This is a genomic window from Faecalicoccus sp. LCP19S3_E2 (assembly GCF_052121255.1).
GTDB lineage: Bacteria > Bacillota_I > Bacilli_A > Erysipelotrichales > Erysipelotrichaceae > Faecalicoccus.
The window spans coordinates 1-57,671 of record NZ_JBQKEP010000007.1; the positions used below are offsets into that span (position 1 = coordinate 1).

The 57,671-nt window shown below is 35.5% G+C and carries 53 protein-coding genes, 1 other RNA gene and 1 other annotated feature; of the genes, 27 read left to right on the forward strand and 27 right to left on the reverse strand.

The window, feature by feature from the left end:
* Nucleotides 1–187: 187 nt before the first annotated feature.
* The 21 genes from ACTQX6_RS07615 to ACTQX6_RS07715 form a co-directional block, all read right to left on the reverse strand.
* Entirely contained in the window at nucleotides 188–1,282 is a 1,095-nt protein-coding gene (locus ACTQX6_RS07615; RefSeq protein ID WP_441657407.1) for a CDP-glycerol glycerophosphotransferase family protein, read from the reverse strand.
* Entirely contained in the window at nucleotides 1,279–2,478 is a 1,200-nt protein-coding gene (locus ACTQX6_RS07620; protein WP_294688632.1) for a CDP-glycerol glycerophosphotransferase family protein, read from the reverse strand. The genes ACTQX6_RS07615 and ACTQX6_RS07620 overlap by 4 nt, the downstream gene beginning before the upstream one ends.
* Nucleotides 2,479–2,493: 15 nt before the next feature.
* Nucleotides 2,494–4,725 carry a bifunctional glycosyltransferase/CDP-glycerol:glycerophosphate glycerophosphotransferase gene (locus ACTQX6_RS07625; protein ID WP_294688631.1) on the reverse strand — a complete coding sequence of 744 codons (2,232 nt, stop codon included), beginning with the start codon at nucleotides 4,723–4,725 and terminating at the stop codon, nucleotides 2,494–2,496.
* Nucleotides 4,718–5,110 carry a glycerol-3-phosphate cytidylyltransferase gene (tagD, locus tag ACTQX6_RS07630; protein ID WP_117446691.1) on the reverse strand — a complete coding sequence of 131 codons (393 nt, stop codon included), beginning with the start codon at nucleotides 5,108–5,110 and terminating at the stop codon, nucleotides 4,718–4,720. Before tagD ends, ACTQX6_RS07625 begins: the two co-directional genes overlap by 8 nt.
* Before the next feature lies 1 nt (nucleotide 5,111).
* Entirely contained in the window at nucleotides 5,112–5,927 is an 816-nt protein-coding gene (locus tag ACTQX6_RS07635) for an ABC transporter ATP-binding protein (protein WP_117446690.1), read from the reverse strand.
* An 8-nt stretch (nucleotides 5,928–5,935) separates the two neighbouring features.
* Nucleotides 5,936–6,766 (reverse strand): ABC transporter permease, encoded by an 831-nt coding sequence (locus tag ACTQX6_RS07640; RefSeq protein ID WP_117446689.1) that lies wholly within the window; start codon nucleotides 6,764–6,766, stop codon nucleotides 5,936–5,938.
* 131 nt (nucleotides 6,767–6,897) lie between these two features.
* A complete protein-coding gene (gene rpoE, locus ACTQX6_RS07645) occupies nucleotides 6,898–7,236 on the reverse strand; it encodes a DNA-directed RNA polymerase subunit delta (RefSeq protein WP_117446688.1) in 339 nt (112 codons plus the stop codon).
* 25 nt (nucleotides 7,237–7,261) lie between these two features.
* A complete protein-coding gene (argS, locus tag ACTQX6_RS07650) occupies nucleotides 7,262–8,902 on the reverse strand; it encodes an arginine--tRNA ligase (RefSeq protein WP_117446687.1) in 1,641 nt (546 codons plus the stop codon).
* The gene (locus ACTQX6_RS07655; RefSeq protein ID WP_117446686.1) at nucleotides 8,889–9,266 is read right to left on the reverse strand and encodes a DUF1934 family protein; all 378 of its coding nucleotides are present in this window, start codon (nucleotides 9,264–9,266) and stop codon (nucleotides 8,889–8,891) included. Before ACTQX6_RS07655 ends, argS begins: the two co-directional genes overlap by 14 nt.
* A 126-nt stretch (nucleotides 9,267–9,392) precedes the next feature.
* Nucleotides 9,393–10,274, reverse strand: coding sequence for a YitT family protein (locus ACTQX6_RS07660; RefSeq protein WP_117446685.1), 882 nt, complete (start codon nucleotides 10,272–10,274; stop codon nucleotides 9,393–9,395).
* Between the two features lie 101 nt (nucleotides 10,275–10,375).
* Nucleotides 10,376–11,182, reverse strand: a complete 807-nt coding sequence (locus ACTQX6_RS07665) for an HAD family hydrolase (RefSeq protein WP_294688627.1) — start codon at nucleotides 11,180–11,182, stop codon at nucleotides 10,376–10,378.
* A complete protein-coding gene (locus ACTQX6_RS07670) occupies nucleotides 11,179–12,393 on the reverse strand; it encodes an HD domain-containing protein (protein WP_441657408.1) in 1,215 nt (404 codons plus the stop codon). Before ACTQX6_RS07670 ends, ACTQX6_RS07665 begins: the two co-directional genes overlap by 4 nt.
* A complete protein-coding gene (locus tag ACTQX6_RS07675; protein WP_294688625.1) occupies nucleotides 12,360–12,779 on the reverse strand; it encodes a (deoxy)nucleoside triphosphate pyrophosphohydrolase in 420 nt (139 codons plus the stop codon). Before ACTQX6_RS07675 ends, ACTQX6_RS07670 begins: the two co-directional genes overlap by 34 nt.
* A complete protein-coding gene (locus ACTQX6_RS07680) occupies nucleotides 12,766–13,032 on the reverse strand; it encodes an RNA-binding S4 domain-containing protein (protein ID WP_294688623.1) in 267 nt (88 codons plus the stop codon). Before ACTQX6_RS07680 ends, ACTQX6_RS07675 begins: the two co-directional genes overlap by 14 nt.
* Nucleotides 13,029–16,412: a transcription-repair coupling factor gene (gene mfd / locus ACTQX6_RS07685; RefSeq protein WP_320863373.1), complete on the reverse strand. Its 3,384-nt coding sequence runs from the start codon at nucleotides 16,410–16,412 to the stop codon at nucleotides 13,029–13,031. The genes ACTQX6_RS07680 and mfd overlap by 4 nt, the downstream gene beginning before the upstream one ends.
* A gap of 15 nt (nucleotides 16,413–16,427) precedes the next feature.
* Nucleotides 16,428–16,988: an aminoacyl-tRNA hydrolase gene (gene pth / locus ACTQX6_RS07690; RefSeq protein WP_117446679.1), complete on the reverse strand. Its 561-nt coding sequence runs from the start codon at nucleotides 16,986–16,988 to the stop codon at nucleotides 16,428–16,430.
* Nucleotides 16,989–17,026: 38 nt separating this feature from the next.
* Nucleotides 17,027–17,653 carry a Jag family protein gene (locus ACTQX6_RS07695; RefSeq protein WP_117446678.1) on the reverse strand — a complete coding sequence of 209 codons (627 nt, stop codon included), beginning with the start codon at nucleotides 17,651–17,653 and terminating at the stop codon, nucleotides 17,027–17,029.
* 12 nt (nucleotides 17,654–17,665) lie between these two features.
* Complete coding sequence (locus ACTQX6_RS07700; RefSeq protein ID WP_117446677.1) at nucleotides 17,666–18,688, reverse strand: YidC/Oxa1 family membrane protein insertase; 1,023 nt, start codon at nucleotides 18,686–18,688, stop codon at nucleotides 17,666–17,668.
* Between the two features lie 3 nt (nucleotides 18,689–18,691).
* A complete protein-coding gene (rnpA, locus tag ACTQX6_RS07705) occupies nucleotides 18,692–19,030 on the reverse strand; it encodes a ribonuclease P protein component (protein WP_117446676.1) in 339 nt (112 codons plus the stop codon).
* Nucleotides 19,031–19,074: 44 nt separating this feature from the next.
* Nucleotides 19,075–19,209 (reverse strand): 50S ribosomal protein L34, encoded by a 135-nt coding sequence (gene rpmH / locus ACTQX6_RS07710; RefSeq protein WP_022790182.1) that lies wholly within the window; start codon nucleotides 19,207–19,209, stop codon nucleotides 19,075–19,077.
* 92 nt (nucleotides 19,210–19,301) lie between these two features.
* Nucleotides 19,302–20,525, reverse strand: coding sequence for a peptidoglycan bridge formation glycyltransferase FemA/FemB family protein (locus ACTQX6_RS07715; RefSeq protein WP_117446675.1), 1,224 nt, complete (start codon nucleotides 20,523–20,525; stop codon nucleotides 19,302–19,304).
* A 475-nt stretch (nucleotides 20,526–21,000) separates the two neighbouring features.
* On the opposite strand from ACTQX6_RS07715, the gene dnaA reads away from it, so the two are divergent.
* From dnaA to ACTQX6_RS07790, 15 genes are all read left to right on the forward strand, one after another.
* Nucleotides 21,001–22,362, forward strand: a complete 1,362-nt coding sequence (dnaA, locus tag ACTQX6_RS07720; protein WP_117446674.1) for a chromosomal replication initiator protein DnaA — start codon at nucleotides 21,001–21,003, stop codon at nucleotides 22,360–22,362.
* 144 nt (nucleotides 22,363–22,506) lie between these two features.
* Complete coding sequence (gene dnaN / locus ACTQX6_RS07725) at nucleotides 22,507–23,628, forward strand: DNA polymerase III subunit beta (protein WP_117446673.1); 1,122 nt, start codon at nucleotides 22,507–22,509, stop codon at nucleotides 23,626–23,628.
* 55 nt (nucleotides 23,629–23,683) lie between these two features.
* Entirely contained in the window at nucleotides 23,684–24,736 is a 1,053-nt protein-coding gene (locus ACTQX6_RS07730; protein ID WP_117446672.1) for an acyltransferase, read from the forward strand.
* Nucleotides 24,737–24,921: 185 nt separating this feature from the next.
* The gene (gene yaaA, locus ACTQX6_RS07735; RefSeq protein WP_022790551.1) at nucleotides 24,922–25,125 is read left to right on the forward strand and encodes a S4 domain-containing protein YaaA; all 204 of its coding nucleotides are present in this window, start codon (nucleotides 24,922–24,924) and stop codon (nucleotides 25,123–25,125) included.
* Nucleotides 25,122–26,216: a DNA replication/repair protein RecF gene (gene recF, locus ACTQX6_RS07740; protein WP_117446671.1), complete on the forward strand. Its 1,095-nt coding sequence runs from the start codon at nucleotides 25,122–25,124 to the stop codon at nucleotides 26,214–26,216. The genes yaaA and recF overlap by 4 nt, the downstream gene beginning before the upstream one ends.
* On the forward strand, nucleotides 26,213–28,177 hold the full coding sequence (gyrB, locus tag ACTQX6_RS07745; protein WP_117446670.1) for a DNA topoisomerase (ATP-hydrolyzing) subunit B: 1,965 nt from the start codon (nucleotides 26,213–26,215) through the stop codon (nucleotides 28,175–28,177). The genes recF and gyrB overlap by 4 nt, the downstream gene beginning before the upstream one ends.
* Nucleotides 28,178–28,186: 9 nt before the next feature.
* The gene (gene gyrA / locus ACTQX6_RS07750) at nucleotides 28,187–30,643 is read left to right on the forward strand and encodes a DNA gyrase subunit A (RefSeq protein ID WP_294687403.1); all 2,457 of its coding nucleotides are present in this window, start codon (nucleotides 28,187–28,189) and stop codon (nucleotides 30,641–30,643) included.
* 53 nt (nucleotides 30,644–30,696) lie between these two features.
* Nucleotides 30,697–31,806, forward strand: coding sequence for a branched-chain amino acid transport system II carrier protein (gene brnQ, locus ACTQX6_RS07755; protein ID WP_294687404.1), 1,110 nt, complete (start codon nucleotides 30,697–30,699; stop codon nucleotides 31,804–31,806).
* An 83-nt stretch (nucleotides 31,807–31,889) separates the two neighbouring features.
* Nucleotides 31,890–32,093, forward strand: a binding site (T-box leader).
* 43 nt (nucleotides 32,094–32,136) lie between these two features.
* Nucleotides 32,137–33,417 (forward strand): serine--tRNA ligase, encoded by a 1,281-nt coding sequence (gene serS, locus ACTQX6_RS07760; protein WP_022790546.1) that lies wholly within the window; start codon nucleotides 32,137–32,139, stop codon nucleotides 33,415–33,417.
* An 85-nt stretch (nucleotides 33,418–33,502) separates the two neighbouring features.
* Nucleotides 33,503–33,754, forward strand: coding sequence for a kinase to dihydroxyacetone kinase (locus tag ACTQX6_RS07765; RefSeq protein ID WP_205141539.1), 252 nt, complete (start codon nucleotides 33,503–33,505; stop codon nucleotides 33,752–33,754).
* Between the two features lie 32 nt (nucleotides 33,755–33,786).
* Nucleotides 33,787–33,884: signal recognition particle sRNA small type (ffs, locus tag ACTQX6_RS07770), an RNA gene on the forward strand.
* A gap of 10 nt (nucleotides 33,885–33,894) precedes the next feature.
* Nucleotides 33,895–34,353 carry a tRNA adenosine(34) deaminase TadA gene (gene tadA, locus ACTQX6_RS07775; RefSeq protein ID WP_117446666.1) on the forward strand — a complete coding sequence of 153 codons (459 nt, stop codon included), beginning with the start codon at nucleotides 33,895–33,897 and terminating at the stop codon, nucleotides 34,351–34,353.
* 45 nt (nucleotides 34,354–34,398) lie between these two features.
* Entirely contained in the window at nucleotides 34,399–36,171 is a 1,773-nt protein-coding gene (gene dnaX, locus ACTQX6_RS07780; protein WP_294687411.1) for a DNA polymerase III subunit gamma/tau, read from the forward strand.
* Between the two features lie 42 nt (nucleotides 36,172–36,213).
* On the forward strand, nucleotides 36,214–36,798 hold the full coding sequence (gene recR, locus ACTQX6_RS07785; protein WP_294687414.1) for a recombination mediator RecR: 585 nt from the start codon (nucleotides 36,214–36,216) through the stop codon (nucleotides 36,796–36,798).
* Nucleotides 36,799–37,356: 558 nt separating this feature from the next.
* The gene (locus ACTQX6_RS07790) at nucleotides 37,357–37,902 is read left to right on the forward strand and encodes a hypothetical protein (RefSeq protein WP_022790542.1); all 546 of its coding nucleotides are present in this window, start codon (nucleotides 37,357–37,359) and stop codon (nucleotides 37,900–37,902) included.
* Here the strand turns inward: ACTQX6_RS07790 and ACTQX6_RS07795 are convergent.
* Nucleotides 37,899–38,450: a CYTH domain-containing protein gene (locus tag ACTQX6_RS07795; RefSeq protein ID WP_117446663.1), complete on the reverse strand. Its 552-nt coding sequence runs from the start codon at nucleotides 38,448–38,450 to the stop codon at nucleotides 37,899–37,901. The genes ACTQX6_RS07790 and ACTQX6_RS07795 overlap by 4 nt on opposite strands.
* A gap of 39 nt (nucleotides 38,451–38,489) precedes the next feature.
* Here ACTQX6_RS07795 and ACTQX6_RS07800 point away from each other — a divergent pair, with 39 nt between their 5' ends.
* A complete protein-coding gene (locus tag ACTQX6_RS07800; RefSeq protein WP_259295346.1) occupies nucleotides 38,490–39,281 on the forward strand; it encodes an NAD(+)/NADH kinase in 792 nt (263 codons plus the stop codon).
* Nucleotides 39,282–39,283: 2 nt separating this feature from the next.
* Here ACTQX6_RS07800 and ACTQX6_RS07805 read toward each other — a convergent pair whose 3' ends face one another.
* Nucleotides 39,284–40,558, reverse strand: coding sequence for an FtsW/RodA/SpoVE family cell cycle protein (locus tag ACTQX6_RS07805; protein ID WP_117446661.1), 1,275 nt, complete (start codon nucleotides 40,556–40,558; stop codon nucleotides 39,284–39,286).
* A 233-nt stretch (nucleotides 40,559–40,791) separates the two neighbouring features.
* On the opposite strand from ACTQX6_RS07805, the gene ACTQX6_RS07810 reads away from it, so the two are divergent.
* The 8 genes from ACTQX6_RS07810 (at nucleotide 40,792) to mgtE (ending at nucleotide 51,074) form a co-directional block, all read left to right on the forward strand.
* Nucleotides 40,792–41,169, forward strand: coding sequence for a helix-turn-helix domain-containing protein (locus ACTQX6_RS07810; protein ID WP_117446660.1), 378 nt, complete (start codon nucleotides 40,792–40,794; stop codon nucleotides 41,167–41,169).
* A gap of 567 nt (nucleotides 41,170–41,736) precedes the next feature.
* Nucleotides 41,737–44,277, forward strand: a complete 2,541-nt coding sequence (mutS, locus tag ACTQX6_RS07815) for a DNA mismatch repair protein MutS (RefSeq protein WP_294688709.1) — start codon at nucleotides 41,737–41,739, stop codon at nucleotides 44,275–44,277.
* An 11-nt stretch (nucleotides 44,278–44,288) separates the two neighbouring features.
* Nucleotides 44,289–46,103, forward strand: a complete 1,815-nt coding sequence (gene mutL / locus ACTQX6_RS07820) for a DNA mismatch repair endonuclease MutL (protein WP_294688711.1) — start codon at nucleotides 44,289–44,291, stop codon at nucleotides 46,101–46,103.
* Nucleotides 46,096–46,995: a tRNA (adenosine(37)-N6)-dimethylallyltransferase MiaA gene (gene miaA, locus ACTQX6_RS07825; RefSeq protein ID WP_195222189.1), complete on the forward strand. Its 900-nt coding sequence runs from the start codon at nucleotides 46,096–46,098 to the stop codon at nucleotides 46,993–46,995. The genes mutL and miaA overlap by 8 nt, the downstream gene beginning before the upstream one ends.
* Entirely contained in the window at nucleotides 46,985–47,674 is a 690-nt protein-coding gene (locus ACTQX6_RS07830; protein WP_229035582.1) for a tRNA threonylcarbamoyladenosine dehydratase, read from the forward strand. The genes miaA and ACTQX6_RS07830 overlap by 11 nt, the downstream gene beginning before the upstream one ends.
* A gap of 4 nt (nucleotides 47,675–47,678) precedes the next feature.
* Complete coding sequence (locus tag ACTQX6_RS07835) at nucleotides 47,679–48,581, forward strand: diacylglycerol/lipid kinase family protein (protein ID WP_294688714.1); 903 nt, start codon at nucleotides 47,679–47,681, stop codon at nucleotides 48,579–48,581.
* Between the two features lie 86 nt (nucleotides 48,582–48,667).
* Nucleotides 48,668–49,591: a calcium/sodium antiporter gene (locus ACTQX6_RS07840; RefSeq protein WP_117446653.1), complete on the forward strand. Its 924-nt coding sequence runs from the start codon at nucleotides 48,668–48,670 to the stop codon at nucleotides 49,589–49,591.
* A 166-nt stretch (nucleotides 49,592–49,757) separates the two neighbouring features.
* The gene (gene mgtE, locus ACTQX6_RS07845) at nucleotides 49,758–51,074 is read left to right on the forward strand and encodes a magnesium transporter (RefSeq protein ID WP_117446652.1); all 1,317 of its coding nucleotides are present in this window, start codon (nucleotides 49,758–49,760) and stop codon (nucleotides 51,072–51,074) included.
* A gap of 316 nt (nucleotides 51,075–51,390) precedes the next feature.
* On the opposite strand, the gene ACTQX6_RS07850 is transcribed toward mgtE, so the two are convergent.
* A complete protein-coding gene (locus tag ACTQX6_RS07850; protein WP_168964884.1) occupies nucleotides 51,391–52,314 on the reverse strand; it encodes a LysR family transcriptional regulator in 924 nt (307 codons plus the stop codon).
* Nucleotides 52,315–52,524: 210 nt separating this feature from the next.
* Between ACTQX6_RS07850 and ACTQX6_RS07855 the strand changes: the two genes are divergently transcribed.
* From ACTQX6_RS07855 to ACTQX6_RS07865, 3 genes are read left to right on the forward strand one after another with little or no spacing between them, the layout of a single operon-like run.
* Complete coding sequence (locus tag ACTQX6_RS07855) at nucleotides 52,525–53,796, forward strand: SLC13 family permease (RefSeq protein ID WP_168964885.1); 1,272 nt, start codon at nucleotides 52,525–52,527, stop codon at nucleotides 53,794–53,796.
* A gap of 24 nt (nucleotides 53,797–53,820) precedes the next feature.
* Nucleotides 53,821–54,837, forward strand: a complete 1,017-nt coding sequence (locus tag ACTQX6_RS07860) for a C-terminal binding protein (RefSeq protein WP_294689217.1) — start codon at nucleotides 53,821–53,823, stop codon at nucleotides 54,835–54,837.
* A gap of 15 nt (nucleotides 54,838–54,852) precedes the next feature.
* Nucleotides 54,853–55,533 carry an RraA family protein gene (locus tag ACTQX6_RS07865; RefSeq protein WP_206198210.1) on the forward strand — a complete coding sequence of 227 codons (681 nt, stop codon included), beginning with the start codon at nucleotides 54,853–54,855 and terminating at the stop codon, nucleotides 55,531–55,533.
* Between the two features lie 75 nt (nucleotides 55,534–55,608).
* Here the strand turns inward: ACTQX6_RS07865 and ACTQX6_RS07870 are convergent, their stop codons facing one another.
* From ACTQX6_RS07870 to ACTQX6_RS07880, 3 genes are all read right to left on the reverse strand, one after another.
* Nucleotides 55,609–56,331, reverse strand: coding sequence for an N-acetylmuramoyl-L-alanine amidase family protein (locus tag ACTQX6_RS07870; RefSeq protein WP_168964886.1), 723 nt, complete (start codon nucleotides 56,329–56,331; stop codon nucleotides 55,609–55,611).
* 69 nt (nucleotides 56,332–56,400) lie between these two features.
* Nucleotides 56,401–57,021: a YggS family pyridoxal phosphate-dependent enzyme gene (locus tag ACTQX6_RS07875; protein ID WP_117446508.1), complete on the reverse strand. Its 621-nt coding sequence runs from the start codon at nucleotides 57,019–57,021 to the stop codon at nucleotides 56,401–56,403.
* Nucleotides 57,022–57,059: 38 nt separating this feature from the next.
* On the reverse strand, nucleotides 57,060–57,602 hold the full coding sequence (locus tag ACTQX6_RS07880) for an SOS response-associated peptidase (protein ID WP_294689221.1): 543 nt from the start codon (nucleotides 57,600–57,602) through the stop codon (nucleotides 57,060–57,062).
* Nucleotides 57,603–57,671 lie beyond the last annotated feature (69 nt).

Genomic DNA, 57,671 nt, shown 5'->3' on the forward strand with positions numbered 1-57,671 from the left:
CCCTTTGTGACAAAAGACATATGTTCTTTTGAGCTGCCAATTGATGTGTTTACACTCTATCAAAACTAAAAAACATCATTTTTAATTCTCTACATCAACTTTTTAGTTGAACTTAGCGAAAAAATTTTTATTTTTTATATTCCATCAGGCCATATTCAGGTAAAAGGGTATAAAAAAAGAGGATTTTTTATCCTCTCATCAATTCATGAATTTTCTCAATTACTCTTTTGGTGTTCTGCCCATCCTTATGAATCATATATTTTTGTTGGAAGCGCGATATATCGAAATGGATATATCCCTCTTTTAACGCATCGATCAGTTCGCTTTCATTTAGACAAACAGGCCCTGGAAATTCCTTTCGATAGTCCAGATTGAATCCTATCGTTTGATCATACTCTTCTACATCATCAATATAGGCAATCATAGGTTTATTCAGTAAGGAATAATCTAAAATGACACTGGAATAATCGCTGATCAAAACATCACTGACATGCATTAAAGCATACAAATCTTCATCATGGCAATCGATAGCTCGTAGATGATTGATTTGAATATCCGGCAATAATGGATGAAACTTATATAAGATACAATACTCATCCCCTAAAGCATCCAATACCTTTCTCATATCAAAGCTGGCCACTTGAAATCCTTTGACCATATTCCCACGAAATGTAGGTGCATATAAGATACACTTTTTCTCTTTGATCATTGGATATTTCGCATACAACTTTTCTTTCTGTGTTTTTTGTCTTTGTGGATCTAACAGCTCATCGATTCGCGGCAATCCTGTTACATAAACCTGGCTTGAATTTACGCCAAATGCCTGGGCATACACTTCTTTCCAATACGGAGCGCTGCATAAAACCGCATCATATCCTTGGATCGGATAAGAACGCTCAATTTGATTGCCAAACTTTTTTATGGCACCACAGGCATGCCATATTTGTAAAACCTTAGTTTCTTTTGGTTTAAATTTAGAAACAATATAATTGTTGTCATTCAAAATGATCAATTTGCTTTGTTTCATCTGAATCAACTGATGACAAAGGTTAATAAAATATAGAAAATATCCTTTTATCGTTTTATGAATCTGGAACAAATAATACTGAATGTCGTAACATCCTTCTTTTTTTAAGGCTTGATTGATCTGATAGAAATCCCCTGTCAAATGATCAGCCGTCATCGAAATGAACGTGATCTGATTTTGTTTAGGATGAATAAAGAATGTAAGTCCGTTTAAAATGGATAAGACAATATTTAAGATGATCTTTTCTATTTTCATGCCCTTGCCTCAATCAACAGTTTACTGATACGTTTTGATGCCTGTCCATCATCGAGATTGTTGAAACGATCGTGGAAGTCTTTTACATGGGACGCATCATAAACGCCATTTTTAATATCCTCACAAAGTTGTTTTTCATCACGATAGATCTTGCCCGGAAGCTCTTTTGTGATATCCAGATAAAATCCTCTTAAATCACTGGCATAGCTTTCTAAATCATACATATAGAAATACATTGGACGTTTTAAGATCGCATAATCAAAGAACACACTGGAATAATCCGTGATCAAAACATCACTGATCACATACAATTCATTTATTTCTGCCTCTGCCGGAATATTGTATAAAAAACCTTGTAGAGAAGCATCATTTTGATAATGATTGATGATCAGGTAATGCGGTTTAAACAGCACAATATAATCGCTACCCAATATTTCTTTCCACAAATGAAAATCAGCTTTTAACTCAAATGTATAGCCGGCCGCCACATACGAATTATCCCGCCATGTCGGAGCATATAAGATCACTTTTTTATCCAATGGCAAATTCATCCTTTTTTTGATCGATACAATTTCATCCTGTGTTACATTCGCAATAAAATCGTTGCGTGGATATCCAGTTTCCACCAATTTTTTAGGATCGATCCCAAAGGCATGAGGAAATACCGAAGTACAAAAAGCATTGGGCGAGATCATAAAGTTATAGCGAGCTACATCGACATCATAACTGTGACACATTTGTTCATAGGAAACACCGGAACGATAAAAGGTGGTATCTTCACTGACATCGATATCATGGGCCAATCTCTTTAACGGTGTTCCATGCCATGTCTGTAAATAGATCTGATTCTCCTTTTTACAGATATAAAGCGGTAATTTACAATTTACCACCCAAATCTTGGCCCTGGATAAATAATAAAAGTAGGAAAAACTAAAATACTCTTTGATTTTGGCACCTTCAATTTGGATATTTTTTTGTTTATGATGTTTGATAAACCAGATAAAGCGATACCCTTTCCAGTTTGGATCCTGTTGCATCTGCTCAAATATCGCTCTGGGATTATCCGAGTATCCCCGCCCATGAAATGAAATAAATATGACCAGCTTGTCATCGACCGGTATCAACCGATAGATGCATCGATAAACAATACGAATCAGCTTACCTGCCCATTTTTTAAAAAAACGTAAGATGGTCATATTCTTTCTTCCTTTCTAGCCAAACACCTCTTTAACGATATTCTCACTGGCGTGTCCGTCATCAAAACAACAGAAGCGATCATAGAATTCGTCATAACGCTTTTGATAGCGTTTTTGTATCTTGTCAATATGAAGGATCGCATCAATCACTTCTTCACTGGTATATAAAAGTGGTCCCGGCACTTCGGTATTCATATCAATATAGAATCCTCGAAGTTGATTTTTGTACTTTTCTATATCATACGTATAGAAAAGAATCGGACGCTTTAAGTTCGCAAAGTCAAAGAAGACACTGGAATAATCCGTAATACAAATATCTGTAATCAGATAAATTTCAGAAATATCATCATAAGTGCTTAAATTGTACGCAAACCCTCCCAGGCCTGTCGTATCGATCTTGTCCGCAATATAATGATGGGTTCGCAACAAAAGCACATAATCCTTTTCCAGCATAGTCTTCATTTTCTTTAAATCTAAAGCCAGCGTAAATTTATATTCACCTTTACCATAATGCTCATCATCTCTCCATGTTGGCGCATATAAAATAGTCTTTTTATCTAAAGGAATACCTAATTTTTCTTTTAAACGCCTTGCCCTTTCTTCTTTGTCCGGGGCATATAAAATATCATTGCGCGGATATCCATATTCCAACATTTTTCCTTCGTACATGAAACAGCTTCTAAATGTCTTAGATGAAAATGGATTGGCACTGACCAGATAATCCCATTCTTTTCTTTGTTTATAAAACTGTTCTTTATATTTCGGAGATGCACTGGTGACTTCTTCCTGATCGAACACCAGACGCTTTAACGGGGTTCCATGCCATGTTTCCAAAAATACCTGTCCTTCTCTTTTACGAAACCATAATGGCTGTCGAACATTAAAGACAAGATATTTGCTTATGGCACAATAATAAGCATATTGAAAAGAAAAACGTTTGATCGTTTTTGCCCCATACGGAATATCATGTTTCCCATTGATGGCCCACACACATTCATATTTTCCCGGATACATCTGATTTAAAGCTTCATAGATGTATTTGGGAGAATCAGAATAATTTTTCGCCATGAACGTTTCAAACAAAACCACATTTTCTTTGATGGGCATTTTTAAATATCGATGATAATAGGCCAGTTTATATAACGTATTCTTATTTTTATTCGCGAAGATGCTTTTAAGCTTTGCCTTACCAAAACTCCAGCGAATTGCCTTTTGTACACCTTTTAGATCATTTTTCATCATCAACAAAATGATTCGCTTTTGTTTGGCAGAAAGATCATCTAATACTCTAGGGGCCGTATCTAATAAAGTGGATTGAATACGGATAAAGTATTCGTTTCTCCATCTTTCATCCTGCGATCTTCGTATGCGTTTGATCATTGTCTTAGTGACATAGCGAATCAACTTTTTATCCAGATAATAACGTACCGGTCCTTGCGCATCGATCAATTTTCTGGCACATTCTACCGCCAGACATCTTTCTTCAAAACGAGTATCGCTTTCTTCCTGATTTAAGCTCGGCTCATTGATTGGATCATTGTGCTTTCTTTTGATATACCAACCATCTTCCGCAGATAGAAAAGAGGCTGCTTTTTCCAGCACCTGGACTAAAAAGATCTGATCACTGAAATAGCGAAAACTTGGTTCAAAAGAAATTTGATGATCGATCAAAAACTGTCTTCTGTATAAATTCGATAAAACGGTGATGGTCTGAAATCCACTGCGTTTGACCATGGTGTGATAAATCGCAAGCATTCGATCCGAATTCTGCTCTTTAAAGCGGTCTAAGTGATTTTGAATCTTTTCTTCCTGTGCCTGAATCTTTTCGGCTTCATCATCCGCATCTATTTCTTTTTTAGAAAGCTTATCTAAAAAGTTAGCCTTATTGTTCCATGTATTGCGTATCGTTCCATAGACCATATCCTGTCCGTTTAGATGTTCGGTCATATGAAATAAAGTATCCTCCAGGATGTAATCATCGCTGTCTAAAAAATATACATACTCTCCGGTCGCCTGTTGTAAGCCTTCATTACGACAAGCCGCTACGCCTGTTTCATCTTCCAATGACAAAATACGCAACGATAGATCACTCAAACTTGAAATCTCTTTTTGCACATGTTCATCAACATGATCACACACGATCAAAACTTCAAAATCTTGATAGGAGCTTTCTTTTAATGACTGCAGACATTCTTTTAAATAGTGCAGATATTTTTGAAAAGGGATGATGATACTGATCTTATTCATCGCCTTTTAACTCTTCCTTTAACTGTGTCGTGGAAATACCTTCCGTTCTTGGTAAATAAATGACTTCACAATACTCTTTCAAAAAGTCAAATTTTCCCTTCCAGTCATCTCCCATGACAAAAATATCTACATTATATTTTTTGACATCTTCTATTTTTTGTTCCCAGCTGGTTTCCGGAATGACTTTATCAACATAACGAATGGCTTCTACGATCTGCATGCGATCGGTATCTTTGATTTGACAGACCTTTCCTTTACCACGATTAAATTCATCGCTGCTGACCGCAACAATCAAATAATCGCCTAATGCCTTTGCCCTCTTTAGTAAATTCAGATGCCCAATATGAAATAAATCAAAGGTTCCATAAGTAATGACTGTTTTCATCTTATAATCCTCCCAACAATCTTGAAAAAAAGCTTTTTTTTGTATCTGGTAAAACACGTTCTTCAAATTTTTCATTCAGAATTTTTTTCTTTTCTTTTGGCTTGAGTGCATTTAACTGATCGACATATTCTGAATAATGTGCACAGACCGTTTCAATATCTCCCATCTCCTGCAGCTTTCCGCCTTCGATCCACATTCCCGTCTTACAAAACTGTTGAACCTGTGAAATAGAGTGCGATATAAAAAAGATCGTCTTTCCTTCGTTATCTCTTAATTTCATCATATGATCCAAACATTTTTTCGCAAAGCCTTTATCCCCTACGGATAAAGCCTCATCAACGATAAAAATATCGGGATCAAGCGCTAAAGAAATGGAAAACCCCAGACGTGATTTCATCCCACTGGAATATTTTTTTACCGGCTGATACAGAAAATCTCCCAATTCGGCAAAATCAATTACGCTTTGTGTAATGCGCTCTATTTCTTTTTTTCTCAATCCTAATAAAGCTCCTTTTACACGAATGTTCTCTTCTCCCGTTAATTGCATATTTAAGCCTGTATTAATGGCAATCAAAGATTGTTCACCATGAATTTCGATTGCCCCTTCATCAATTTCACTGATGCCGGCCAAAATCAAGGAAAGTGTTGATTTTCCGGAACCATTTGTTCCCAAAATACCGACAACATCTCCTTTTTCGATGGTAAAAGACAAGTCTTTTAAAGCATAAAATCGTTTGTTGGACCGATGCTGATTATTTTTATTTTTTAAACTGTAGATTTTGGAAATGTGATCTACTTTTACTGCATATTCTGCCATATCCACCTCTATATCATATCGATAAATTTCTTCTTGAATTTAAACATCAGCATACAGCCGATGGCAAACAAGATCAGTACCACACACCAGAAATATAAAGTATAGACCGGATGATCCAGTACACTTTGCCCGTAGAAGACAGCCTCCCTGTATCCTTGAATGATATAATAAACCGGATTTAACTTCATAATCGAATTCAAAAAATTGTGAAAAGGTACATGGCTGCTGAAAGTACAATTCCAGATGACCGGTGAAAAATACATAAACATTCGAATCAGAGACGTTACCAGTTTTTTGATATCTCGCCAGAGCATGGTCAGTACCGAAAGAATCAGTGATACACTTTCTGAGAACATAAAGGCACAAAACATATAATAAAAGGCCCACAACCAGTTCAGTTGTGGTGTATAACCACATAAAAACAAAGTAATCAGTGCGATGATCAACATACAGCCGTGATTAAATAATTCTTTACATACTACTGTTGCCGGTAAAACCGAAACAGGAAACTTCATCTTTGTGATGACATCTGTCTTTGAGAAGATGGCACTGCACCCTTTTTGGATACAGGGTTGAATGAACCACCATATGGCATAGCCTACAACCAGCCATGGTAGATACGATACCTTAATTCCGTTGATTTTGACTGGTTTTCTATTCCAGGCGACACCAAAGATCAGCCAATAGGTAAAGACCTGAATAGCCGGTGATGCGAAATTCCAGAAGATTCCAAACTTGGAATCGCGCATATCGGCCAATAGTTCATATTTGGCAATGGAATAGATTCGAAATAAATTTGAAAAATTTTCTTTTAAAACGTACTTTATACTTTTAAACATATATTTTCCTCGTTCTTCATTGTATTCTATTCTAAATAGTAAGTAAAGAGCCTGCCAAACGGCAGGCCTTTAACGTGCGCATTCTTCTCCTTTCCCTTTTATTATTAAAAAGGAAAGTGACTAAAAAATGACTAATCTTCGTCTTCTTGATCTTCTTTGGCTTCTTCATCCAAATCCAGAGCTTCATCCTGGTCTTCATCATCGCTGTCTTCATCAATGGCGATTGAATCTGTATCCATCACGCTTTCTGAAAAAGTATGACGGCTTCTTAAATCCCAGTTGTTTTGCGGCATGTTGAAAAAGCGCCCATCAATGGATAAATCCGTATAAAACTGAGCAATATTGTCATCAAACTGGCTTTCATTAAATCCTAATTCTTTGGATACACGAGTCCATAATTCAATAAATGGCATGGCATCTTTGCCACTTTGTAAAATCTGATAGGCAACATCGGTCATTGACTGTTTCATAATACTAAAATCTCCTTTAAAACATTTACATAGATTCTACGGCTTGTACACCGATACATTCTAAAGCATTGGCTAAGACGATCTGCGTTGCCTTGACCAAAGCTAAACGTTGTGAAGTAAGTTCAATATCCTGTGGATCTAACACTTTACAGGCATTATAGAAGCTGTGAAATTTAGAGGCCAGATTTTGAATGTAGTGACATACTTTGTGAACCTGGCGGGTGCGAGCACTTTCGGTAATGACTTTATTAAATTCCTGCAGTGTCTTTAACAGCTCTATTTCTTTTTCATGATTTAATCGTTCAAAGTGATTGGCTAATGAAATATCCTGTGCCTGTTTTTGAATGGAGCACATACGAGCATGTGCATATTGTGCATAATAAACCGGGTTATCGTTAGACTGCTTCTTGGCCAGTTCGACATCAAAATCCAAATGCGAATCCAGTGCTCTTTGTACAAAGAAGTAACGAGCCGCATCAACACCAACACTTTCCACAAGCTCCGAAATCGTCGTCGCGTTGCCTAACCGTTTTGACATTTTGACTTCTTCGCCATTGGATACCAGACGAACCATCTGTATGATATCCACATGCAGTTTACTGGCATCGTTTCCCAAAGCTGTCATGCTTCCTTTTAAACGAGGAATATAGCCATGATGATCGGCTCCAAAGAAATCAACCAGCACATCAAAGCCACGTTTGAATTTATCGTTATGGTAAGCAATATCCGGTACTAAATACGTATAAGATCCATCCGTTTTTTGAAGGACACGATCTTTATCGTCCCCAAATTTTGTCGTCGTAAACCACAAGGCTCCATCTTTTCGATACGTATATCCTTTTTCATCCAGCAACTGCAGCGCTTCTTCTACTTTTCCGGCATCGCGAATTGCCTGTTCACTGGACCAGACATCAAACTCAACGCGATACTCTTTTAGATCTTCTTTGATCTTATCCAATTCGAAGGTAATTCCTTCTTTTCTAAAGAAATTTAAATTCTCCGGAGTTGGTTCTAAATATTGATTCGGATATTCTTTGGCAAGCGCATATCCTTTTTCTTTTACATCGTCACCCAGATAACCATCAGCACCGATTTCCGTATCTATGCCATGCGCCTGACGATAGCGGGCATTCAAAGATAAAGCCAGATTCGTAATCTGATTTCCGGCATCGTTGACATAATATTCTCGCGTTACATCGTATCCGGCTTTCTTCATGATTCGCGCACAGCTATCTCCCCAGGCTGCCCCTCTGGCATGACCCAAATGTAAAGAACCGGTCGGATTGGCACTGACATATTCCAAATTTACTTTTATTCCATTGGATGGTTGTTGACCATAATTTTCCTTCTTTTCCAAGATTTCTTCGATGACTTTGGAATATCGATTGGTATCCAAAGTAAAGTTGATAAAACCAGGACCCGCAATCTCCATAGAAGAAACGGAGCAGCTTTCCTTATCCAAAGCTTCGGTAATCTGTGTTGCGATATTTCTTGGATTTTGTTTCAACGTTCTTGTCAGCTGCATCGCAACATTACTGGAAAAATCACCATGATCTTTATTTTTAGGAATCTCAATGGCAATCTGTTCCAAAGAAACTTCTAAATCAAAGCTTTTTTGAATCGCTTGCTGGATTGCTTTTTTTAATTCAATTTCAATGGACTGCATATTCTGCCTCCTTTATTTCTAATACAAATTCAAATCTTTGACTTTGTTTTTCCATATCCAATTCATATTGTATTTCAATACGCTGATCCTGCATCTCGTAATGATGTGTAAAACAAGATACATCGATCTCGCCAAATTCGGTACGAATCCATCCCTTTGTCCTTTTATAAGATCTAAGAACCAAATGTACATGGACTTCGGAAATACTGTCGATGATCAAAGTGTCTTTATACGCTGTCCACGAGAAGGAAAACCTTTCATTGGCAAAGCGATACCTCACACCTTGATTTGTGTACTCTATTTCAGCCTTTCCCTGATAAAGGATCTGCTGATTCAGATGATCAATCAACTGTATTTTAAACATAGCGCTAGAAATATATCACAATTTACATAAAATGCAAACAAAAAAATGCTACGGAATGTTTGTTTAACAAAAATAATGAAGCTGTAAATAAAAAAAATCACACAGCCTTTTCTGTGTGATATAGTCTTAATCCAATGGTTTTTGGTAAAAACGACCGTAAAAATTGGCGGTATGATAGGTGTTGATAATGACTTTAGGATCGGTTTGCCGAACATTATAAATGACATCCTGCACTTCATACGTACTGACAACAGCTTTACATACATAAATCTTACTATGTGAATAGCCTCCGTATCCTTCAAAGATACTCATGCCATGATGACAAGTTGCCATAAAGGTTTCAATAATGGGCTCCGGATCTTTTGTGATAATTTCCAAAGTGATCTGTTTATAGCGTTGATACAAACTGGAAATGGCCTTGGTGGATAAGAATTGGAAAACAATGGAATATCCGGCATAAACCCATCCAAAGATCGATCCAAAGATGATCAACATGATACAGTTTCCTATAAAGATATAATCCCATATTCCTTTATGAATCTTATTGGACACATACTGTGCAATAAAATCGGTTCCTCCGGTACTTCCTCCGGCACGCAAAGCCATCGCAATAGAAAATCCCCAAAGCAAGCCACCGAATAAAACATTTAAAGTTCGATCATCAAAAAATGGATCAAACTGAAAAAGTTCCAGAAAAACAGAAACTAAACCAAACTGTAAACAGCTCAAATACACAAAACGTTTAGACAGCTCCTTATAACAAAGAATGGCAGCCGGCAAATTCAAAAGAATAATGCCTGCAGAAACCGGAAAATCGATTTGAAACAAGCCTAAAATTCGACTGATCAAGATGGATATTCCTGTAAAGCCACCGGACAGCAGGTTACAAGGATCCATAAATACTTGCATGATATACGATTGCATCAAGGCGCTGACAATCATCAATAAAATCGAAACAATAAGATGAACGATACGATTTTTTTCAAATTCTCTGATTTGGTGCATCATAAATTTATCCCCTTACTAAAGTATGCTTTTTCATACAAAATTTCAATCCATTGTTTATGAAAATATACATTTTTTACCATTTGTTTACCATCTGTAAACATCTATATATACTTGCAAACAATTTTATCAATAATGTCTTCTTCATTGGTATAAGGAAGTATGTATTTTGCCTTTTCCTTGGCAAGTTTAGTTCCGTTTAGAACACAAAAACTATAACCTGTTACATCAAACATAGAAACATCATTATCCGCATCTCCTAAAGATAGACATGTATTCAAATCCAGATGAAGTTGTTTGCCTACCTTTAAAAGACCGGAACCTTTATGAATATCAGAAGACATAAATTCAAGCATGCAATCATCCGTCTGAATGGCCGAAAATTGATCCTCTTTTAATGTATTGGTATGATTACGTACTTGTTCCATAATTTCTGGATCACAATAAATCATCAATTTTAAAACTCTATGGTTTTTACTATATTCGATTAAATCCGTCACTACTTCTCTTTCATGACATTTTGTAGTGTATTGTATAGAAGAGTTTGTAGAACGATTCGTATAACGAATTTTTTCATCTAAGATTTGAAAACATACATCCCAGCCTTTAAAATGATTCATAATTTTATGAATCACATCCAGTGATAAGGAAGGAGCATAGGTGATTTCTTGCGTTGAAATACCCATAAAAGCAGCTCCGTTCATGCCGACAATAAAACGAACATAAGGTTTGATATGACAGAAATCTAATGTTTCATAAATGGTCTTGATCGGTCTTCCGGAAACTATACCAAAATCAATGTCATGTTCAAATAACCATTGAATGGCTTTTTGATTCTTTTTAGATACTTGTTTTTGATCGTTTAAAAGCGTTCCATCTAAATCACTTACGATCCATTCAATCTTTTTCATCTTCGATTTTCCTTTGCGAAATAAATACGCTTTTTGGTTTTATTGGGCATCTTCAATAAAGCCTTAACAATTTCTGAACACTTGGATAGCGACAACAATTCCTTTTTGGAAGTAAGGATCCAGATCATCTGTCCTTCTTCTTTTTCCTGATAAGGTAAATAAGCCTGATAACGACTTGTTTCCTCATAAAAATAATAATTTAAATCTAAATTGCGTTGTTGAATTCTTTCTTTAACTTCATATTCCTGCTCTTCTGTCGGATCTTCGATCCAGTCAAATAAATGTCTATCTAAAATACGAGATGCGAAATCTTTTAAAATAGGATCTTGCGATCGTAAAGCCTCCTGAAAACCTACCATCATTCGGTATTCATCCATCAGTAAAAAATCTTCTGTACTTAATTCGCTTTGACATAGACATTCAAAGATAGGAATGGGTCTGATTTGCGTATGAATATTCATATATCGCTTAAAAAACATATGAATCAATAATTCATAGCTTTTCGCATCCGGATGCAGATAAACCTGCCAATACATATGATAACGCGCCATGATATAGTCTTCGATGGAGTGTACCCCACTTTCCTTGACGCATAATTTATCCTCACAAACACGCAAAGTTCTAAGCACTCTTTCTAAATCAAACGTACCATAGCTTGTACCGGTTTCATAAGCATCCCGCAATAAAAAATCCATACGATCGGCATCCAGCTGACTGGATATGATTTGTGTAAGCAATAAACGTGGATGTGTATGGGCGATGATAGAAGCCACTTTTTGCGGAAGATCTTTCTTAGCTTGAACCAGAGCCTGATGAATTTCAGTGCCTGGATCTAATATTAATCTCTGTGTCATAGTTTCATGAGAAACATGTGTAATGGATTCAAAAAAATGCGAAAAAGGACCATGACCCAGATCATGCAGTAAGGCCGCACACATGACTTGAATTTTTTCATCTTCATCCAATGCCTCATTTAAGCTTTTGACTTCATAAATCATACGTCTGGCAATCTCATAAACACCTAAGCTGTGAGAAAACCGAGAATGTTCTGCCGTATGATACACTTGAAAATCGCCGCCCAGCTGATGAATTCCATGCAGGCGCTGAAATTCTCTGGCATTGATACAATCCCATATCACTTGATCTTCTACATGAATATATCCGTGAATAGGATCTCTTAAAACTTTGATTTCATTGGTTTTTTCATACATGGCCATACCTCCATGAGTTTTTGAACAAGGACTCTATCAGATTCGAAAAAGTCATAATCATATATATGTTCCGGTGTTGTCCATACCAGTTGAGAATGAACAATGCATTTTTCAGGCTTCTGATCGGCAAAACAAAGGAAACAATATAATTCAATTTCTTTACCGGCCTGATGATCAACACTCTTTTCCAAAAAGATCACCGAAGTCAGATCAATATCTAATTCTTCTTTAAATTCTCGAATCAGTGCCTCTTCATTGGATTCCCCAATTTCTACTTTTCCACCCGGAAACTCAAATTTCCCAATAGAATCTCCGGTAGCTCTCTGGGCAATCAAAACCTTTCCCTCTTGAACAAGGACACCACAAACAACTTTAATCTTCTTCATAGATTTTTTCTTCCTTAATCACTTCAAATAAAGTTTGAGCATTCTGTTTTGAAACTTGTTTTTGAATATCCATAACTTGAATCTCTAAAAGACGATATCCAAAACGAATGCGAATTTGATCTCCGATATGCACTTCCGAAGATGGCTTTGCGATACGATCATTGATCCAGATTCGAGATTGAAGGGCCAATTCTTTGGCCGCTTCCCTTCTCTTTAAGATACGAGCCGTTTTTAAGTATTTATCCAGTCTCATAAAAATTTCTCCTCAATATTTTTTAGTGTTTCCATCAGCAGATCCTTATTCTTTTTCTTCGGAATCGTTATGATGATCTTTTGTTTCTTTAATGTCAAAGAAATTGCACGATTGATATCATTCATCGTTTCAAACAATTTTATACCGTCACAATGTGCTGAAAAGTCTTCATCAAATGTCAGTACGTATTGTTTCTCTTCTTCTTTTAAACTTTCAATTCCTTTTTGATTTACAAAAAGATCAAACCATCTTTGTTCAAAGATCTGATGTACTTCTTTAGGAATTTTACCAAATAAATCCTGTATTCGCTGTTGGTATGATTTAAGATCTTTAAATGTATCAATTTTTCGTACTTGTTGATAAATAGATAACTTATCACCATCATTTTCTGTAAATTGTTGCGGAATATGCCCTTTAAAATCAAGCATGGCTCTTTTTTCTTCCTTCGCTTTGGATACCGGTTCTCCTTTATGACGAGAAATCGCATTTCCTAACAATTCCAGATACATATCCAATCCGACCTGATCAATAAAACCAGCTTGTTGAGGACCTAATAAATCCCCGGCACCACGAATGGTTAAATCACGCATGGCAATCTTATAGCCACTGCCTAAACGGGTAAATTCTTTGATCGATTTTAAACGCTTTTGTGCCGTTTCCGTTAACTCTTTATTTGGTTGGATCATTAAATAACAGTAGGCAATCTTATCTCTTCGTCCTACACGTCCACGAATCTGATACAACTGCGATAGACCAAATTTATCGGCATTTTCGATGATGATCGTATTCGCATTGGCAATATCCAAGCCAGTTTCAATAATCGTAGTACAAACCAAAATCTGGTATTTTCCCTGGGCAAAGTCCATCATGGTTTCTTCTATCGTTTCTTTAGCCATCTTACCATGTGCCACGGCGACATTGGCATCCGGAAATAAGTTGGATAAATGATTGGCCGTTGTATGAATATGATCGACACGGTTGTATAAATAGAAGACCTGTCCACCTCGTGCCAGCTCTCGGGCAATAATTTCCTGTATGACACTGCCTCGTTTTTCCATGATATAAGTCTGTACCGGATGTCTTTTGGCTGGTGGTGTATTTAACTGTGAAATCGTGCGTACCCCAATCAAAGACATTTGTAGAGTACGAGGAATCGGTGTAGCACTTAAAGAAAGTACATCAATAGAGCTTTTCATTTCTTTAATTTTTTCTTTATGTTCGACACCAAATCGTTGTTCCTCATCAATGATCAGTAATCCTAAATCCTTATATTGAAAACTTTTATTTAATAATTTATGTGTACCGATAATAATATCGATATTTCCGGCTTTTAGATCTTTTGTAATCTGTGTAATTTCTTTTTGTGACACAAAACGATTTACCAAAGCAATATTGGCACCGGTAGATTCAAAACGATGCAGAACAGTTTGATAATGCTGCATAGAAAGAATTGTTGTCGGACACAGAAAAGCAACCTGCTTGCCACTGGCAATGGCTTTAAAGGCACAGCACATCGCCACTTCTGTTTTTCCAAAACCAACATCGCCACAAAGTAAATGATCCATTGGTTTTGGTTTTTCCATTTCTATTTTGATATCATGAATTGCTTTGATCTGATCCGGTGTCGGTTCATATTCAAATGCTTCTTCAAATTCTTTTTGTAGCGCATCATCCTTTGGAAATGCATATCCAATATTTTCATTTCGAAGAGCATAGAGTTCGACCAATCGAGCCGCAATCTCTTCCACACGCTGATTGACTTTTTCTTTCGTTTTCTGCCAGGCGTTGCTTCCTAGCTGTGATAATTTTACGCCCGCACCTTCTTTTGAAATATATTTTCGAACCAGTTGGAATTGGGATAAAGGAACATAAAGTTCATCTCCACCTCGATAAATCACATGTAGATAATCTAATTTCTTTCCTTTATTTTCCCTCGTGACGATTCCCAGATACTGTCCGATTCCATATTGTTCATGCACCACATAATCATTTTTTTCCAGCTCCATCACATTTTCAAGGATACGACCCTCTTTAAAAGTCTTTTGATATCGTTTAGAATGATGGGCATCTACAAATAATTCTCTGGCACTTACAACTGTAATATCTTGATATGTAAATCCCTCATAAAAACAAGGTTCGATAAATTCACATTGTAGAGTAATATCATTATCGGCCATACAGGCTTCCACTTGTTTGGCCTGTTTTGTTTCCAGAGAGAAATAAATTTTCTTTTTTTTATCAATCGCATCCAATTGATTGATCAAAGGCAAAGCGGCTTTTTCTAAAGGAAAAATTCCTGAAACAATAGAATTTTCATCTAAAAATTCATGAAATTCTAAGATATTATTTTTCTGCATGATCATATGAATATCCTGAAAAAGCATATATTTAGATAATGAAATATGATCCTGTACACGCTCCTGCATATAAGAAATCGTTTCTTCATTTAATTTCTTAAAAGATTGTTGGACTTCTTCAGTGGAACTAAAAATAATCTTTCCCTGCAAATAATCGAACAGATGATATCCTTTTGTATAAGCAAAATAAATATACAAAATATTTTCCGGTTCATAACTTTCCAAAGAACGCATATCTGCCTCAATATGATCCTGCAGCATTTCTTTATCTTCTTCCAACTTCAACAAAACTAATTCTTTTTCCAGTTTTTTCTGTACTTCCTGTTGAATTTCTGAAATCTGTTCATCTGTAAAAAGTAAATCGGTTGCCGGGCCAAAATCAATTGAATCAATTCTTTCAATTGTTCTTTGTGTTTCTTCATCAAAGAAACGGATCGACTCGATTTCTGTATCAAAAAATTCGATTCGTATTGGATGATCATATTCTAAACTAAATACATCGATAATGCCTCCACGTGACGCAAAGGTACATGGTCGATCCACATAATTCAAACGAGAATACCCCATTCGATTAAGTTGTTTCTTTAGAGTATTCATATCCTGTTCCTGATTGATTTCCAAATGAATACAGTTTTCCCTAAAAAAGACAGGATCTGGCAAATATCTTGTAAAAGCTGCGACATTGCATATGATGATTTTTGGCTTATTGTCTTTAACAAGCTGTGTTAAGGAATAAATCATTTCATCTTTATCTTCCGGTGAGCTGGCGATTGCCTGCACACGCAAGCTTTCTTCCATGACAAAAAGCAGCACCTCGTCCATCAGTGGGGATACTCGTTTATAGAGTTGCTGCGCCTCATACATATTTTTTTTCACAACAATGTAGTTTTTTGGTTCTTTCTTAAAGCTGGATACCAACAATAAGGCTTCTTCCATCAAAAATAGGTTTCCGCAGGAAATCTTGGAAGAAACAATTCCTTTTACTACATCATTGTCTTGTAAAGAATTCCATATCTTTTCCAAAAACAATTCCTCTTTCTACTTTTTATTATACAGATTCATCGTATCCATAAAAGAATGATCAATAGAATAATAAGCCGCTTTTGCGCTATTTTTTACCGCATTTTTCAAATCTTTTTGTTCTTCTTCTCTGAATTTTCCCAATACCCAATTGATCATATCAATTTGCGGATCTTTTCCCACTCCTACACGAATCCTGTCGAATTCACTGGTAAAAATACATTGAATAATGCTTTTGATACCATTATGTCCGCCTGCACTTCCTTTTTGACGAAGACGAATCTTTCCTACCGGTAAGTCCACATCATCATAAATAACTGTAACATCTTCCGGTGATGCTTTATAGAAATCCATACATTGACGAAGGGCAAAACCACTGTTATTCATATAAGTGGTCGGCTTCAATAAAATAACATCTTCTCCTTTTAATTTTGTCTTTGCGAAATACGCCGAAAATTTTTTCTGATCAAAGGATACTTCACATAACTTAGCCAATTCATCCATAACCATAAAACCGGCATTGTGTCTTGTATTTTCATATTTTTTACCGGGATTTCCTAATCCTACAAATATTTTCATAGACTTTCCTTTCCAAAAAAAACGGGAATAAATCCCGTTTAATCCACTTCTTTACCTGGTGAATATAAAATCTGCAAACGACGAGTTGCCCCTTCACCGGTTGATTGTGTTGTGATATCCTCCATATTTGCTAATGCATTATGGATAGCCTTTCTTTCATCGGCCGGCATTGGATCTAAAGTCGCATCAATTTTAGTTCGCCGCACATCCTTGGCAACACGAATTGCCATTTTTGTGATTTTTTCATAACGATCTTCTTTATATCCATTAACATCAATCAAAAGACCGACTCTTTTCTTAAACTCAGCGCTGGCAGCCGCTTTCACCAAACGATTAAATGCCTGCAAAGTTTTTCCGGCTTTGCCAATCAATATCGCATTGTTGGAGGTATTCACCGTAATACGATAGAATCCGTTATCATTTTCAATATCAACCTGACCATCCAATTGTGCATTGTCAAAATACTGTTGAATATAAGAAACGATAAAGTTTTCTACATCTTTTTCACAATAAGCCTCAATCTCAACAGATCTGCCGACTCCTAAAAATCCGCTTTTTTCCTCCAATACATTGTAATGAAGGTCTTCGACAGAAACACCTTTATCTCTGGCGGCCGACTTTAAAGCCTCCTCCAAAGTTTTTTCTGTGTATCTTTTAAATTCCATGGACTTGGCCTCCTACCTGATGATATCTTTCGATTTCTTTTCTTTGGCTTCTTTGACGATCATCGCATGCATAAATATGTTAAAGCATACACGTGTTAAAGAAGACACTAACCAGTAAAAAGACATGGCGATTGGCCAGGAAATATACAACAAGGCAACAAATCCAGTTGAGAAATACATTGTCATATTCATACTGCTCATTGGATCTTTACCACTCTTCAAATAATCCTTGGTCTTTACATGATCAATTTTATCCTGACGTTTTTTCAACCATTGCGGCATCTTCATAGAAGCAATTGAAGAAATAACCATCAAAATATAGATTACGATATAAGCCCATTGCAGATTCTGGAATCCATATAATGGTGTTTGCGTTAAGTCAATTCCCATAAATGTTCCATAGACTACACTGGATGCACGTACCATTGCGTAATATACACCCATCATCAACGGCAACTGAATAAACATAACCAAAATTGAGCCAAATGGATGAATATCGTATTTCTGATACAGTTTTTGTGTTTCCTGCGCCAGCATCATACGAGAACGATCATCGGTTTTTCCTTTATATTTATCTTGAATACGCTGCATTTCCGGCTGGATTTCCTGCATGCGCTGTGCTGACATCTGCGATTTACGTGTAAATAAGAATACAGCACCCTGAATAATAACCGTTGTCAAGATAATACCCCAACCGGCATCTGTAAAAGCCGCAATGCGGTTGATAACCTGTGCCAAAGGCCATACGATCAGACCACTAAACCATCCTTCATTGAAGGCTTCTCCAAATGTCATCGGTTTGATCGTAATTTTTTCATCATCTTTATAGTCTTTATATTCTTTCTTCAAATCTTCATCTTGAATTTCTGAAATATTGACCTGATCTTTACGAACCGTTACTTCTTCCGATGCGATGATCATATCCAATTTTGTTTTTCCATCTGTTGCACGCGGACTGGAACAAGCCGTACACGTTAACAGGATAAACAAGCAAAGAAACAGGATCTTTGACTTCCCTTTTAATAAATTTGCCATGATTTACCTCTTCATTCTCTTCTCTATACGAGCCAAATCTTTTTGAAGTTCACATTCATTTTCAGTAAAACTCTGTTCTTTATATTTAGGACGAATAATTAAAATTAAATCGAAATCACTTTGAAAATTAAAATGATGATCGATCATTGAACGAACCTGACGTTTTACCTTATTTCTTTGAACCGCATTTCCCAACTTTTTGCCCACACTAATTCCTACACGAGCATGTTCGTTTTTTCGCTGTTCAAAGTAACACACAAATGAATGTGATGCCACGTATCGTTTTTGTCCAATAATAGAAGAGAATTCATAATTTTTACAGACTCTGTATTCCTTTTTCATGAAAACCCCCTATCAAGACAAAAAAATCACCTTGGTGGTGATTTCTATGCGGATAGTACCTTTCTTCCTTTTGCTCTTCTGCGAGCCAGTACGTTACGACCACCAACGGTTGCCATACGAGCACGGAAACCATGAGTTTTCTGGTGTTTTCTCTTACTTGGCTGATATGTTCTTTTCATCTTTGACCCACCCCACAGTCTAGTTTTTTTCCATTCTTTTCAAACAAGTTTGCTCGCCAATTATATCAAGACATACCCTATAAGTCAACTTATTATTCGCTAGAATTACGCTTTTTTTTCATTTCATATGCTTTTTCAGAAAGTTTAAACAACATTTTATTTACAGGAAGATCAAATTCTCCGATAAATTCATTGACCATCGGATTAAAATTTGATTTATAAACCGATAGACCATCTTTTAAAGTTCCTTCAACCCCTCCCATAGTTACATATTCATAACCATGTTCAAAAGCATATGTGAATTGTGTCATATATGTTAAATACTGAGGTCTAAAAGTTCGAAAATCTTCATTCATACCTGCATATAACATTTCGACAGTTTTTCCGAATCCAAGCATCAAGCCTCCCGCAATCACTTGTTCACCTTGATATTTTTGTAATATTGATTGTAAAGATTCTAATTCCGTTTCTGCTTGTTTGATTTCTTGAGTTGCTTTTTTACGAGCTTTATTTCCTGTAGTTTCATCCGCTATTTTCAATTCATTTTCTTTTATAATAGCTTCTAATTCTTTTTTACGATCTTCTGGATCTACTTTTGCGAGAAACAAATAAGTTTGATCTGGATATGTTTCCATTAAAAGTTTGAAATAATCTTCATTTCTCAATTGCACACTTTTTCTTTCTTCAGTCATATGCATTATTTTCGCAAAATCATCAAGTCCTTCTTGTCCAACCAATTCAACATGAACATGTTTGCGTAACGCAACATTCTTACTTCTTAATGTTGATCGAGGAACATGTTGATCCATATTTTCACATTTCATGACTCCCATATGAAAACGCGCCTGTGCTGTTTCCGCAATATATGTCGTAAATCCATGATGAACCGCTCCGATATTTTCAATATTCTTTAAAATTTCTAAAGAATCAGATTTCATTTCCGGCATTTCTTCACCATATAGATAATCTCTTATATGAATCTCCGGATCAAACTTAATGAACAAACAATGTCTTTTTTTCGCAATTCTTTTCAGTTCACTGAAGTAATACTTCAACAACGGCTTATTTTTATAATCCATGATTGGGCCTCTAGGTAAATAAAACATAGTAAAACCTAATGGAAGCCTTTTGATCAGAACAAGTCCCGTCGCAACCAATTGATGATTTTCATCATAGACGCCGGTATGCATATGATCCCAGTTTTTCTTGACATCAGCCCATTGATAACTCTGTAAAAGATTACAGTATGGATGATTTTGGACAAACTCATTGAATTCTTTTTTATCTATATTAACTTCAAAGTGATATACGCGCATGAAAATTCCCCCTATTTTAGTTCATTTCATTATATACCACATCTTTTATAAAGAAACAAAAACTATATATTTTTTATGAATAATTTTTCCTCCTCTTCTTTTTACCCTCAAAATGGGGAAAACTTATTTTATAAAGATTTAAACTCTGAGTTTTCCCATATTTATTTTAAGTTTTCCTGTATATTTTTTAATCTATTTTTCTATTTTTAAGATAGATGGGGAAAACTCATTAAAACCCTTTGTTTAAAAGGAAAATTGTTTGTAAAAGAAGATGGAAAAACCGGAGTTTTCCACATTACTTTTCCCCATTTTTAAAAGTTTTCCACATTGAGGAAAACTTTTCTTTTTATTTTTGTGGAAAACTTCCATTTTCATCAGGAAAAACTTTAAGTTTTCCCCATTCCAAACAAAAGAAATCCCCTATTAAAATATAAGGTTCTTTCGTGTATAATACTAAAAGGTAAAGGAGGGTTCTATGGAACCACAAGCTTATAAAGAAATATGGAAGCAAGTATTGTCCGATATTCAAAAAGCGGGTTACTATGATTCAGAAACATTCGATTCCTGGATTTCGAAAACAGAACTTTTTAAAATTGAAGACGGTACAGCTTTTATTGTGTATCCTACCATGATCACTTTAAATATATTGAAAACGGAACAAGGTATCTCTTTATTACGTTCCTCTTTATATGAAGTCTTAAAGGAAGAAGTTTCGATACAATTTATTTCCAAACAGGATGCCAGTAAGCTGATTCCGGAAATTAATCTTCAACAAAGAACGCAAAACTTAATGCGTACTGATTTTAATGAAGAATATACTTTTGAGAATTTTATTGAAGGAAATTCCAATGCCGAAGCCTATGCGGCCTGTCTTTCCTGCTGTACGCAAAAAAAACATCTTTTTAATCCGATCATGATTTATGGAAATTCCGGATTAGGAAAAACGCATTTGTTGCACGCAATCGGAAATTATTTGAAAAAAGAAAGACCGGAAACCAAAGTTTTTTATTCTTACAGTGGTGATTTAGTATCTATCTTGCTGGATGCGATGAAAACCAAAAATATTCATGGAAATGCAGTCGATCAGGTCAAATCGCAATTGATCGATAACGATTACTTTTTGATTGATGATATTCAAAACCTGCAACAATCATCCAGTCAGGAAGTCTTTTTCACGGTTTATAATGAATTGATCAGTCGAAATGCGCAGATTGTCATTACATCGGATATGCATCCCAGTGAATTAAGTGGTCTTCAATCTCGTTTGATCTCTCGCTTTAATTCCGGATTATCGGTCAATATCGTAAAACCGGAATTTGACACCAGTAAAGCCATTTTGAAAAAGAAACTGGAAGGCAATGAAGAAATTTGTCAGATCAATGAAGATGTACTGGATTATCTGGCACATAAATTCAGTAATGATGTACGAAATTTGGAAGGTAGTTTAAATAAGCTGATTTTCAATGCGACATTGGAGAATCCGGATGTGATTGATCTTGATTTTGCGCAGCGTATTTTGATGAAAGAACCGATCGTTTCTTCTACATCGGAGCTAACGATCAAAAAAATAAAAAAAGCGGTAACTCGTTTTTATGGTTTGACCTATAAAGATATCGAAGGAAAATCACGACAGAAAAAGCTGATGAATGCCCGACAGGTCTTTATTTATTTAAGCCGTGAACTGTTACATAAAGCGTATGTATCCATAGGACAAGAATTAGGAAACCGGGATCATACGACAATTTCAAGTTCGTATGATCGAGCTGTAAAGTTGATTCAAACGGATAAGAATTTTAAAATGGCAGTCGATAAGGTAAAATCCTTATTGGAAGATTAGTTTTCCCTGTCTTTCCACAGTCATTCCCCATACAAAAAACAGTGTTTGACTGCATAACTATCGGATAAAGCCTGTTCTTTTTCCACAAATCCACAGGTTATTATTATTACTTAATAAAGAATTATATATAAAAAGGAGATTCGTATGCACTTTTCAATTGACAGAAAGTATTTTTATGACAAATTAAGCGTCGTTTCAAGAGCTATCAGTGTTTTTAGTCCAATTCCTGCTTTATCAGGAATCTGCATTCAAGTCGAAGAAGATCAAATTGTCTTAACCGGAAGTGATTCTAATATTTCAATTCGTTCTACGATTTTAAAAGGAGAATTAAATCAGCTTCAGATTGAATCTACCGGATCGATCGTAGTGGAATCCAAATACTTACTGGAAATAGTTCGTAAGTTGGATTGCGCCATCATTGATATGGAACAGATAGATCATTCTTTAGTGCGTTTATCCAGTATAAACGGACAATTTCAATTAAACAGTATTCGTGCCCAGGAATATCCTTCCATTGATTTTTCAAAACCGGATCATCAATTTACTTTAAAAGGAGAACAATTAAAGCAGATCGTTTCTCAGACTTCCTTTGCCTGCAGCGACAAAGATCAAAGACCGGTATTAACGGGTGTTAATTTCCATACAAAGGATAATTCTTTATACTGCAGTGCTACGGACTCCTATCGTTTAGCACGTAAAGTCATTGCCTTAGAAAACGTAGAAGATTTTAACATTACAATTCCGGCCAAAAGTCTAAATGAAGTGACACGAAGCATTTCTGAGGATGACAGTGATATTTTGATCTATGTTGATCATAAAAAAGCACAGTTTGTCTTTGATAAAACAATTATTCAGACACGTCTGATCGATGGAACTTTCCCGGATGTGGAACGTATCATTCCAACACAGTATGTTGCGAATATGGAAGTCAGCTCTTCTGAATTGACCAGTGTTATTGATCGTACCAACTTTATTCGTAATGAAAAGATTCATCTGGTCAAAATGGAATGTACACCGGAAATTTGTCGTATTAAGACAAATTCAGTGGAAATCGGAAATTCTGATGAAATTTTGACAGATTGCACTTATACTGGTGAAGACCTTACTCTTTCCTGCAACGGTACTTTTATGTTAGATGCTCTAAGAGCTCTAAATGCCCAAACTGTAAAACTGGAATTTTCAGGATACTTAAAGCCAATTCGTATTTCCAATCCGGAAGATTCTTCTATTATTATGATCGTTGTACCGATTCGAAGCTATGATTAGTCGTAGCTTCTTTTCTTTTTGAAAAAGATGCATATAATAATAGGTTGGTGATGAAATGGTAAAGGTCAAAAAAGCGTATATTGAAGCATTACGGATTCTGGCAATCTTTTTGGTATTATTTCAACATGTACCGGCTTTTGATTACTATTTGAATGAGCCGGATCTGTTTCATGAAATCTTATTTATATTTTTTGACTTGATTGCAAAAATAAATGTTCCTTTATTTTTGATGATCTCCGGAAGTCTTTTACTGACAAAAGAAGAAAGATATATAACGATCTTTCGTAAACGTATGATCAAGATCATCATTGCGATACTCGTGTTCAATTTTTTAGTTTATATGGCTGAACATGATTTTGTCGTAGATTTGACAGCCTATATTATTGGCGTTTTTGAAAACGGAATCGATCGTTCTTACTGGTACTTATATTCTTATCTGGGCTTTTTACTGATGCTTCCGCTATTACATAGAATCTGTCGAAATATGAAGGCATCTGATTTCTGGATCATTCTCTTTATTCATTTTGTCTTTTCGACCATTGAGCCTTTGATGCAGTTTTTTGTACAGACTTTTTTAGGACAGGATTTTGAATTTACATGGGCTTTTCGTATTCCTTTTAGTACCACAAAAGAGATTTTTTATCCTTTGATGGGCTTTTATATCGATAGAATAGTATGTGTGGAGAAAATGCAGAAGAAGTGGATCTTTACATTGGGTCTTGCGACATTGACCGGTATGATCATTTCCATTTGTTTTACAATCATCGGCGGTAATCTATATGTATATAGTGATGCGTATTTTGAATTGTTTGATTACATAAGTGCCATCTTTGCCTTTATATTGATTAAAAGATTGTTTCTATCCTATAAAGATCAGGTCAACGTTTCTTTTCAAAATTTCATTGTGAAACTGGGTGCTTTGACCTATGGAATTTATTTATGGGATCCATTTTTTAGAAAGATGATTTTTGATGAATTTGAAATGACCTTGATTCCTTATTTTGGAGGTTTTATCACATCTGTTTTATGGTGTGTTTTCAGTTTTGTTCTTTGTGGCTTCATCGTCTCTTTCCTAAAAAGAGTGCCACATATACAAAAATTGTTTTAAAGCCTGAGAAATACTGAAAAAGAAATTGAGATACAAAAATGGTTCAAAAAAACAAATTTATCGCTTGAGGCTCTTTTTTGAGCCTTTTAATTTGATTTTAGACAAATTCAAATACTGTAAAATCCAAGAAGTAGTAAATTTAACGTATTTATGGTATAATCTAGGGGCGAAAAGAGGGATTTTGTATGTATTTTGATCTAAAAGGTGAATGCATTACATTACAACAATTATTGAAAGCATGCGATATCATTTCCAGCGGAGGTCAAGTTAAAGAATTTCTTCAGGAAACACCGGTTATGGTGAATGATCAAAGAGAAGATCGAAGAGGCCGGAAGCTTTATAAAGATGATGTCGTATCTTTTTATGATACAAGGATCATCATCCGATGAATATCTGCAGCTTAAAGCTTCGTAATTTTAGAAATTATGATATGGCAGAGTGTGTTTTTAGACCGAACAGTATTTGTATCTTGGAAGGAAAAAACGCACAGGGAAAGACGAACCTGATCGAATCGATTTATTATTTAAGTCATTTACGTTCTTTTCGTACACCATCCAGTTCTTCTTTGATTTTGGAGAATCAAGATTTTTTTATGATTCAGGCACAAATTGAATCCCATCAAAGAAAAGAAGAACTGAAAATCGTATCTATGGATCATGAGAAGCATTTATATCGTTTAAATGATCCAATTCGAAGATATTCCGATTTTATAGGCATTGTCAATGCGGTTCTTTTTTGTCCGGATGATTTGATGTTGTTTCAACAAAGTCCGAAGATTCGAAGACGCTTCATTGATATGGAACTGATCAAGATTTCCAAGCGATATACCAGCACTTTAAATCATTATCAGAAAATGTTAAAAGAAAGAAACTCCATTTTAAAAAGAGAGAAAGTAGATCCTGTTCTTTTAGAAACGATGACGGAACAAATGATACAGGATCAAATCATTATATTGAAACAAAGAGTCTCTTTTTTGGAAGATCTGATGGAAAAAACACGGACTTTTTATTCTTACTTTACTAAAGAAAAGGAAGAAGTGGGAGCCAGATATCAAACATTTGTTTCTATGGATGATTTGGAAACGAATCTAAGAAATGCGTATAAAAAGAGTGAAATGCGCGATAAATTGTACAAACAGACGCATATCGGTATTCATAAAGATGATATTGATTTTCATATGAATGGCATATCTGTTAAAGAAGTAGCCAGTCAGGGACAAAAGCGCAGCTTTGTGCTCTCGATGAAGCTGGCACTCTGTCAGATTATCTATGAAAAACAAAAGGAATATCCGATTTTATTGTTGGATGATGTCTTTAGTGAACTGGATGATCATCGATGTCAAAAACTGATATCGATTTTACCTCAAAAAATGCAGATTTTTATTACGACAACAGGCAATATAGAGCCTTCCTGGTTAAAAGATCATAAGGCTTATACGATACAAGTGGAAAACGGACATCTAAGGGAGGTCAAAAAATGAGTAATGGACAAGAACAGAAAATCATTGAATTTGAAGAGTTGGAAAGTGAAGCAACTCGTGTAGATCATTCTTATACCGCCAATGATATTCAGGTATTGGAAGGTTTGGAGGCCGTGCGTCTTCGTCCGGGAATGTATATTGGTTCAACCAGTGCCAGAGGTCTTCATCATCTGGTATGGGAAATTGTCGATAACGGTATTGATGAAGCGTTGGCCGGTTATGCCGATCAGATCGATGTGGTCATTGAAAAAGACAATGTGATCTCTGTACGAGATAATGGACGTGGTATGCCGGTGGGCATTCATGAAAAGACTGGAATCAGTGCGGTAGAAACGATCATGACCGTCCTACATGCCGGTGGTAAATTCGGTGGTGGCGCTTATAAGGTATCCGGTGGACTTCATGGTGTCGGTGCCAGTGTTGTAAACGCATTGAGCGAATGGCTGGAAGTTACGGTGTATCAAAATGGAAATATTTATTTTATTCGATTTGAAAACGGCGGAAATACGGTAGAACCTTTAAAAATCATCGGAAAGACGGAAGAAACAGGTACATTGGTTCGTTTTAAGGCCGATCCTTCTATTTTTAAAGAAACAACGACTTATGATTTTGATACGCTGAATGTTCGTTTACGTCAGCTTGCCTTTTTAAATAAGGATATTCGTTTAACCTTAAAGGATGAACGAAGTGAAGATGGACAAAGTGTAAACTATAAATATGAAGGCGGTATTATTGAATACGTGCAATATTTAAATAAGGGTAAGAAAACTCTAGGTGATAATGTCATCTATGTCGATGGTATACAGGATCAGATTTTGGCTGAAGTGGCCCTGCAGTATAATGATGGCTATCAAAGTAATATTTATTCGTTCTGTAACAATATTCATACGCATGAAGGTGGTTTCCATGAAGATGGATTCCGTATGGCATTGACACGTGTGATCAATAATTATGCCAAAGAAAATAACTTATTGAAAAAGGAAGAAACCTTGTCACAGGATGATGTCAAAGAAGGTTTGGTGGCAATCATTTCCATCAAGCATCCGGATCCGCAGTATGAAGGACAGACAAAGACAAAGCTGGGAAACAGCGAAGTCCGTAAGATCGTATCAAGTATTGCCGGTGAACAGATCAAGCGTTTCTTTTTAGAGAATCCAAATGATGCCAAGGCTATTGTTGAAAAGGCTATCGTTGCCTCTAAAGCACGTTTGGCTGCCAAAAAAGCGCGTGAATTGACACGAAGAAAAAGTGCATTGGATGGTATTAGTTCACTGCCGGGAAAATTGACAGACTGCTCTTCCAAAGATGCCAGTGAATGTGAAATTTTTATTGTCGAGGGTGATTCTGCCGGTGGAAGTGCCAAACAGGGGCGTGATGCCAAAACACAGGCTATCTTGCCACTTCGAGGAAAGATATTAAACGTAGAAAAGGCGCGTCAACATAGAATCTTTGAAAATCAGGAGATTCGCAGCATGATCACAGCTTTTGGCTGCGGTATTCAGGATGAAGTCAACTTAGATAATCTTCGTTATCATAAGATCGTTATCATGACCGATGCTGATGTCGATGGAAGTCATATTTGTACGTTGATGTTGACGTTCTTATATCGCTTTATGCGTCCGGTCATTGAAAACGGATATGTTTATATTGCCCAGCCACCTTTATATAAGGTACAAAAAGGAAAGAAAATTGCCTATGCCTATAAGGAACAGGAGATGGATAAGCTCCGTGAAGAATTTAAAGATGGCTACAAAGTACAGCGTTATAAAGGTTTGGGAGAGATGGATGCCGAACAGTTGTGGGAAACAACAATGGATCCGGCTCATCGTATCTTAAAGCGTGTTACAATCGATGATGCGGTTGAGGCCGATAGTGTATTTTCTATGTTGATGGGAGAAGATGTCGATCCTCGTCGCGAATTTATACAGGAAAATGCGGTTTACGCAAATTTGGATTACTAGGAGGTTTCTATGGAAGACAATAAACAATATGATTACATAGAAGATGTAGAAATATCCAAGGAGATGCGTGAATCCTTCCTGGATTACTCTATGTCCGTTATTGTGCAACGTGCTTTGCCTGATGTTCGTGACGGTATGAAACCGGTTCATCGTCGTATTTTACATGCGATGAATATGTTGGGAATCACCAGTGGTGTAGCTCATAAAAAAAGTGCTCGTATCGTTGGTGAAGTTATTGGTAAGTATCACCCTCATGGGGATACAGCAGTTTATGATGCCATGGTTCGTATGGCCCAGGATTTCTCTTATCGTTATCCTTTGGTCGATGGGCATGGTAACTTTGGCTCTCTGGATGGAGATGGAGCAGCGGCCATGCGATATACGGAAGCGCGTATGTCAAAAATCTCTATGGAGATGATGCGTGATATCAATAAAGATACCGTAGATTTCGTACCAAACTATGATGGTGAAGAAAGTGAACCGGTTGTTTTACCAAGCCGTATTCCTAACCTTTTGATCAATGGTTCTGTTGGTATTGCCGTTGGTATGGCGACTAATATTCCACCACACAATTTAGGAGAAACGATTCAGGCTATTTTTAGAATCATGGATGATCCGGATGTCAGCATACCGGAATTGATGGAAGTTATCAAGGGCCCAGATTTTCCAACCGGCGGTATGATCTTAGGACGAAAAGGAATTCGTCAGGCCTATGAAACGGGTCGTGGATCAATCATGATTCGCTCCAAATATCGTATTGAAGAATTGGATAATGGAAAGAAACGAATTATATTCTATGAAATACCATATCAGGTCAACAAATTGAATCTGATCAAAAAGATGGCAGATCTGATTCGTGATAAAGAAATTCAAGGTGTTACTTATCTGAATGATGAAAGTAACCGTGAAGGTATTCGTATTGTATTGGAATTAAAGAAAGATGTGCAGGAAGAAGTCATCTTAAATCAACTCTTCCGTTTGACTCCGTTGCAGACAAGCTTTGGAATCAATATGCTGGCTTTGGAGAACGGAAGACCAAAACAACTCTCTTTAAAAGAGATTTTGAATGATTATTTAAATCATCAGGTAGAAGTTATCGTTCGAAAAACAAAATTTGATTTAAAGAAGGCAAAAGACAGGGCGCATATTTTAGAAGGTTTGCGTATTGCGATGGATCATATTGATCAGGTCATTCATTTGATTCGTTCCAGTAAAAAAGATGAAGCCGGATTGATTCAGGATCTATGTGAAACCTTTGGATTATCTGAAATTCAGGCTAAGGCGATCTTAGCCATGCAGTTAAGAAGATTATCCGGTTTGGAAAGAGATAAGATTGAAAAAGAATATCAGGAAATCTTAATGACAATTGCAGATTTGGAAGATATTCTGGCTAATCATGATCGTGTATTACAGATTATTCGAGAAGATTTGACAGAAATCAATGAAAAATATGGTGATGATCGTAAAACGGAAATCAGTGATGCTTCATTTGATATGGAAGATGAAGATCTGATTCCAGTAGAAGACAGCATCATCATGTTGACAGAATCAGGCTATATCAAACGCCAACCGGTTGATACTTATCATACACAAAATCGTGGTGGACGTGGTATTAAGTCATTGACGTTAAATGAAGAAGATTCCATTGATACTTTGATTTCCATGTCAACACATGACTGGCTGTTGTTGTTTACGAATAAAGGGCGCGTTTATCGTATGAAAGGATTTAATATTCCTACCGCATCCAGAACAGCTAAGGGGCTTCCAATCATAAACCTTCTGATATTGGAAAAGGATGAAAAGGTAAAAGTGCTACTTCCAATTCCTAAAGAACACGATCATATCAAAACATTGTTGTTTGTGACCAAAAACGGAATTGCCAAACGAACCGCATTAAATGAATTTGACAACATTAATCGTAATGGAAAGATCGCAATCAGCTTAAAAGAAGAAGATGAGCTTGCGTTTGTCAAGGCAACGACCGGTGATGATGAAGTAATGATTGCCGGATCCAATGGAAAAGCTGTACGTTTCAAAGAAGATCAAATTCGTATGATGGGAAGAAACGCAGCCGGTGTACTTGGATTTAATTGTGATGGCAGCTACGTTGTAGGTGTTTGTTTATCCAATGAAGGAAATACCGTATTATCAGTTTCTGAAAATGGATATGGTAAACGCAGTGATTTTGAAGAATATCGTTTGACCTCCCGTGGTAAAAAAGGTGTACGTACGATAAATATTACCGAGAAAACAGGAAATTTAGTCAGTGTAAAAGCTGTCAATGGGGATGAAGATGCGATGATCGTATCCAGCTCCGGTATCATGATTCGTATCTCACTGGCCAGTGTCGGTGTTTATGGACGTAATACGCAGGGGATTAAATTGATTCATCTGACAGAAGGTTCTAAAGTGACCAAGGTTACTTTAGTTGATCATGACGAGGATGAAGAAACACAGGAAGAATAAATCTGGAGATCCTTATTGTTTATCACAATAAGGGTCTTTTTTAAGGAGATCGTATGGAAAAGTTAAATATCAAAAATAGTATATTGATAGGATTTACTCTGTTTTCAATGTTTTTTGGAGCTGGAAATTTGATCTTTCCTCCCTTATTAGGAGCACAATCCGGTTCTTCGTTTTTACTTTCAATCCTTGGATTTTTATTAATGGCAGTTGTCGTTCCCAGCGTTACCGTTATTGTCGTTGCCAGGCATCAGGGATTAAAAAATCTAACAGATCAGATTCATCCTTATTTCACACTTTTGTTTGTGACACTAGTTTATTTATTGATCGGACCCTGTGTTGCGATTCCCAGAACCGCTTCGACTTCATTTGAAATGGCATTGACACCTTTGATTCAGGAAGACAATCGCATGTTATTTCAAATTGTATATTCCCTTCTCTTTTTCACATTGGCAGGACTTGTGGCGTTAAAGCCAAATAAATTAAAAAATTTATTAGGAAAATTTATGACACCCATCTTATTGATCTTAATATTGATTGTATTTTTAGGTGCTGTTTTTTTGCTTCCTGTTCATATTGGGGATCCTTATACAAGATATGCATCATCACCGGTATTATCCGGAATCGTGGATGGCTATCAAACCATGGATATTTTGGCGGCATTAAATTTTGGAATTATTATCGCCATCAATATTCAAGATTTAGGAATTAAAAAACCAAAAAGAGTTGCGATTGAAATTATGAAGGCAGGACTGATTACCGGAATGTTATTGGCAATTGTTTATTGTGCTACCGGTTATATAGGAATGCATAGCTCCGGTATGTTTGATCAAGTGACAAATGGTGCACAGGTTTTAGTCTATTCTATAGAAAATAGCTTTGGATCATTTGCACAAATCTTAGTAGGCATGATTTTCTTTATTGCCTGCTTTAATGTTTGTACCGGATTATTATCTTGTTGTGCCCAATATTTTCAGGAACTTGTTCCAAAGATTTCCTATAAAAAATGGTTATTACTTTTTGTGATTTTCAGTTTTATTATTTCAAGTTTAGGTTTAGATTTTATTTTAAATATGTCGTTACCTATTTTATCCATCATGTGTCCGATTGCGATTTTAATTGTAGTCTTTGGAATCTTTAAAAAACCTAAGCAGATCAAAGAATAGGAATATCATATGATTATTCGCATTCTATAAAATTCTATTCGATTCAAACTTGCACTCTTATTGAAAGAATGATATAAAATATACTGAAAACAATGAAAAGGAAAAGTACATTTATTCTTTTTTATAGAGACGATATGGCTGGTGAAAATATCGAGAAGATAAATGGAAAAGCCCCTTTGAGTGAAACAGGGAAAAAAGTATCTGTTTTCGGTACATACCGTTATCATGTCAAGAGATCTTATTTTTTTAAGATAAGAAGGGTGGCAACGCGAGACATCGTCCCTTTGTGGTACATGTCTCTTTTTTAATGGACAAAAGGAGGATATAGAAATGTTAGATATTAAATTTGTCCGAGAAAATCCGGATTTGGTCAAAGAGAATATGAAGAAAAAATTCCAGGATGCAAAGATTCCTTTGGTCAATGAAGTTTTACAGGAAGATAAAGAGCTTCGTCAGACTCAGCAGCATGCAGATGATCTGCGAGGGCAGAGAAAAACAATTTCCAAACAAATTGGAGCTTTGATGGGACAAGGTAAAAAAGAGGAAGCAGAAGAAGTAAAACAGAAAGTAGCTTCGATTGCTCAGGAATTGGAAGCCTTGGAAGAAAAGGAAGATAAATTAAGAGAATCTGTCAAACAGAAAATGATGATGATTCCTAATATGATCGATGAAAGTGTTCCTATTGGAAAAGATGATTCAGAAAATGTGGAATTAGAAAAATTTGGAGAACCCGTTGTACCAGATTTTGAAATTCCATATCATACAGAAATCATGGAACGTTTAAATGGAATTGATTTGGACAGTGCTCGTAAAGTTGCCGGAAATGGATTCTATTATTTAATGGGTGATGTGGCTCGTTTACACTCTGCCATACTTTCCTATGCACGTGATTTTATGATCAATAAAGGATTTACTTATTGTATTCCACCGTATATGATTCGTTCTGCCGTTGTTGATGGTGTTATGAGCTTTGCGGAAATGGAAGGCATGATGTATAAAATTGAAGGCGAAGATCTGTATTTGATTGGAACCAGCGAACATTCTATGATTGGTAAATTTATTGATACGATCTTAGATGAAAAAGATCTTCCTTATACTTATACGTCTTTCTCTCCATGCTTCAGAAAGGAAAAAGGAGCGCATGGTATCGAGGAACGTGGTGTCTATCGAATTCATCAATTTGAAAAACAGGAAATGATCGTTGTATGTAAGCCGGAAGAAAGTATGGAATGGTTTAAAAAACTTTACATGAATACAGTAGAATTCTTCCGTTCATTAGATGTACCGGTAAGAACACTGGAATGTTGCTCCGGTGATTTGGCGGATTTAAAATGTAAATCCGTGGATGTAGAGGCCTGGTCTCCTAGACAGAAAAAATACTTTGAAGTTGGTAGCTGTTCTAATTTGACAGACGCACAGGCAAGACGTCTTCGCATTCGTGTAAAAGATGAAAAAGGAAATAAATATTTTGCCCATACTTTAAACAATACTTGTGTGGCTCCACCGCGTATGTTGATCGCATTCCTGGAAAACAACCTGCAGGAAGATGGAAGTGTATTGATTCCAGAAGCATTACAGCCATATATGGGTGGTAAAAAGAAAATAGGATAACCTGTAAAAGATAATTGTGAATTCATATGAATTTATGATTATCTTTTTTTATAGTATGATATATGAAAAAAGAAAGGAAATCATCATGATAGAGTTTAAATATGATACACAATTATTGATTGAAGGTAAAAATCTCGATGAAAATAAGATTCATGATTATTTTATAGAGAATTTTAAAGGAGATTGTTTATTGGCAGTAGGTGATGATGAATTGATCAAAATACATTTTCATACCAATGATCCCTGGAAAGTATTGGAATACTGTGCCAGCTTAGGAGAAATTTATGATATTGTGATTGAAGATATGGATCGTCAATCTAGAGGATTAAAAGGATAAACTTGTTGAAAATGTAAATTCATATGATATAATAAGAAAGCTACTACAATGATGTCAAATGAATCAGGTCAGGTCGGGAACGAAGCAGCCTTAAGTTTGCTCCATCATGTGTAGTAGTTTTTTTATAGGAAGCTGCGAATATGTTAAATGATGAAAAATGGATGAAACAAGCAATTAAACAAGCTAAAATGGCTGCGGCAAAAGATGAAGTTCCTATTGGATGTGTTATTGTTAAAGACGATAAAATCATTGCTCGTGCTTACAATAAAAGAGAGATGAATCAACAATCCATTGCTCATGCAGAAATTTTGGCTATTCAGAAAGCATGTAAGAAATTAAATACATGGCGGTTGGAAGGATGTACGTTATATGTAACGTTAGAGCCTTGTCCGATGTGCGCTGGTGCTATTATACAATCTCGTATCGAACGTGTTGTCTATGGCGCCTACGATCCAAAGGGAGGTTGTGTTGGTTCTTGTACCAACTTATTTGAAACAAAAGGATTTAATCATTATCCAAGTTATACAAGTGGAATATTAGAGGAAGAGTGCTCAAGTCTTTTAAAGGAGTTTTTTAAACAGAAACGAAAGAAGGCTTGAGCCTTTATGCTATAATGAAGAGGTTAGAAAGTGAGGTCTGAATTTATGTATCAGGCATTATATAGAAAATATAGACCCCAGAGATTTGAGGATGTTGTTGGACAAAGACATATCATCCAAACATTAAAAAATGCAATTGATCAGAATCGTATAGGACATGCTTATTTATTTTGCGGACCTCGTGGAACCGGAAAAACAACGGTTGCCAAAATCTTTGCGAAGATGTTGAATTGTGAAAGTGAACATCATAAGCCATGTGAAAAATGTGTGAATTGTCAGATGGTTCAAAATGGAAATCATCCGGATATCATAGAAATCGATGCTGCATCTAATAATGGTGTAGATGAAGTTCGTAACTTGATCGAACGTGTAAAATATGCTCCAATGCAGGGAAAATATAAAGTATATATCATTGATGAGGTTCATATGATGACAACAGGTGCTTTTAATGCCCTTTTAAAAACCATTGAAGAACCTCCAGCCCATGTAGTCTTTATTTTGGCAACAACAGAGCCTAATAAAGTAATTCCAACTATCATTTCTCGTTGTCAACGATTTGATTTTAATAAAGTATGCATGGAAGATCTGACAAAGCGAATAACAATCGTTTGTGAACAGGAGAATATACAAATTGATCAAGAAGCCATTCGTTTAATTGCACAATTAAGCGATGGAGGGATGCGTGATGCGTTATCTATATTAGATCAATGTGTCGCATTTTGCACTTCCAAGATTACAGTCAATGATGTTCGTCAGATTTATGGTGTTGTAACTTTAGATGAATTAGGTGATTTATTTTATGCACTATACAAAAGAGATATAGAATTTGTTGTTCAGAAGCTTCAAGAAGCAGAAGAAGCAGGAATGGATTTAAAACGATTAACACAAGATTTAATTTCATTATTAAAAGACAGTATCATTTTAGATTATGCCGCAAATACGGATTTAGTTTCGGATTCAAATAAAAGAATTATTCAAGAAAAGATATCTATGGCACCTTCTCCATTTAGAATCCGTGTCTTAGATGAATTGATGGATGTATATAGTAAATTTAATTATGCATCCAGTGTAATTGATTATTTAGAAACAGGTTTATTAAAATCAATTGCCGATTCATATGAAATATCTTTGAAAACAGAGCCAGAAAAGAATAAAATCGATAAGAGTTTTGATTCTGAAATTACTATGAGCAATAGCAAAAACTCATATGAAACGGTATCTGAACAATCAGAAATAAAAGAAAAAAGTACGAAAAATAGCGATTTTGAGGCAATTTCGGAAAAAAATGAAATATCTGATGTTTCACGTGAAACATTGAAGGATGTGAGAAAAGAAGATCGTAAAATCATATTAAGCGATGAATATGTACTACAATTGCTTGTAGGTGCTCAGAAGACACAAAGACAAATAGATTCTTTGAAACTAAAGGATAATGATATGTATTTATCTGATTTAGACGCGGCTAAATACGCATCAACACTACGTAATGTGAATTTAGTGGCAAGTGGAAACACGTATATGATTGTTAGTGTAAAATCAGAAATTCAGGCAAAAGAGATCAATGCCATGCAGTTGGAAGAGGGATATGAAAACTATACGGAACAATTGTTAGGAACACCTAAGGTAGTTTTCGCAGTTGATTCAGTGCAACATAATCGTGTAATTGATGAATTTAGACAAAAAATGTTAACACATACTTTACCAGAAGCTGCTGAGGTAATCATTAAACCAAAACTTGAAAAAAGTGAAGTAAGAGAAGAAACGATTGAAGAAAAGATGAAAAACTATTTTCCAGGCATAACAATCATAGATGACTAATCATATGATTAAAAAAGGAAAATAAAAAAATGGAGGAATAGAATGTATCCAAAAAAATTTGAAAATCTGATTCTGGCATTTCAAAATCTACCAGGAGTAGGTCGAAAGACAGCTGAGAGATATGCCTTTGAAACATTAAATTGGGAACAGGAAAAAAGAGAAGAATTTGTAAATTCCTTACAAGTTTTAATCGAGGGTGTAGATACATGTAAGGTGTGTGGTAATCTCAGTGATGGAGATATATGTTCAATCTGTTCAGATCAAAATAGAAATCATACATTATTATGTGTTGTACAAAGCCCGAAAGACATATTGGCCATTGAATCTATTCAAGAATATAAGGGAGTTTACCATGTATTAAATGGAGTTATAAATACATCAAGAGGAATTCTTCCTGAAGATATAAATATTGATTCATTAGTTGATAGAATCCATAAAGATGAAATTAAAGAAGTTATTCTTGCTCTTGATCCAACAGTAGAGGGAGAAACTACATCGTTATATATTGAAAAGCTTATAGGAAAGGATGTTTTGGTCACACGATTGGCATATGGTATTCCTATGGGTGGTCATTTGGATTATACAGATAGTTTGACTCTTTTAAAGGCGTTTCAAGGAAGAAAATAGTATATTTAGGATATATCATATGATTAATTTATGAAAATTCCTACTGATATTGACTAAAAAACACCCATTCTTATTTTCATATGATATAAATTTCTTAAAATCATATTAAATTTCATATATTTTCATACGAAAAAATCAGAATATATGAATAATCATATATTCTATGAAATGATTAAAATTTCATTTTATCAAAATATATGAAAATCATATTAAAGAATAAAAAATGTATGAAAAGAAATATGAGTTTAATATTGTGAAAAAATAAATCATATGAAAACATAATTATAAAAATTAAAAAGGATTTTCATAAAATTATATTCATATGAATAATAATGACAAGAAAACTAATTCATATGATTTATGAATTAAAACGATACAAGCTTAAAATAGAACTATGAAATATCATAGGAAGAAAATATGAAAAATCACAATGTAAAGATAATGTTAAAAAAATTATATGAATATCCTATGATGTTGTGGAAATGAATGAAGAAATATGCTAAGATAGTAAAGCACAATAAGAATTTACTTAGGAAAATCATAGGAAAGGGGATCGTAATGGAAGATAAAAAGCCAATAGATGTCTTCTACGATATGGATATTGCGCAAATTTGTCAGCATTTTTCTAAATCAAGAAATACAGTTGATAAAGCAATTGCGAAATTAGTAAAAGATAATCCAGATAAAGACTGGAAATATAAAAATCCAGAAACACGACGGATCACGATCAAAGCAGAAGGTGTTGAACATCTTTCTAAGTATTTTCGTAAAGAAAAACATGAAATTTCTACAGTAGAAATGGAACTTCGATATGAAAATGAAAAGTTAAAAGCCATAATAGAAGAAAAAGAAAAAGCACAGGAAAAAATCGAAGAATTATATAAAGAACGTTTAGCGTTGGAAATAGAAAAAAACAAACAAACATTCTTATTGGAAAATCAGACAAAGGATGAGAAAATCCAAAAGCTTCAACATGAAAATGAAGTTCTTCGAGAAGAAGCTGAATCGGTTGAACAGATGCGGCAAAAGATCGAAGATTATAAAAAGAAAGAAGAAGAATATAATTCAAAATCCTTCTTCTATCGATTAACTCATAAATTTTAAGATTTATCAAAGGCTCTGGCAATCTTGCTGGGGCAATTTTTTATATATTGAAGATGTATTGGTTTTAAAATCTGATTAAAATATGAAATCCCATTATGTTCATATTTATATTCATATTCTAATTCATAATCAACATGATGATCATACTGGGTAATGTCGGCGCATAATGTTGCACGTTCCAAGTCTTTTTCATAACGTTTTGTGGTGAATGATACAATAGGGATTAATCCATGAAAAGGAATGTCATGTGTTTTTAACCAGGTTAGAATTTCTTCATCTTTTATATTTAGTAAGTCTTGGGTATTTACTTCTTTTTCGTACTCAAAATGAGTTATGGCATCTTTTCGAATTTTTAAGGTAAAAATATATCGATCATCAACAATTCGTATTCTTACAGCACCATTTTTTTGTTTTACTTTTCTGTCTAATGTATCGTAATAAATATTAGTTTGTATCTTATATTTATTTAAATCATATGATTTTATGATGAAATTCATATCCTCTTCTTTAATTAAAATCTTTAATTCTCTTTCTATAGGTTCTTTCATAAAGTAATCTCCTTTTAAAATATGGTACAATAGAAAACAATGAAAGGAAAGATGATTATGCGTTTTGCGACAATTGTTAGAACGGATGAATATTCAAAATCTATTTCAAGATATGTAATACAAAAGTGTAGTGAGTTTGGATGGGATTATGATACAAAAAATCCTGAATTGATCATATCGATTGGTGGTGATGGTACACTTCTACGTGGTATTCATACTTATCTCTCTATTTTAGATCACATCAGTTTTGTTGGTATCCATACTGGGACACTCGGATTTTTTACGGATTATACACAGGAAGAGATTGATCTTTTTTTAGATGATATTTTCCATAAAGTCCCCAGTTATGAAGAAATGCCTTTACTGGAAATGAAAACTTCTAGAAATTTTGATTCCATTTACGCGTTAAATGAAATACGTATCGAATCTGTATCCAAGACATTGTCGCTGGACGTGTATATAGATGGCGAATTCTTTGAACATTGTACAGGATCTGGAATCTGTATTAGCACACAGGCAGGTTCCACAGCCATAAACAGAGCCTTACAGGGGGCCGTTATTGATGACGGCTTACGTATTCTACAATTGTGTGAAATCATGCCGATTGCACATAAGAATCACCATTCGCTTCATAATCCCTATATTATGCGATCCGATCGACAAATCATGGTTCGAGGAAAATCATTATCTTTGGCCAGAGCTTGTTTTGACCATTTAGATCAATCGTTAGAAGAAGTGGAAGAACTTTATATTAAAACTTCTGAAAAAAAAGTGCGTTTTGCACGATATAGAAATTATTCGTACTTAAAACGCCTTAAAAATTTATATTAATACTAATGTGCTTTTTTGAAGGTCTTGATCAGAGATCTTCTTTTTAATTTGCTTACTTTTTTGGGTCTTTTCTTACCAACAACCCAAACTTTTTTAGAAACCGGAGATATGTTCATCACAATCGCAAAGGCAATAAAGTAAGATAAGATACTACTTCCTCCATAAGAAATCATCGGTAGTGTAATACCGGTGATGGGAACAAGTCCAACAATCATTCCCAAATTTTGAAATTGTTGATATACCAGCATGGCGATGACACCGATTACGACAAATCGATCCATTCGATCTTTCGTGTTGTATGCGATTTTAAAGAGTACGATATCAAACACAAAACAAATCACGAGAATGAATGTAGTTCCTAATAAACCAAAACACTGTCCTACTGCCGCAAAAATGAAATCGGTATGTGCTTCCGGAATCGCAATAATATCCGCTTGTAATCCATGCCCGCTTAAACCGGCGCTTCCTAAAGATAATAATGCGGTATAGAGCTGATTGGAGCTTCCTTGTATATTTCCTTCTGGATCCAACCAGGCATCAATTCGAGCTAATCGATAATTTGAAAGAAGAGCTTCTAATAAATCTCTTTGAAAAAAATAAAGAAAGAAAAATCCGGCTACTGCACATAGAATAAGAATGCCGATGATCCATACATACTGTTTACGAATTCCTGAACATAAAAGTAGAATCAAGGTGTTTAGTAAAATGATGATCATAACACCGGTATCCGGCTGCAGAAAAATAAGAATCAGAGGTGGTAAGAGAACTTTTCCAATTTTTATTAAAAGTTCTAAGTCATCCTTATTTGTCGGATTTGGATGTTCCTCCTGATGTGTTGCGATGATTTTGGAAATCATCACGATCAGTACGATCTTTATAAATTCACTTGGCTGAAAGCTGGCAAAGGGCAAAGAAAACCAGGAAACCGCACCATTTATTTCATTCGCAAAAGGAAGATAAATACTTCCGGAACTGACAAGGATCAAAAGTCGTGAAATTAATAAATAGACTAAGCAGGCCATCAAAAAGTTATAAGCTTTTTTCATTAGAGGATAGATGGCTTTATTTTGCATAGAACAAAGAAAAAACATAGCGGTAAATCCAATGATATACCAAATGATCTGACGGAACATGTATCCATATCCGGAACCATCACTGATCAGATTGAACGCATTGTATAACGCAAAAAAACTTGTAAGTCCTAATAGGATCAACATGATCAGAAAACCTGTATCAATTCGAAATGTATGTTTTCCCAAAGTAATGGTTTGTTTCATCGCACAGCCCCCTTATCTGATTTGTATTAGTATATCATAGTTATGAATAAAACAAGGTCATAATTCAACGTAAAGTATTGTATTATAGTATTCATAATTAGTGTAAACCATGACTAAACCATTAGACGAGAAAATTAAACTGATAGTCGGTTGAGTAAAAAATATGGGAAGTGATAGGATGCAGGTGAACAATCAAAGGAGCAAGGATACAATGAAAAAAAACTTTTGGCACGATGATTGCGACTTTACGCAAAGAGAAAAAGTTGACACAGGCGGAAGTAGCTGAAATGATGGGTGTAACCGATAAGGCTGTATCAAAATGGGAAAGAGATTTATCTTTTCCCGATATTAATACCCTTCCAAAATTAGCGGAGTTATTTGATGTGACAGTCGATGAACTGATGCAGGTAAAAGTGGATACGAAAAAAGAAGAAAATACAAAAATTACCGAAACAATCAACCTGGTCTGTAAAGGAATCGCCATGGCTATGGGAATAGCAGTCGTTGTCTTATCATTGTTAGAAGAATTGGAAACAGAAAATGCCCTTCGCATGTTGGGAATAGGATTAGCATGTTTGGCAATCTCACAGTTTTCTTTAAACAAAGAATAGAAATATAAGGATGTCTGGCTGGTCAATTCTTTAAAAAGCTTAGATGTCCTTATTTATTTCTTTTCAATACTAAAATATTGTAAAGAAATAACGCAAAAAGTAATATGTATAATAAAACTATGAAGATGGCTTCAAGATTTAAATGTATGACTTGTTTAAACATATAGTAAAATTCATTCTTTTCAAGTCCGGGACAGAGATAATCTCTTTGAAGGGAAAATAAAAATGCCCATATTGGAGAAACGATGGAAAGAATAAACTGCAAAAAACCAGTAAGCTTATTTCTTTTAAAAAAGATCACGATACTAAATAAGAGACTCACAAAAAAATCCCCAGTAGAATAAACCATATATGAAAAAATCAAGTCTTGGATACATAAAATCACCTGTTATATTTATATTATACCAAAGAAGTAGGATATATGCTTATCGTTTATGATCAGGTAAAAACCGATTGATTGATTCGTTGAATTTTTGATTACTCTAAAGAAAGGTGCTGTAGATCTATAAGCAGAGTTTATAACGCAGAAAAATTTAAAACTGAACTAAAAATTGTTATAATAGGTGCATGGCAGAAAAAAAATATACACCGATGATGCAGCATTATATAAAACTAAAAGAAGAAAATCCGGAACCCATTCTATTTTATCGTTTGGGTGATTTTTATGAGATGTTCTTTGAAGATGCCAAATTGGCCAGTCAGGAACTTGATTTAGTTTTAACAGGAAGAAGTGCAGGGGTTGAAGAAAAAGTGCCCATGTGCGGTATTCCCTATCATGCGGCGAATTCTTATATACAAAGATTGATCAAAAAAGGATATAAAGTAGCTATTTGTGAACAGCTTTCCGATCCAGCTACATCGAAGGGTTTAGTAGATCGCGGAATTATCAAGATCATTACACCGGGAACTTATATGGATGAAAATCAGGATGCAAAGGCTTCTAACTATATGGCCAGTGTAACGGTATCCAGCTTTGAAATCGTTATATTGTATGCAGAACTGAGCACCGGTGAATTAAAATATCAAACCTTAGAGCGATCTTTGGTTTCTTTACAAAAAGCATTATTAGAACAGGAAGTCTGCGAAGTCATCTGTCCTTTGCATTTGGATAAACGCTGGAAACAGGCATTGGAAGAAATGGGGACTTGCACGATTTCTTATCAGAAAAAAACAGAGATAGATCCTAAAGATCTTGTCTTGCTTTCAGAGGATGCTTCGGATGTCCTAAAAATGACATTGGCACAGTTGATGGGCTATTTAAAAGAAACACAGAAGCAGCACATCGATCATTTTTTACCTGCAATCTGCATGAATAAAGAAGCTAATTTGATTATGGATTATGAAACCAAAAATCATTTGGAGCTTGTAAACAGTCAATCTTCCAACGATAAAGGATGCAGCTTATGGGATTTCATGGATCGATGTCAAAGTGCGATGGGTTCTCGTCTTTTAAAGCGATGGATCGAAATGCCTTTGTTGGATGTAAATCAGATCAATCAAAGGCAACAGTCGGTATCAAAATTGATTCAGGATTTTATGCTCAGAGAAAATCTCAAAGAGCATTTAATGTATGTATATGATATGGAAAGATTGGCTTCTCGTATGGCTTATGGCAATGCCAGCCCGCGTGATGTACTGCAGCTGGTAGCTACTCTGGAGCATGCCAAGCCCATCTTAGAACTTGCTTCGGCTTTGGAGAGTTATCCGGAATTTATGAATACACCTTCCTGTCAGGATCTGTATCAGTTGATTCAAGGTGCAATCGTACCAGATCCTCCTTTAACAATGAAAGATGGCGGTGTTTTTCAACAAGGCTACAGTCAAGAATTGGATGAACTCCGTGAAATCAGTGAAAAAGGTAAGAATTTTATCTTGGAACTGGAAGCCAGAGAACGTGAAAGAACTGGTGTTAAATCTTTAAAAATCGGATATAACCGTGTTTTTGGGTACTATATCGAAGTCAGAAACGGAAATTTAAGTGCCATCAAAGAAGAATTTGGCTATCATGCCAAACAAACATTGGCCAATGCGACGCGTTTTGTGACACAGGAACTTAAGGAAAGAGAAGAACAAATTCTTCATGCGCAGGAAGAAAAAGTTAAGCTGGAACAAACATTATTTAAAGAACTGTTGGATACGATCAAAGTTCGTCTTTTTGATCTGCATGCCTTGGCAAGCACCTTATCTACGATTGATGTTTTAGTTTCTTTGGCAATCCTGGCCTCTGAAAAAGGCTATGTTTGTCCGTCTTTTCATCCAGATCAAAGCGTATGTATCATAGAAGGAAAGCATCCGATATTAGATGCCCGTATGAAAAAGAAAAAATATGTATCCAATGACTGGATCATGAAAGATGAAGAATCGGTACAGTTGATTACCGGACCTAATATGGGTGGTAAATCTACGTATATGCGACAAAATGCTTTGTTGGTGATTATGGCACAAATGGGAAGTTTTATACCTGCCAAAAAGGCTGAGTTGCCGATCTTTGATCGAATTTTTACACGTATTGGTGCCAGTGACGATATCTTGACCGGAAAATCGACATTTATGGTCGAAATGATGGAAGCAAATGTGGCATTGCGATATGCGACAAAGCGCTCGTTGATCTTGTTTGATGAAATCGGCCGAGGAACAGCCACCTACGATGGTATGGCTTTAGCACAGGCAATGTTGGAATATATCAATGAAGCCATTCAGGCAAAGACTTTATTTTCGACACATTATCATGAGTTAACACAGTTGGATCAACAACATCCGGGAATTACGAATGTACATGTGGATGTAAAAGAACAAAAAGGAGAGATTGAATTTCGCTATCGAGTGGTTGAGGGAAAAGCCGATAAATCGTATGGTATCAATGTTGCGCGATTGGCGCATTTGCCAAAAGTAGTGTTGGATCGTGCCAATCAGCTTTTACGGGATTTTGAAAGCCAGGGTGTATCGCAGGATTATCAGCCCAGTCTTTTTGTCATGGATCAGGTAGAACCAAAAAAATCAGAGATTATGGAGCGCCTGCAAAATCTGGATGTTGATTCTATGACACCAAGAGATGCCCAGGATTTCTTATACGAACTGAAAAAACTGGCAGATGCCATTGAAGAATAAAAGGAGGATAAATGTCCAAAATTCAAGTATTAAGTGAACATTTAACGAATATGATCGCAGCCGGTGAAGTTGTAGAACGTCCGGCAGGCATTGTCAAAGAATGTGTGGAAAACAGTATTGATGCCGGTGCCAAAGTTATTGATATCGAGGCGTTTCAAGGCGGTATTGAAAAGCTGATCATTACTGATGATGGAAGCGGTATGGACTATGAAGATGCCCAAATGGCTTTTATGCGCCATGCGACCAGTAAGCTGCAGCAGGAAGAAGATCTATTCAATATCCATACTATGGGCTTTCGTGGAGAAGCATTGCCAAGTATCGCTTCTGTTGCCAAAGTAGAACTGCAGACCAATGATGGAAATCAGGGAACATTGATTCGATATCACTATGGAGAGCTTGTCACCAGGGAAAAGTGCAGCTGTCCGCTAGGAACAAGAATTGAAATCAGTTCGTTGTTTTTAAAGACACCGGCTCGATTTAAACATCTAAAAAGTATATCGTATGAATTTAGTATCATTGCCGATCTGGTCAATAAAATGGCTTTGTCTCATCCGGAAATTCGCTTTACTTTATCGCATGATGGACGTATCGTGTTTCAAACTTCCGGAAATGGAAATTTACAGGAAATCCTTTATCAGATGTATGGAAAAGAAGTGGCATCCAACGCGATTACTTTTGAACAAAAAAGCGATGATTTTCATATTTCAGGCTATGCCGTACAGCCAAAGATCAACCGGGCTACAAAATATTTTATGTTTATTACGATGAATACACGTCTAATTCGCAGCATTCCCATTCAAAAAGCAATTTTAGATGCTTATTCGCATTATATGCCTTCCAATCGATTCCCTATCGTAATTTTGGATATCAAGACTGATGCACAGTTGGTGGATGTCAATGTTCATCCGAACAAATGGGAAATTCGTTTATCCAAGCAAAGTGAATTGTTGGAGTTGATCAAAAAAACATTGATGGAGGCGATTTCTTCTTCTTTACGAACAGTCAAAGTTCAGCCAAAGCCAACGCCGGTCTTTGAACAACAACAGATCTCCTTTCCATATCCGGTAAGAAAAGAAGAAAAACAAGTTATTGAACAACCTAAAATACAACCGAAGATCAAAGAAGATCCTATCACAAAGGCTTTTGATACCTATCAAAAACCTATTGAAAACAAGGTGCAGGAGCAAGAAGAAGTCTATGTGGCACCGATCGAAAAAGAAGAAAAAGAGACGACAGTTGGTTATGATTTCTTTTGTCATCTTCGAGTCATAGGACAATTAAAAGAATCCTATATTTTATGTGAAAATGAAGAGGGCTTGGTCATTATCGATCAACATGCGGCACAAGAGCGATATCACTATGAACAGCTTGTAGAAAAACTCAGCCAGCCAACCACACAGACACAACCCCTTATGGTTCCGATACAGCTTCATGTTTCCAGTAATCTGGTAGCACAGGTGGAAAAAATCAATGAACAAGTCAGCTTTTTCGGGCTTTCTTTTGACGTTTTCGGAACGGATCAATTACTGGTTCGCGAGATTCCTTTATGGTTTCAGAATGTACATCAGGAAGATTTCTTTTATGATCTGTTAGATTATTTTGCGCAAAATCAGGAAGTCGATATGGAAATGCTTCGTAAACATGTGATTGCGACCATGGCCTGTCATTCTTCAATTCGTTTTCATAGAGCCTTAAATCAATCCGAAATGGAACAAGTCATCCTTGATCTGCAAAAGTGTAAACAACCATATCATTGCCCGCATGGCAGACCTACGGTCATCACCATGAGTGATAAAGATCTTAGAAAGGAATTTGAACGTGGATAAAGTTTTGGTTATTGTAGGACCTACAGGTATTGGTAAGACTTCACTTTCCATTCAACTTGCCAAAGAATTTCATGGAGAGATCATATCCGGTGATTCCATGCAGGTATATGATCAAATGGATATTGGTACCGCAAAGATCACAAAAGAAGAAATGGAAGGAATTCCCCATTATCTGGTGGGCATACAAGCTTATGATAAGCCTTACAATGTTAAGATCTTTCAGGAAAAGGCAAGGGAATCCATTCAAAAAATCCTTCAAAAAAAGAAGCTTCCGATCTTATGTGGAGGCACCGGTCTATATTTGAAGGCCGCCTTATATGATTATGTCTTTGAAGAAGAAACCTTTGATGAAGCTTATACGAAATATTTGGAAACACTTAACAATGATCAACTCTATGATTTGTTGAAGAGTAAAGATCCTTTATCCTGTGAAAAGATTCACCCGAACAATCGAAAAAGAGTGATTCGTGCTTTACAGATCGTCCATGAAGGTCCATCTAAAAGTCAAAGAGAAGCGCTTCAGGAACATAAACCTTTGTACGATATTTATTTTTTAGGCTTAGATATGGATAGAAGTTTATTATATGAAAGAATCAATCAACGCGTAGAAACCATGTTTGAGCAGGGGCTTGTACAAGAAGCGACAAGATTGTTTCAAGATCCAAAAACATGGAATTATACCAGCTTCCAGGGAATTGGTTATAAAGAATTTAAACCTTATTTTGTAGGAACGGAAACGTTGGATGGAGTCAAAGAAAATATCAAAAAGCACTCCAGACAATATGCCAAAAGACAATATACATGGTTCAAGCACCAAATGCCGGTGCATTGGTTTGATAAAGAGGATCCACAAATAATGACAAAAATCAGGGAATGGTATGATGGAAAATAAAAGAACAGAAGGACTTCTTGGAAAAGAAGCGGTCAATAGATTGGCAAAGAAAACCGTAATGGTCGTAGGATGTGGTGGTGTTGGTTCATTTTGTGTAGAAGCACTGGCAAGAACAGGTGTAGGAAATTTGATTCTGATCGATGCCGATGTTTTTGAACTCAGCAATTTAAATCGTCAGCTGCCGGCCACATTGGAAACGCTGGGAAAATATAAAGTCGATGTTTTAAAAGAGCGTATTCAAACGATTAATCCGGAATGTTGTGTAAAAACATATGCCTTCTTTTATGATTCGACAAAAGATGAAGAATTATTTTCAGAGTCGATAGATTTTGTGATTGACTGTATTGATTCCATTTCCAGTAAGCAGGATCTCTATAAAGCTTGTCTTCAAAGAAATATACCGTTTCTTTCCAGTATGGGGATGGCCCGAAAGAAAGATCCTACAGCGTTAAAAATCATGGACATTGAAAAAACATCGTATGATCCGATGGCCAAACGATTACGGATTTGGAAGCGCAAAAATAAGATACGAGATAAAATATGGGTGGTATCGAGTGTAGAAGCACCGGTTAAACAAGAACCGGATCAACCGCTTTACTCTATGATCTTTGTGCCGGCTACGGCTGGCTTGTTGTTGGCAAATGAATGTATTCAAAGACTTTTAAAGAAAGAAGGATAAGTTTATGAAGGATGTATTTATCATCAATCCCTATTCCGGAAAAAAAGAACAGTATGTTTTGATGCAGCAAATCAAAGAGAATTTTCAAGGGAAACGAATTATCATTGAAAAAACAAAAAATCCGGGACATGCACAGTTTATTGCGCAAAAATATGCCTTAAAGACAGAAGAAGAGGTTCACCTTTTTGTTTGCGGAGGCGATGGTACGCTTCATGAAGTGGTCAATGGAATGGCCGGCGCCAAGCATGTATATCTATCGGTATTGCCTACCGGAACAGGAAATGATTTTATTAAGAGTTTTCCGGCTCTTACTGCGCAAGATTTTTTAAATCTTTCTGAATATGAAAATCCGGTAGAAATGGAATGCGATCTATTAAAGGTAAATGGGGAGTATGTATTAAATACAGCTTCGATCGGCTTTGATGTTCATGTAGCTGATTATGCGAACAAATATAAAAAGTATATTCCGGCCGGAGGAATCATTCCTTATTATATGGGAATGTTGGCAAGTCTTAGAAAGCCATTAGGTCATACATATCGCATACAGATTGATGAAGATCATCTGCCGGAAGAAAAATATACCTTTCTTGTCTTTGCCAACGGGCAATATTATGGTGGTGGATACAGACCCTGTCCGAATGCTTTGTTAAATGATGGCATGATGGATATTTGTTTGATCAAAGATGTTAAGAGAACACAAATCGTATCGATGGCCAAGTTGTATGAAAAAGGAGAACATGTGCAATATCCAGAATTGGCAATGGTAAGCCAAGGTACAACTTGTCATGTAGATACTGAGAACAAAGAAATACTGATGAATCTGGATGGAGAAGTCAGAGCAGTAAAGAATCCTACAATTGAAATTGTATCTAAAGCTGTAAAATTATTATTACCTAATATTGAATAGAAAAGCTTTTAAGCTATTGAAATGTTTTAAATAAAATATTAATACGTTAAACATTAACATATAAATAAAGAAAGAAAGAGATTTTTATGAACTTATTGATTGCGATACTCTTTATTGTTGTAGGATTTATATTTCTTGTCAAAGGAGCCGATTTATTTGTAGAAAGTGCTTCTTCCGTTGCGAAAAAGTTGGGTGTATCTAGTTTAATTATTGGACTTACGATTGTAGCCTTTGGTACATCTATGCCAGAACTTGCGGTTAGTGTTACTGCAGCTCTTCAAGGTGCAAATGAAATTGCCGTAGGAAATGTAGTAGGTTCTAATATTATTAATTTATTAATTGTAGCCGGTGGCAGTGCTTGTATTTATCCAATTGTAGTCAATAAGACCATCTTAAATAGGGACTGGCCAATATCTATCATTGCGGCCGTCTTATTGACAATTATGTTAATAGATCAAAAGGTTTCTATTCTGGAAGGCGCTATTTTATTAGTATGTTTTGTGACTATGCTGGTTGTACAAATTAAACAGACAAAAAAATCAGAAGACATTCAGGCGGACACCAATGACTCTTTTAAAAAATTATTCTTGTTTTTAATTATAGGTATCGCCGGCATTGTGATTGGTGGACAACTTGTGGTAGACGGAGCAACAAGTCTTGCCCGTATTATGGGACTAAGTGAAACTTTGATTGGACTTACAATTGTAGCCTTCGGTACTTCTTTACCTGAACTTGTGACTTCATTGGTTGCAGCTAAAAAAGGAGAAAATGAAATTGCCATGGGAAATGTAATAGGCTCCAACCTATTTAACATTTTCTGTATTCTTGGTGTTTCTGCCGTGTTACATCCAATTGCAGTAGAAGCCACAGCTATTATTGATGCCTTAATCTTAGTTCTAGTCTCTATTGTATTCTGGCTTTTATGTAGGATACATAAATTTGATCGAAAGATTGGTGCATTTATGTTGATTACTTATTTTTCCTATATGATTTATATCATTATACGATAAGTTTTAAAATTATGTAGATAAATAAAGTGGATAAATATCTTACCTAAGGATATTTATCCTTTTTTATATACGAATTGTACTATAACGAATTTGTATTTATGCTTTTTCCATGCAAGAAGGAATAAAATAGTCTAAAATAAAGAAGAAAAGCAGGGAGGATTTAAGCATGAACGATAGAAAATGGAAAGACCAAAAAGAATTTCAAGCTTATTTTGATCAATTACATCCAGTAGATATAGCAAGTGAACTGGAAGATTGGCCAGATGAGCAAATCGATGCAATGTGTTCCTACTTAAATGATGAAGATTTGGCCAGTGTTCTTGATCAAAGTGATGACGATGAACGAATGGAAGTCGTGAAGCATGTTCATGATGATCGACTGCTTTCCTTGTTTCAATGGATGCCTAAAGATGAAATTGTTGATTTAATGGGAAATTTACCTATGGATCGAAAAAAACGCCTTTTGAATCGCATGAAACATGATGAACAAACCATCATTCGACAATTGTTACAATATCCAGAAGAATCTGCAGGTGGTATTATGACTACCGATTATATAGCTCTTCGGCTGGATTTAAAGATTTCAGATGCGTTACAGACAATTCGTGATATTGGTCCTAAAACAGAAGTTATTGAAACTCTTTATGTAATCAATGCCAAGCGAGAACTGATAGGTACTGTAGATTTACGAAAGCTATTGGCAGCTAATAAAGAGGCATATATATCAAGTATTATGGAAGCAGATGCGATTTATGTATATCCAGAAATGGATCAGGAAGAAGTCGCAAAACTGGTTGCCAAATATGACTTAAAGGCGATACCTGTTGTGAACGCTAATAAAGCTATCTTAGGAATTATCACTGTTGATGATATTATTGATGTTATTATCGATGAATATGATGAAGACTTACTGCAGATGGCAGGTGTTAGTAAAGAAGAAAGCATTGATACTACACTTTTAGAATCGATTCAAATGCGCTTGCCATGGTTATTGATAAATTTAGCAACTGCATTCTTAGCTTCATTTATTGTTAAAATATTTCAAACAACCATTGAACAAGTTGTGGCCTTATCAGCCGTAATGACCATTGTTTCAGGGATGGGTGGAAATGCCGGAACACAGACAATGTCCATTTTGGTACGTGATTTATCCCATGGTGATATTAAAGCAAAACGAGTGTGGCAGGTACTTTTTAAAGAAATTGCATTGGGTATAATTGATGGCAGTTCGACCGGTCTTGTGACAGCGATTATTGTATATGTGATGTACCATAATGTGTTCTTATCTTTAATTGTATTTTTAGCTATGATTGGTAATTTAGTTGTAGCTGGTATTTTTGGATTATTGATTCCCGTAACCATTTCAAAACTTCATGCCGATCCAGCCATTGCCTCCTCTATTTTTCTTACAACTGCAACGGATGTTTTGGGATTTTTTATCTTCTTAGGATTGGCCACACTCTTCTTGTCACATTTAATGTAGATTGTTCTATTTCAATAATCTTTGTATAGATTAGGCAGAATTAAAAATAATTTAAATCATATTTTTAGTTCTAATAAACAAGTCTATTTTATATCTGTCTTGATCCCATTTTTTTTCAGTATGATAAAGTGCATAAAAATGATGTAAAATGTTATGCACGATTCTACTTTTAAAAAGTATTTATTAAAGAAAATAATTATTTATCATCATTAAATATTAAATGTATGATGATTTAACAGATTATAAAAGTATCGTTTTTATGCAGCTGAATTGAATGCTTATTTTTATAATGAAAAATCATAACTTTTTATAATTTTCACTTAATTATTTGTTTTGTGAAATCAATAAATAATCTACAAACACGACTAAGCTTCTCGTTTTTTCTATATATAACCGCAAATTTCCAATATAATTCAGGTTCATCCAATGTAAAATATGTAATCTCTCCATTTCTATGGCATACATGTGCTCCTTCTTCTGGAACAAATACACATCCCATTCCGGCAACAGATAAATTAATCGCGGTAGTCAGGTTTTCAGTTCGCAATAATATATTGGGTTCGATGTTTTTAGCTGCGAAAAATTCTTGGATTTGGTATGTTAAGTTTTGACCATCTTTAGATAATATCAAAGGAAGTTGGTTAAATATGTCCAAAGGTGCTTTAGGATAACCATTTAAATTTTTTTGATTTTTTAAAATACTTTTAACATATGAATGATTTGTTGGAGCCCCTATTAAAATTTGCTCATTTTTTAATATTTCAATAGAAAATTTGTTATAGTTCATATCTTTTCCAATATTACATACCGCAAAATCTATATGTCCATTTAGAAGTTCTTTTTGAAAATTAACGCTTTTTCCTTCGAATAAATCAATTTTGATATTAGGATATTGTCTATTAAACTCCGGATATACTTCAGGAAGAAAACAGGCAGCACGCCAAAAGGCTATCCCCAGACGTATTCTTCCACTATTTCCTAATTTTATATCTTTTAATTCTTGTAAAATTTCTTTCTCATTTTTTTGTTCTTCTAGTAAAAATTCATAATAGCGTTCTCCAGAATACGTAAGCTTTAAGGGGGATGAATTATGATCAAATAATTCAACACCCAGACGTTTTTCCATTCTTTTTACATATTGAGATAAGGATGGCTGTGATAAATATAGTTTTTGGGCAGCTTTGGAAAGACTGCCTTCTTCAATAATTGTTAGAAAATACTCATTATTCGTGTTTTTCATTTTGATTTCCCTCGAAAATTCTAGTTAAGAAGATTATAACACTGTCATTATAAAGATAAAATTATAATGTTAAAGTTATAAAATGTTTAATAAATTTAGACATTGTACTTATATGTTGAATGAATTATTTTATAGATAACAAAACAACTTAGTATGCGCAGACTAAAATTTTGAATTGAAATTGTAAATGTTTAAATTAGGAGGTTTATTATGAGTCCAGCAGTTATTACGCTATTGGTTTTAGCGGTGATGGTTGCTTTATTTGTATCAGGTAAAGTTCCGTTAGGATTAGTATCCATGGCGGGTGCACTCTTACTTGCAATTTTAGGTGTTATTGATAAAGCGGATGTTTTTACTGCTTTTTCAGGTTCTACGATTATTTTGCTAGGTGGAATGATGATTGTCGGACAGGCATTATTTCATACAGGTGTGGCTGATATGTTGGCTAATACCCTTGTGAAAATGACAGGAGTTTCTGAAAATGGAATCATGATTGCGACTGTTTTGACAGCACTGATTCTTTCTAGTATTTGTTCAGGTGTCGGTGTTGTTGCGATGCTATTGCCCATTGTAATCGCTATGGCAATGAAAGCAAAGATTTCAGTATCCAGACAATTAATTCCATTAAGTTTTGCAGCCAGTGTAGGGTGCAATTTAACATTGATTGGTGCAGCCTCTAATGTTTCAACGGCAGGATTGATTGAAGATATGGGAATACCATTTCTGGGATTCTTTGATTTAGGAAAGGTTGGTATTCCTGTATGCATTGCATTTTTAGTTTATTTTTTAACGATAGGTAAAAAATTTTTGACTCCCGGTGATACATCCGATCCAGAATACTTAAAAGAATATACTGAAAAAGAGCCAGGCTATAAATTTAGTCCATTGAAGGGTACGATCTGCATCGTTGTATTATTGGCCTTATTAGTGGCAATGGTTTTTGCAGATAAAAGTTTTCCAATGTATTTTATTGCAGCATTAGCTTGTGTAATTTTGATAGCTACCGGCTGTATATCCGAAAAGCAGGCTATGAAAGCAGTGGATTGGCCAACACTTTTCATTGTTGGAGGAATGTCAGCTGTATCTAAAGCAATGAGTAGTTCAGGAGCCGGTGCAATGATTACTGATTTAGTCACAAATATGCTGGGACAAAATCCAAATAAATTTATATTTTTGTTGTTTGTCTTAATTCTAACTATGCTTTTAACGAATATGATGATGAACACATCAACAGTTGTTCTTGTTACTCCATTGTTAATACCAATAGCTGTTAGTCTGGGAATCAACCCTGTTGCCGTTGGTGTTGCTATCTGCGTAGCTGCATCTGCACCATTTCTTACTCCGGTGGGATCCGGAACCAATACTTTGGTTATCAAACCGGGAAATCTTGGTTTTAGAGATTTCTTTGTTCCCGGTGTTGGATTATCACTCGTTATTTTAGTAGTAAGTATGATTTTTATTCCAATGTTTTGGCCATTATAAATTCAGGAAAGGTGAAAATTAGAAATGAAAGCAATAGTAGTTGATAAGGATTATGGTTCGGCAAAACCGGAAGAAATCGAAAAGATTCGTAAAATATATACAAGTCAAGGAATAGAATTTGAAGCCTGTCATTTTATTTCAGAAGATGAAATCATACAGGGATGTAAAGAAGCGGATGCCATCTTATGTACGGGCAATCCACCCATTACTAGAAAAGTTATGGAAGCATTACCAAAATTAAAATATGTTCAAAGATTTGGTATTGGTGTAAATTCCATTGATTTAGAGGCAGCTTCAGAATTGAACAAAATTATTTTAAATATTCCAGGATTTTGTGCCAAAGAGCTCGCCGATCTATCATCTAGTTTCATTTTAGGTTTAATACGTAATACAGTCTATTATGATCGAGAAATTCGGAAGGGAAATTGGCCCAAGTGCCAATACTTACTTCCTTTAGATCTTAGAGAACTGACATTAGGATTATATGGATTTGGCTCTGCCGGACAACATTTATATCAAACGATTCATGGTGGATGGAAAACAAAGACAATTGCTTGTGATCCTTATCTTCCAGAAAATATTAAAGAACAGTATTCTGATATTGAATTTGTTGATTTTGATACTTTGGTTAAAGAATCAGATATTATTTCTATTCATGTAGGTTTAACAAAGGAAACCAGACATATTTTTAACAGGGATGTTTTTAGACAAATGAAGAATAATGCCTTAATCATTAATACGGCGAGGGGGCCAATCATTAATCAGGAAGATCTAGCGTGGGCACTTGAAAATGGTGAAATACGGGGGGCCGGACTGGATACGGTTGAAAAAGAGCCTATTGATCCTAAAGATCCGTTACTAAAGATGGACAATGTGATTTTATCTGCTCATTGTGGTTCCTATGGAGTCGGTGCAAAGAAGACACAGATCGATACAGTTTGTACATTGATCCCAAAAGCGATATTTGAGAAAAAATTGCCTGCAAGAAATGTAGCGAATAAGAGCGTTATGAAAAAATCGTTAGGAATAAAGTTTTTTTAAAGGAGTGTATGAATAATGAGTATTGGGAATATTATAATCAAAGATTTTAAACGACCGGATCCGGATCTGGTAAAAAAATTTGAAGGGATGCCAGTTGCAAATATTGATGACAACATGAACCGTACAGCTGCAATTGATGCAGGTATTAAACCTATTGGATATAAAGGATCGATGGTAGGTACTGCTTTTACTATTAAAGTTGCACAGGGAGACAATTTAATGTTACATGCAGCTATGGATTTGGCCAAGCCGGGGGATGTTATAGTAATCGATGCTGGAGGCTATACAAATAGAGCAATTTTTGGAGAACTTATGGCAACTTATATGAAGGTTCGAGGTATCAAGGGAGTGATCTGTGATGGAGCTATTCGTGATTATGGAGGATTGGCTGCTTTAGAAAATTTTAGAGTCTATGCACGCGGCGCTAATCCGAATGGCCCCTATAAAAATGGGCCGGGCGAAATAAATACTCCGGTCGTTGTAGGAGGGCAACTTGTTCATCCAGGAGACATCGTTGTAGCCGATGATGATGGAGTTTTATTTATTCGGCCAGAATATGCAGAAAAGTTAGCAAAAGCAACTAAAATGGTAGAAGAAAAAGAATCGAATATTATGAAGCACATTTTAGAAGATCACACATATATCCGCCCATGGGTTGATGCGAAAATTTCAGAAATTGGAACAGAGATTAAATAAACTGTTTTAAAATAGAAACAAAAGGATAGATACAAGACTCTCTTTTGAGAACCATACTTGTTTCTATCCTTTTTTCTAATCAAGATTTTTGTCTTTTAAAATTTGATGGATATATGATTTTGCGATGGCTTTCGCAATTACTTTTTGGTTTTTGCTTTGTTGAAGATCGGTACACTCCTGATAATTGCTCATATAGCCAGCTTCAAATAATAAAGAAGGAATAGTTTGTTCGCTGACAACATATAAAGGATATTGTTCAACAAATAAAATGCCACGATTGTACTCCCATCCGCTTTCATCTAATTCTTCAGCGATGTTTTCTGCGATTGCCTGAGAAGTTGCATCGTTTTGGCGCACATAGCTTTCGTAGCCAAAAGCACCCGGATCTTCATTGGAATTCATATGAATGCTCAGATAGTAGTCTGCTTTGTTCTCTTGTGCAAATTGAACACGTGCTTTTAGATCCTCTTCTTCATTTTCGGGCCAGGTAATCTCATCACTGTCTCTTGTATAGATGATTTTAATTCTAGGCTCTTCCTTTTCTATCTCTTTGCCAACGGCTAACGCAATTTCTAAATTGATGTCTTTTTCATACGATCCATCGGCACCAATCGTTCCTGCATCATATCCTCCGTGACCGGGATCAATACAAAGTGTGGCAACTGTTTCTACAGGCTCATCACTCTGCGTATCCTGATTTATATGGAGCCAGGAAAAAACGCCAATGATACAACATAGGCATAAAATTACCAGCAAACCGATTTTAACTTTTGGTTTTAATCTTCTTTTTTTAGACATGCGCTTAGTATATCATCTTTTTTTTACAGAAAGCAATTTTCACACGAAGTCACATTTTTTAATAAAACGTTATTCAAACAAAGCCGTTCCGATTCGAACCATGTTGCTTCCATGCTCGATCGCAATTTTATAATCATGACTCATTCCCATAGACAATGTATCAATCTGTGGATAAATAGCTTTCATTTCTGTATAGAGAGAGTGCATAGCTTCAAACTCTTTGGCTACCAGATCCATATCTTCTGTATGGGTGGCCACACACATAAAGCCTTTTACCTGAATATGTTTTAAAGTGCTGATCTTTTCTAAGAAAGAAGCGGCTTCTTCATAGGCAAGTCCTGTTTTTAAAGGATCATTGGATATTTTGATCTGCACAAGAACTTTCTGAACCAGATCTTGTTTTGAGGCTTGTTTTTCAATCTCTAAGGCTAACTTTTCAGAGTCTAAAGATTCGATCATATCAACTTTTCCGATAATGTATTTGACTTTATTGGTCTGCAGATGGCCGATGATATGCCATGTGTAGGCAGGATCATACTTTTCAAGAAATTCCTGGACACGATTTTCACCAAATGTTGTAAGTCCGGTTTTAGCCATTTCATCGATCTGTTCTTTTGTTCTTTTTTTCGACACCGCAACAACCTGCAGATTTTTATAACTTTTAAGTTCTTCAATTAACTGTGTATTCATTGTACAACCTTCTTTCGAGTATCATTATAGTTCTTCATTTAGAAGAAAGATAGCTGTTTTTGTCTTTGCTTAGACTCTAGTAAAGGTGGAATGCTTTGAAGAATGGAAATCAGGGCAGAGGAATCCTGCAGCCAGGCACGACATAGTTTTTTATCTAAGATCAACGGCATGCGATTGTGTATAGAATTAACCGAAGGATTGGCTTTTGTCGTCAATATCACAAATTGATCGTTTTCATAAATTCCTGCCATATACAACATTTGATCAGCAAGATAAAACGAAGCCTTTTCTTTTAGTTTTGTCCATTCATAATAACAAGTACAGGGAACAATACAACGATTTTTATAGATCGTATTTCGAAAAGAAGGCTTTTCCAATATCGTTTCACTGCGAGCATTGATCAATAAAGATTGTTTTTGCCATCCAAACCGCATAATCTTTCCCTGTATTCTTTGATTGGATGTGATCCAGGTAAAGGCAGGATCGGTTGGTCGAATCAAACCTTTTGGAATCGAAGGAAGAAGCGATTGTTTTTGTAGGGTTTTGGCATCTTTTTCATCCACATAAAATTGTCCACACATCGTATCACCTTTTTGATTAAACCTAACAGGAATTCATGAAATTTTCAAGACAGGTGCAGTGTTATACAA

What these genes read in the sequence shown, in the direction of transcription:
- ACTQX6_RS07615 (WP_441657407.1), bottom strand. Translation starts at nt 1,282, where the DNA reads ATGAAAATAGAAAAGATCATCTTAAATATTGTCTTATCCATTTTAAAC.
- ACTQX6_RS07620 (WP_294688632.1), bottom strand. Translation starts at nt 2,478, where the DNA reads ATGACCATCTTACGTTTTTTTAAAAAATGGGCAGGTAAGCTGATTCGT.
- ACTQX6_RS07625 (WP_294688631.1), bottom strand. Translation starts at nt 4,725, where the DNA reads ATGAATAAGATCAGTATCATCATCCCTTTTCAAAAATATCTGCACTAT.
- tagD (WP_117446691.1), bottom strand. Translation starts at nt 5,110, where the DNA reads ATGAAAACAGTCATTACTTATGGAACCTTTGATTTATTTCATATTGGG.
- ACTQX6_RS07635 (WP_117446690.1), bottom strand. Translation starts at nt 5,927, where the DNA reads ATGGCAGAATATGCAGTAAAAGTAGATCACATTTCCAAAATCTACAGT.
- ACTQX6_RS07640 (WP_117446689.1), bottom strand. Translation starts at nt 6,766, where the DNA reads ATGTTTAAAAGTATAAAGTACGTTTTAAAAGAAAATTTTTCAAATTTA.
- rpoE (WP_117446688.1), bottom strand. Translation starts at nt 7,236, where the DNA reads ATGAAACAGTCAATGACCGATGTTGCCTATCAGATTTTACAAAGTGGC.
- argS (WP_117446687.1), bottom strand. Translation starts at nt 8,902, where the DNA reads ATGCAGTCCATTGAAATTGAATTAAAAAAAGCAATCCAGCAAGCGATT.
- ACTQX6_RS07655 (WP_117446686.1), bottom strand. Translation starts at nt 9,266, where the DNA reads ATGTTTAAAATACAGTTGATTGATCATCTGAATCAGCAGATCCTTTAT.
- ACTQX6_RS07660 (WP_117446685.1), bottom strand. Translation starts at nt 10,274, where the DNA reads ATGATGCACCAAATCAGAGAATTTGAAAAAAATCGTATCGTTCATCTT.
- ACTQX6_RS07665 (WP_294688627.1), bottom strand. Translation starts at nt 11,182, where the DNA reads ATGAAAAAGATTGAATGGATCGTAAGTGATTTAGATGGAACGCTTTTA.
- ACTQX6_RS07670 (WP_441657408.1), bottom strand. Translation starts at nt 12,393, where the DNA reads ATGTATGAAAAAACCAATGAAATCAAAGTTTTAAGAGATCCTATTCAC.
- ACTQX6_RS07675 (WP_294688625.1), bottom strand. Translation starts at nt 12,779, where the DNA reads ATGAAGAAGATTAAAGTTGTTTGTGGTGTCCTTGTTCAAGAGGGAAAG.
- ACTQX6_RS07680 (WP_294688623.1), bottom strand. Translation starts at nt 13,032, where the DNA reads ATGAGACTGGATAAATACTTAAAAACGGCTCGTATCTTAAAGAGAAGG.
- pth (WP_117446679.1), bottom strand. Translation starts at nt 16,988, where the DNA reads ATGAAAATATTTGTAGGATTAGGAAATCCCGGTAAAAAATATGAAAAT.
- ACTQX6_RS07695 (WP_117446678.1), bottom strand. Translation starts at nt 17,653, where the DNA reads ATGGAATTTAAAAGATACACAGAAAAAACTTTGGAGGAGGCTTTAAAG.
- ACTQX6_RS07700 (WP_117446677.1), bottom strand. Translation starts at nt 18,688, where the DNA reads ATGGCAAATTTATTAAAAGGGAAGTCAAAGATCCTGTTTCTTTGCTTG.
- rnpA (WP_117446676.1), bottom strand. Translation starts at nt 19,030, where the DNA reads ATGAAAAAGGAATACAGAGTCTGTAAAAATTATGAATTCTCTTCTATT.
- rpmH (WP_022790182.1), bottom strand. Translation starts at nt 19,209, where the DNA reads ATGAAAAGAACATATCAGCCAAGTAAGAGAAAACACCAGAAAACTCAT.
- ACTQX6_RS07715 (WP_117446675.1), bottom strand. Translation starts at nt 20,525, where the DNA reads ATGCGCGTATATCACTTTGAAGTTAATATAGATAAAAAAGAATTCAAT.
- dnaA (WP_117446674.1), top strand. Translation starts at nt 21,001, where the DNA reads ATGGAACCACAAGCTTATAAAGAAATATGGAAGCAAGTATTGTCCGAT.
- dnaN (WP_117446673.1), top strand. Translation starts at nt 22,507, where the DNA reads ATGCACTTTTCAATTGACAGAAAGTATTTTTATGACAAATTAAGCGTC.
- ACTQX6_RS07730 (WP_117446672.1), top strand. Translation starts at nt 23,684, where the DNA reads ATGGTAAAGGTCAAAAAAGCGTATATTGAAGCATTACGGATTCTGGCA.
- yaaA (WP_022790551.1), top strand. Translation starts at nt 24,922, where the DNA reads ATGTATTTTGATCTAAAAGGTGAATGCATTACATTACAACAATTATTG.
- recF (WP_117446671.1), top strand. Translation starts at nt 25,122, where the DNA reads ATGAATATCTGCAGCTTAAAGCTTCGTAATTTTAGAAATTATGATATG.
- gyrB (WP_117446670.1), top strand. Translation starts at nt 26,213, where the DNA reads ATGAGTAATGGACAAGAACAGAAAATCATTGAATTTGAAGAGTTGGAA.
- gyrA (WP_294687403.1), top strand. Translation starts at nt 28,187, where the DNA reads ATGGAAGACAATAAACAATATGATTACATAGAAGATGTAGAAATATCC.
- brnQ (WP_294687404.1), top strand. Translation starts at nt 30,697, where the DNA reads ATGGAAAAGTTAAATATCAAAAATAGTATATTGATAGGATTTACTCTG.
- serS (WP_022790546.1), top strand. Translation starts at nt 32,137, where the DNA reads ATGTTAGATATTAAATTTGTCCGAGAAAATCCGGATTTGGTCAAAGAG.
- ACTQX6_RS07765 (WP_205141539.1), top strand. Translation starts at nt 33,503, where the DNA reads ATGATAGAGTTTAAATATGATACACAATTATTGATTGAAGGTAAAAAT.
- tadA (WP_117446666.1), top strand. Translation starts at nt 33,895, where the DNA reads ATGTTAAATGATGAAAAATGGATGAAACAAGCAATTAAACAAGCTAAA.
- dnaX (WP_294687411.1), top strand. Translation starts at nt 34,399, where the DNA reads ATGTATCAGGCATTATATAGAAAATATAGACCCCAGAGATTTGAGGAT.
- recR (WP_294687414.1), top strand. Translation starts at nt 36,214, where the DNA reads ATGTATCCAAAAAAATTTGAAAATCTGATTCTGGCATTTCAAAATCTA.
- ACTQX6_RS07790 (WP_022790542.1), top strand. Translation starts at nt 37,357, where the DNA reads ATGGAAGATAAAAAGCCAATAGATGTCTTCTACGATATGGATATTGCG.
- ACTQX6_RS07795 (WP_117446663.1), bottom strand. Translation starts at nt 38,450, where the DNA reads ATGAAAGAACCTATAGAAAGAGAATTAAAGATTTTAATTAAAGAAGAG.
- ACTQX6_RS07800 (WP_259295346.1), top strand. Translation starts at nt 38,490, where the DNA reads ATGAAAGGAAAGATGATTATGCGTTTTGCGACAATTGTTAGAACGGAT.
- ACTQX6_RS07805 (WP_117446661.1), bottom strand. Translation starts at nt 40,558, where the DNA reads ATGAAACAAACCATTACTTTGGGAAAACATACATTTCGAATTGATACA.
- ACTQX6_RS07810 (WP_117446660.1), top strand. Translation starts at nt 40,792, where the DNA reads ATGATTGCGACTTTACGCAAAGAGAAAAAGTTGACACAGGCGGAAGTA.
- mutS (WP_294688709.1), top strand. Translation starts at nt 41,737, where the DNA reads ATGGCAGAAAAAAAATATACACCGATGATGCAGCATTATATAAAACTA.
- mutL (WP_294688711.1), top strand. Translation starts at nt 44,289, where the DNA reads ATGTCCAAAATTCAAGTATTAAGTGAACATTTAACGAATATGATCGCA.
- ACTQX6_RS07830 (WP_229035582.1), top strand. Translation starts at nt 46,985, where the DNA reads ATGGAAAATAAAAGAACAGAAGGACTTCTTGGAAAAGAAGCGGTCAAT.
- ACTQX6_RS07835 (WP_294688714.1), top strand. Translation starts at nt 47,679, where the DNA reads ATGAAGGATGTATTTATCATCAATCCCTATTCCGGAAAAAAAGAACAG.
- ACTQX6_RS07840 (WP_117446653.1), top strand. Translation starts at nt 48,668, where the DNA reads ATGAACTTATTGATTGCGATACTCTTTATTGTTGTAGGATTTATATTT.
- mgtE (WP_117446652.1), top strand. Translation starts at nt 49,758, where the DNA reads ATGAACGATAGAAAATGGAAAGACCAAAAAGAATTTCAAGCTTATTTT.
- ACTQX6_RS07850 (WP_168964884.1), bottom strand. Translation starts at nt 52,314, where the DNA reads ATGAAAAACACGAATAATGAGTATTTTCTAACAATTATTGAAGAAGGC.
- ACTQX6_RS07855 (WP_168964885.1), top strand. Translation starts at nt 52,525, where the DNA reads ATGAGTCCAGCAGTTATTACGCTATTGGTTTTAGCGGTGATGGTTGCT.
- ACTQX6_RS07860 (WP_294689217.1), top strand. Translation starts at nt 53,821, where the DNA reads ATGAAAGCAATAGTAGTTGATAAGGATTATGGTTCGGCAAAACCGGAA.
- ACTQX6_RS07865 (WP_206198210.1), top strand. Translation starts at nt 54,853, where the DNA reads ATGAGTATTGGGAATATTATAATCAAAGATTTTAAACGACCGGATCCG.
- ACTQX6_RS07870 (WP_168964886.1), bottom strand. Translation starts at nt 56,331, where the DNA reads ATGTCTAAAAAAAGAAGATTAAAACCAAAAGTTAAAATCGGTTTGCTG.
- ACTQX6_RS07875 (WP_117446508.1), bottom strand. Translation starts at nt 57,021, where the DNA reads ATGAATACACAGTTAATTGAAGAACTTAAAAGTTATAAAAATCTGCAG.
- ACTQX6_RS07880 (WP_294689221.1), bottom strand. Translation starts at nt 57,602, where the DNA reads ATGTGTGGACAATTTTATGTGGATGAAAAAGATGCCAAAACCCTACAA.